Annotated in this window: 49 protein-coding genes (2 of these 49 cut by a window edge); 22 read left to right on the top strand and 27 right to left on the bottom strand. The window is 70.7% G+C overall.

The window, feature by feature from the left end; genetic code table 11:
• Window positions 1-207, bottom strand: partial view of a family 1 encapsulin nanocompartment shell protein gene (locus ACZ4VI_RS14500; protein WP_467999541.1) — the 5' end (the start) only. Its footprint begins 612 nt before the window's first position; the window shows 207 of its 819 coding nt (coding positions 1-207); its start codon is at window positions 205-207; its stop codon lies off the left edge, out of view.
• Window positions 208-212: 5 nt separating this feature from the next.
• The gene (locus tag ACZ4VI_RS14495) at window positions 213-1,196 is read right to left on the bottom strand and encodes a Dyp-type peroxidase (protein ID WP_467999540.1); all 984 of its coding nucleotides are present in this window, start codon (window positions 1,194-1,196) and stop codon (window positions 213-215) included.
• A gap of 245 nt (window positions 1,197-1,441) precedes the next feature.
• On the opposite strand from ACZ4VI_RS14495, the gene ACZ4VI_RS14490 reads away from it, so the two are divergent.
• Both ACZ4VI_RS14490 and ACZ4VI_RS14485 read left to right on the top strand, forming a co-directional pair.
• A complete protein-coding gene (locus ACZ4VI_RS14490; RefSeq protein ID WP_467999539.1) occupies window positions 1,442-2,536 on the top strand; it encodes a baeRF3 domain-containing protein in 1,095 nt (364 codons plus the stop codon).
• 65 nt (window positions 2,537-2,601) lie between these two features.
• Window positions 2,602-3,222, top strand: coding sequence for a GNAT family N-acetyltransferase (locus ACZ4VI_RS14485; protein ID WP_467999538.1), 621 nt, complete (start codon window positions 2,602-2,604; stop codon window positions 3,220-3,222).
• Window positions 3,223-3,873: 651 nt separating this feature from the next.
• Here the strand turns inward: ACZ4VI_RS14485 and ACZ4VI_RS14480 are convergent.
• The gene (locus ACZ4VI_RS14480; RefSeq protein WP_467999537.1) at window positions 3,874-4,473 is read right to left on the bottom strand and encodes an SMI1/KNR4 family protein; all 600 of its coding nucleotides are present in this window, start codon (window positions 4,471-4,473) and stop codon (window positions 3,874-3,876) included.
• A 139-nt stretch (window positions 4,474-4,612) separates the two neighbouring features.
• Here ACZ4VI_RS14480 and ACZ4VI_RS14475 point away from each other — a divergent pair, with 139 nt between their 5' ends.
• Together ACZ4VI_RS14475 and ACZ4VI_RS14470 are read left to right on the top strand one after the other, a co-directional pair.
• Entirely contained in the window at window positions 4,613-5,410 is a 798-nt protein-coding gene (locus tag ACZ4VI_RS14475; protein ID WP_467999536.1) for a VOC family protein, read from the top strand.
• Window positions 5,411-5,504: 94 nt separating this feature from the next.
• Window positions 5,505-6,323, top strand: a complete 819-nt coding sequence (locus ACZ4VI_RS14470) for an SDR family NAD(P)-dependent oxidoreductase (RefSeq protein WP_467999535.1) — start codon at window positions 5,505-5,507, stop codon at window positions 6,321-6,323.
• 101 nt (window positions 6,324-6,424) lie between these two features.
• Here ACZ4VI_RS14470 and ACZ4VI_RS14465 read toward each other — a convergent pair whose 3' ends face one another.
• Entirely contained in the window at window positions 6,425-7,903 is a 1,479-nt protein-coding gene (locus tag ACZ4VI_RS14465) for a glutamate-cysteine ligase family protein (RefSeq protein ID WP_467999534.1), read from the bottom strand.
• Between the two features lie 219 nt (window positions 7,904-8,122).
• Here ACZ4VI_RS14465 and katG point away from each other — a divergent pair, with 219 nt between their 5' ends.
• On the top strand, window positions 8,123-10,312 hold the full coding sequence (gene katG, locus ACZ4VI_RS14460; protein ID WP_467999533.1) for a catalase/peroxidase HPI: 2,190 nt from the start codon (window positions 8,123-8,125) through the stop codon (window positions 10,310-10,312).
• 63 nt (window positions 10,313-10,375) lie between these two features.
• Here katG and ACZ4VI_RS14455 read toward each other — a convergent pair whose 3' ends face one another.
• Window positions 10,376-11,380, bottom strand: coding sequence for a GlxA family transcriptional regulator (locus tag ACZ4VI_RS14455; protein ID WP_467999532.1), 1,005 nt, complete (start codon window positions 11,378-11,380; stop codon window positions 10,376-10,378).
• 102 nt (window positions 11,381-11,482) lie between these two features.
• On the opposite strand from ACZ4VI_RS14455, the gene ACZ4VI_RS14450 reads away from it, so the two are divergent.
• Window positions 11,483-12,307: a dienelactone hydrolase family protein gene (locus ACZ4VI_RS14450; protein WP_467999531.1), complete on the top strand. Its 825-nt coding sequence runs from the start codon at window positions 11,483-11,485 to the stop codon at window positions 12,305-12,307.
• Between the two features lie 6 nt (window positions 12,308-12,313).
• On the opposite strand, the gene ACZ4VI_RS14445 is transcribed toward ACZ4VI_RS14450, so the two are convergent.
• Window positions 12,314-12,931 (bottom strand): TOPRIM nucleotidyl transferase/hydrolase domain-containing protein, encoded by a 618-nt coding sequence (locus tag ACZ4VI_RS14445; protein WP_467999530.1) that lies wholly within the window; start codon window positions 12,929-12,931, stop codon window positions 12,314-12,316.
• 108 nt (window positions 12,932-13,039) lie between these two features.
• Between ACZ4VI_RS14445 and ACZ4VI_RS14440 the strand changes: the two genes are divergently transcribed.
• The 3 genes from ACZ4VI_RS14440 to ACZ4VI_RS14430 all read left to right on the top strand — a co-directional run bounded on the left by ACZ4VI_RS14440 (window position 13,040) and on the right by ACZ4VI_RS14430 (window position 14,915).
• Window positions 13,040-13,438 carry a hypothetical protein gene (locus ACZ4VI_RS14440; RefSeq protein ID WP_467999529.1) on the top strand — a complete coding sequence of 133 codons (399 nt, stop codon included), beginning with the start codon at window positions 13,040-13,042 and terminating at the stop codon, window positions 13,436-13,438.
• 134 nt (window positions 13,439-13,572) lie between these two features.
• Window positions 13,573-14,655: an urease accessory protein UreH domain-containing protein gene (locus ACZ4VI_RS14435; protein ID WP_467999528.1), complete on the top strand. Its 1,083-nt coding sequence runs from the start codon at window positions 13,573-13,575 to the stop codon at window positions 14,653-14,655.
• A complete protein-coding gene (locus ACZ4VI_RS14430; RefSeq protein WP_467999527.1) occupies window positions 14,655-14,915 on the top strand; it encodes a cation transporter in 261 nt (86 codons plus the stop codon). The genes ACZ4VI_RS14435 and ACZ4VI_RS14430 overlap by 1 nt, the downstream gene beginning before the upstream one ends.
• 145 nt (window positions 14,916-15,060) lie before the next feature.
• Here ACZ4VI_RS14430 and ACZ4VI_RS14425 read toward each other — a convergent pair whose 3' ends face one another.
• The 5 genes from ACZ4VI_RS14425 to ACZ4VI_RS14405 form a co-directional block, all read right to left on the bottom strand.
• Window positions 15,061-15,564: a hypothetical protein gene (locus ACZ4VI_RS14425; RefSeq protein ID WP_467999526.1), complete on the bottom strand. Its 504-nt coding sequence runs from the start codon at window positions 15,562-15,564 to the stop codon at window positions 15,061-15,063.
• Window positions 15,565-15,577: 13 nt separating this feature from the next.
• Window positions 15,578-16,369 (bottom strand): ArsR/SmtB family transcription factor, encoded by a 792-nt coding sequence (locus tag ACZ4VI_RS14420; protein WP_467999525.1) that lies wholly within the window; start codon window positions 16,367-16,369, stop codon window positions 15,578-15,580.
• A gap of 75 nt (window positions 16,370-16,444) precedes the next feature.
• Window positions 16,445-17,173 carry a cation efflux transmembrane domain-containing protein gene (locus tag ACZ4VI_RS14415; protein ID WP_467999524.1) on the bottom strand — a complete coding sequence of 243 codons (729 nt, stop codon included), beginning with the start codon at window positions 17,171-17,173 and terminating at the stop codon, window positions 16,445-16,447.
• Window positions 17,174-17,175: 2 nt separating this feature from the next.
• Complete coding sequence (locus ACZ4VI_RS14410) at window positions 17,176-17,511, bottom strand: ArsR/SmtB family transcription factor (protein ID WP_467999523.1); 336 nt, start codon at window positions 17,509-17,511, stop codon at window positions 17,176-17,178.
• Window positions 17,512-17,585: 74 nt separating this feature from the next.
• A complete protein-coding gene (locus ACZ4VI_RS14405) occupies window positions 17,586-18,005 on the bottom strand; it encodes a DoxX family protein (protein WP_467999522.1) in 420 nt (139 codons plus the stop codon).
• Between the two features lie 126 nt (window positions 18,006-18,131).
• Between ACZ4VI_RS14405 and ACZ4VI_RS14400 the strand changes: the two genes are divergently transcribed.
• A complete protein-coding gene (locus tag ACZ4VI_RS14400) occupies window positions 18,132-18,446 on the top strand; it encodes a DUF427 domain-containing protein (RefSeq protein ID WP_467999521.1) in 315 nt (104 codons plus the stop codon).
• Here ACZ4VI_RS14400 and ACZ4VI_RS14395 read toward each other — a convergent pair.
• Window positions 18,423-19,133, bottom strand: coding sequence for a CDP-alcohol phosphatidyltransferase family protein (locus ACZ4VI_RS14395; protein WP_467999520.1), 711 nt, complete (start codon window positions 19,131-19,133; stop codon window positions 18,423-18,425). The two genes, ACZ4VI_RS14400 and ACZ4VI_RS14395, sit on opposite strands and share 24 nt — an antisense overlap.
• A 101-nt stretch (window positions 19,134-19,234) precedes the next feature.
• Between ACZ4VI_RS14395 and ACZ4VI_RS14390 the strand changes: the two genes are divergently transcribed.
• The gene (locus ACZ4VI_RS14390; RefSeq protein ID WP_467999519.1) at window positions 19,235-19,807 is read left to right on the top strand and encodes an SRPBCC family protein; all 573 of its coding nucleotides are present in this window, start codon (window positions 19,235-19,237) and stop codon (window positions 19,805-19,807) included.
• Between the two features lie 37 nt (window positions 19,808-19,844).
• Here the strand turns inward: ACZ4VI_RS14390 and ACZ4VI_RS14385 are convergent, their stop codons facing one another.
• Both ACZ4VI_RS14385 and ACZ4VI_RS14380 read right to left on the bottom strand, forming a co-directional pair.
• A complete protein-coding gene (locus ACZ4VI_RS14385; RefSeq protein ID WP_467999518.1) occupies window positions 19,845-20,483 on the bottom strand; it encodes a hypothetical protein in 639 nt (212 codons plus the stop codon).
• Window positions 20,480-21,526 (bottom strand): DUF3179 domain-containing protein, encoded by a 1,047-nt coding sequence (locus tag ACZ4VI_RS14380; protein ID WP_467999517.1) that lies wholly within the window; start codon window positions 21,524-21,526, stop codon window positions 20,480-20,482. Before ACZ4VI_RS14380 ends, ACZ4VI_RS14385 begins: the two co-directional genes overlap by 4 nt.
• 267 nt (window positions 21,527-21,793) lie before the next feature.
• Here ACZ4VI_RS14380 and ACZ4VI_RS14375 point away from each other — a divergent pair, with 267 nt between their 5' ends.
• From ACZ4VI_RS14375 to ACZ4VI_RS14345, 7 genes are all read left to right on the top strand, one after another.
• On the top strand, window positions 21,794-23,356 hold the full coding sequence (locus ACZ4VI_RS14375; RefSeq protein ID WP_467999516.1) for a radical SAM protein: 1,563 nt from the start codon (window positions 21,794-21,796) through the stop codon (window positions 23,354-23,356).
• Window positions 23,346-24,146 (top strand): class I SAM-dependent methyltransferase, encoded by an 801-nt coding sequence (locus tag ACZ4VI_RS14370; RefSeq protein WP_467999515.1) that lies wholly within the window; start codon window positions 23,346-23,348, stop codon window positions 24,144-24,146. The genes ACZ4VI_RS14375 and ACZ4VI_RS14370 overlap by 11 nt, the downstream gene beginning before the upstream one ends.
• A gap of 97 nt (window positions 24,147-24,243) precedes the next feature.
• Window positions 24,244-24,732, top strand: coding sequence for a hypothetical protein (locus tag ACZ4VI_RS14365; protein ID WP_467999514.1), 489 nt, complete (start codon window positions 24,244-24,246; stop codon window positions 24,730-24,732).
• Window positions 24,733-24,908: 176 nt separating this feature from the next.
• Window positions 24,909-25,628, top strand: a complete 720-nt coding sequence (locus ACZ4VI_RS14360; protein WP_467999513.1) for a Crp/Fnr family transcriptional regulator — start codon at window positions 24,909-24,911, stop codon at window positions 25,626-25,628.
• Between the two features lie 146 nt (window positions 25,629-25,774).
• Window positions 25,775-26,482 (top strand): hypothetical protein, encoded by a 708-nt coding sequence (locus ACZ4VI_RS14355; protein WP_467999512.1) that lies wholly within the window; start codon window positions 25,775-25,777, stop codon window positions 26,480-26,482.
• Window positions 26,483-26,596: 114 nt separating this feature from the next.
• Window positions 26,597-27,109 (top strand): toxin-antitoxin system, toxin component, encoded by a 513-nt coding sequence (locus ACZ4VI_RS14350; protein WP_467999511.1) that lies wholly within the window; start codon window positions 26,597-26,599, stop codon window positions 27,107-27,109.
• A 13-nt stretch (window positions 27,110-27,122) separates the two neighbouring features.
• Complete coding sequence (locus ACZ4VI_RS14345; RefSeq protein WP_467999510.1) at window positions 27,123-28,325, top strand: MAB_1171c family putative transporter; 1,203 nt, start codon at window positions 27,123-27,125, stop codon at window positions 28,323-28,325.
• A 110-nt stretch (window positions 28,326-28,435) separates the two neighbouring features.
• On the opposite strand, the gene ACZ4VI_RS14340 is transcribed toward ACZ4VI_RS14345, so the two are convergent.
• On the bottom strand, window positions 28,436-32,575 hold the full coding sequence (locus tag ACZ4VI_RS14340) for a ricin-type beta-trefoil lectin domain protein (protein ID WP_467999509.1): 4,140 nt from the start codon (window positions 32,573-32,575) through the stop codon (window positions 28,436-28,438).
• A 566-nt stretch (window positions 32,576-33,141) separates the two neighbouring features.
• On the opposite strand from ACZ4VI_RS14340, the gene ACZ4VI_RS14335 reads away from it, so the two are divergent.
• Together ACZ4VI_RS14335 and ACZ4VI_RS14330 are read left to right on the top strand one after the other, a co-directional pair.
• Complete coding sequence (locus ACZ4VI_RS14335) at window positions 33,142-40,167, top strand: ricin-type beta-trefoil lectin domain protein (protein ID WP_467999508.1); 7,026 nt, start codon at window positions 33,142-33,144, stop codon at window positions 40,165-40,167.
• 515 nt (window positions 40,168-40,682) lie between these two features.
• Entirely contained in the window at window positions 40,683-41,849 is a 1,167-nt protein-coding gene (locus ACZ4VI_RS14330; RefSeq protein ID WP_467999507.1) for a globin domain-containing protein, read from the top strand.
• Here the strand turns inward: ACZ4VI_RS14330 and ACZ4VI_RS14325 are convergent.
• From ACZ4VI_RS14325 to ACZ4VI_RS14270, 12 genes are all read right to left on the bottom strand, one after another.
• The gene (locus tag ACZ4VI_RS14325) at window positions 41,810-42,745 is read right to left on the bottom strand and encodes an anchored repeat-type ABC transporter permease subunit (protein ID WP_467999506.1); all 936 of its coding nucleotides are present in this window, start codon (window positions 42,743-42,745) and stop codon (window positions 41,810-41,812) included. The two genes, ACZ4VI_RS14330 and ACZ4VI_RS14325, sit on opposite strands and share 40 nt — an antisense overlap.
• The gene (locus tag ACZ4VI_RS14320) at window positions 42,742-43,476 is read right to left on the bottom strand and encodes an anchored repeat-type ABC transporter ATP-binding subunit (RefSeq protein ID WP_467999505.1); all 735 of its coding nucleotides are present in this window, start codon (window positions 43,474-43,476) and stop codon (window positions 42,742-42,744) included. The genes ACZ4VI_RS14325 and ACZ4VI_RS14320 overlap by 4 nt, the downstream gene beginning before the upstream one ends.
• Window positions 43,473-45,047 (bottom strand): choice-of-anchor M domain-containing protein, encoded by a 1,575-nt coding sequence (locus tag ACZ4VI_RS14315; protein ID WP_467999504.1) that lies wholly within the window; start codon window positions 45,045-45,047, stop codon window positions 43,473-43,475. Before ACZ4VI_RS14315 ends, ACZ4VI_RS14320 begins: the two co-directional genes overlap by 4 nt.
• A 5-nt stretch (window positions 45,048-45,052) precedes the next feature.
• Entirely contained in the window at window positions 45,053-46,570 is a 1,518-nt protein-coding gene (locus ACZ4VI_RS14310) for an anchored repeat ABC transporter, substrate-binding protein (protein ID WP_467999503.1), read from the bottom strand.
• A complete protein-coding gene (locus ACZ4VI_RS14305; RefSeq protein ID WP_467999502.1) occupies window positions 46,567-47,679 on the bottom strand; it encodes a choice-of-anchor M domain-containing protein in 1,113 nt (370 codons plus the stop codon). The genes ACZ4VI_RS14310 and ACZ4VI_RS14305 overlap by 4 nt, the downstream gene beginning before the upstream one ends.
• A 110-nt stretch (window positions 47,680-47,789) precedes the next feature.
• Entirely contained in the window at window positions 47,790-48,440 is a 651-nt protein-coding gene (locus tag ACZ4VI_RS14300; protein ID WP_467999501.1) for a choice-of-anchor M domain-containing protein, read from the bottom strand.
• Window positions 48,441-48,572: 132 nt separating this feature from the next.
• Entirely contained in the window at window positions 48,573-50,759 is a 2,187-nt protein-coding gene (locus tag ACZ4VI_RS14295; protein WP_467999500.1) for a heavy metal translocating P-type ATPase, read from the bottom strand.
• 2 nt (window positions 50,760-50,761) lie between these two features.
• Window positions 50,762-51,058: a DUF1490 family protein gene (locus tag ACZ4VI_RS14290; RefSeq protein ID WP_467999499.1), complete on the bottom strand. Its 297-nt coding sequence runs from the start codon at window positions 51,056-51,058 to the stop codon at window positions 50,762-50,764.
• A gap of 98 nt (window positions 51,059-51,156) precedes the next feature.
• Window positions 51,157-52,071, bottom strand: coding sequence for a metal ABC transporter permease (locus ACZ4VI_RS14285; protein ID WP_467999498.1), 915 nt, complete (start codon window positions 52,069-52,071; stop codon window positions 51,157-51,159).
• Window positions 52,068-52,967, bottom strand: a complete 900-nt coding sequence (locus ACZ4VI_RS14280; RefSeq protein WP_467999497.1) for a metal ABC transporter ATP-binding protein — start codon at window positions 52,965-52,967, stop codon at window positions 52,068-52,070. Before ACZ4VI_RS14280 ends, ACZ4VI_RS14285 begins: the two co-directional genes overlap by 4 nt.
• Window positions 52,967-53,893: a metal ABC transporter solute-binding protein, Zn/Mn family gene (locus tag ACZ4VI_RS14275; protein WP_467999496.1), complete on the bottom strand. Its 927-nt coding sequence runs from the start codon at window positions 53,891-53,893 to the stop codon at window positions 52,967-52,969. Before ACZ4VI_RS14275 ends, ACZ4VI_RS14280 begins: the two co-directional genes overlap by 1 nt.
• A 267-nt stretch (window positions 53,894-54,160) precedes the next feature.
• Window positions 54,161-54,760 (bottom strand): TetR/AcrR family transcriptional regulator, encoded by a 600-nt coding sequence (locus ACZ4VI_RS14270; protein ID WP_467999495.1) that lies wholly within the window; start codon window positions 54,758-54,760, stop codon window positions 54,161-54,163.
• Window positions 54,761-54,824: 64 nt separating this feature from the next.
• Here ACZ4VI_RS14270 and ACZ4VI_RS14265 point away from each other — a divergent pair, with 64 nt between their 5' ends.
• Window positions 54,825-55,325 (top strand): SRPBCC family protein, encoded by a 501-nt coding sequence (locus ACZ4VI_RS14265; protein ID WP_467999494.1) that lies wholly within the window; start codon window positions 54,825-54,827, stop codon window positions 55,323-55,325.
• A 328-nt stretch (window positions 55,326-55,653) separates the two neighbouring features.
• Window positions 55,654-56,872 carry the 5' portion of a PucR family transcriptional regulator gene (locus tag ACZ4VI_RS14260; protein WP_467999493.1) on the top strand. The gene runs 35 nt beyond the window's last position, so the window shows 1,219 of its 1,254 coding nt (coding positions 1-1,219); it begins with the start codon at window positions 55,654-55,656; its stop codon lies off the right edge, out of view.

Here is a 56,872-nt window from a genome sequence, read left to right as displayed (position 1 = left end):
GGGGGCGGGCGGCTCGATCGCGGTGAGGTGTCCGGTACCGGCGGCGGCGAGCTCCGGGCCCGCCGGGTCGGGGACGTCGACGACTCGGCGACCGGCGACATGGCGCCGGAAGGTGCGACGGGCCTCCTCCTCGATCTCGGCCCAGGCGGCGGGGGTGATCGGGGCGAGTTCGCGGTGCAGGTTGCCGGTGACGGCGGGGTCGGTCATGACGCTCAGGCTCCTTTGAGGCTGCCGATGCGCAGGGAGTCGGTGCGGTGGGCGGCTCCGGCGGAAGGGGCGGGGAGGTCGTCGAGGAGGTCGGCGCTGGGGACGAAGAAGAGGCCGCCGGTCACGGCGGTGGAGAAGTCGAGGATGCGGTCGGTGACGCCGGGCGGGTCGCCGAGGAACATGTTGCGCAGCATGCGCTCGGTCACCGCGGGCGTCCGTGCGTAGCCGATGAAGTACGTGCCGAACTCGCCGCGGCCGATCCGGCCGAACGGCATGTTGTCGCGCACGATCTTCCGCTCGGTGCCGTCGTCGTCGACGATCGTGTTGAGCGCGACGTGCGAGTCGGCCGGCTGGACGCCGTCGGGCAGTTCGACGTTGGCCGACTTCGTGCGGCCGATGACGTGCTCCTGCTGCTCGACGGTGAGCGCCTGCCAGGCCGCCATATCGTGGACGTACTTCTGCACGACGACGTAACTGCCGCCGCGGAACGGCGGATCGTCGTCGGTCACGAAGACGGCGTCGTCCGCCGCGCCGCCCTCGGGGTTCTCGCTGCCATCGACGAAGCCGAGGAGGTCGCGCTCGTCGAAGTACCTGAAGCCGTGCACCTCGTCGACGACGGTGACGGCGGGTCCGAGGGCCTCGACGACGAGCCGGGCCAGTTCGAAACAGAGATCCATGCGGCGGGCGCGCAGATGGAACAGCAGATCGCCCGGCGTGGACGGCGCCCGGTGCCGGGGGCCGGACAGCGGTGGGAACGGGTGGAGTTCGCGGGGGCGCGGTCCGCCGACGAGACGGTCCCACGCGTCCGAGCCGATGCCCGCGACACAGGTGAGGGCATCGTCGGTCGCGCGGAAGGCCACGGAGCGCGTGAGCCCGGCGAGATCGGCCAGCGCGTCCCGTACGGCTGCCTCGCCGCCGGGGTTCAGCGTGGCCACGAGGAACACGGCGGCTCGCGACGGCGGTCCGACGACGTGCTGCGTGGTGACCATGCGACTCCCGGCAGGCAATAAGGCATGAACGATGACAAAAAGGACGCCGCCAGAGTATCCGGCCCGGAGCCAGGGCGCCCACCCCTACGGCGAACGGATGGGGAGCGGTCGTGTCGGGTCCTGTGCGTGCGTCACCCCGTCGTGAGGCACGACGCGCCGCCACGCGAATACGGGCATATCGTGCCTACTGATTGGCCGGCGACCCTACCCCCGCCCCCGCGTTCGCGCCCGAAAGGCCTCCTCCCATGCATCCTGCGCTCAGCACCGAACTGCTCGCGAAGCTGCGTCAGCCCCGGCCCTATCCGGCTGTCTCCCTGGTCATGCCGACGCACCGCCGAGAGCCCGACAACGCCCAGGATCCCGTCCGGCTTCGCAACCTGCTGGCCCGGGCGGGGGAGGCGATCGAGAACGACCCCGCGGTGACCCGCGAGCGGCGCGCGGACGTGATGAGCCAGTTGGAGCAAGCGGTCACGGAGGTCGATCTCGTCCATGCGGAGGACGGGCTCGTGATCTACGCGGCTCCCGGAGAGCACCACGTGTGGACCGTGGCCCGGACTGTTCCCGAGCGGGTCGTCGTCGCCGACACGTTCCTGACGCGCAATCTGGTCGCGGCCCAGGCCGCCGAGCAGCCGTTCTGGGCCCTGGCCGTCGCCGCCGACCGAGTGTCCCTCTGGAGCGGCGACTCCGAGCGCGTCCGCGAGACCGCCAGGGACGGCTTCCCGCTGACGCGGATCCAGGAGAACGTCGACGTCGAGCGCGAGGAGCGCATCGGCGACGTGCCGAGCACCTTCCAGGACGAGGCGACCCGCCAGTTCCTGCGCGAAGCGCACGAGGCGATGCGCGTCGTACTCGCCTCCTCCCCCCGGCCGCTGTACGTACTCGGTGAGGCCGCCGCACTGTCCCTGCTGGAAGACCAAGGGCCCCTGGGCAAGGACATGACGGCCGTCCAGATCGGCGGCCTGGCGGCGGGCCCGGCGGCGGCGGTGTGGCAGGCGCTCAAGCCGCTCCGTACGGCGAGGCAGGAATCGGAGACGGCCGCTGTCGTCTCCGAACTGGACGCCGCACAGGGACGGCGCGAGTTCGCCGGAGGCCTCGACGAGGTCTGGGCCTCGGCGAAGGAGGGCCGGATCCGGCTGCTGGCCGTGGAGGAGCACTACCAGACGGTCGTCCGCGCCTACGGCGACCACCTCGAACCCGCGGAGCCCACCGACATCGACTCGCGCGACGACATCGTGGACGAGATCGTCGAACAGGCCCTGGAAACGGGCGCGGCCGTGCGCTTCGTCCCCGACGACACGCTGACCGAGACGGGCCGGATCGCCGCGGTCCTGCGCTACTGAGCCCCGCTGAGGGACAACGGCCCCCGCCGCGTCGTTCAAGATCATCGGGGTGCAGAATGGCCCGTATGTCGATGACGAACACCCCGAAAACGGCAACGATCGACGACGCCGCGCTGATCGGCCGCACCTTCACCCGCGCCTTCGACGACGACCCGATGATGCGCTGGTTCTTCCCCGACGACACCTCGCGCGAGGCAGGGCTCGGCCGGTACTTCACCACGATCTTCACCCGCCAGTACGTCCACCACGCGGTGTGCGAGCGCACCGAGTCGGCCGCCGCGTTCTGGGTACCGCCGGAGGCGCAGGCCAAGGCCGTCCCCGACGCGGAGACGATCCAGGAGCTGACGAACATCCTCGGCGACCGGGCTCCCGTGTTCGGTGCCGCCGTCGAGGCCGCCGCCCAGCACACCCCCCAGGAGCCGCACTGGTACCTGGCGCTGATCGGCGCCGACCCGGCCGCCCAGGGCCAGGGCCACGGGGCCGCGCTGCTGCGCTCGGGGCTGGCCAAGGCCGACGCGGCGGGCATGCCCGCCTATCTGGAGTCCTCCAAGCCGGCCAACCTGCCCTTCTACGAGCACTTCGGCTTCACCGTGCGCGAGGAGCTTCAGCTGCCGGGGAACGGGCCGACGCTGTGGGCGATGTGGCGTGAGCCGCGCCGCCCGGCCGACGCCTGGCAACACCGTTGAGAAGCCCTCGCGTTGGCCGGTGTCGTCGAACATCGTGACGGCGCGGCCACGCCGTCCTCGCGCCACATCGCCAGCTCGAACGAGCCGCCCCTGTCCTTCGCGTCCTGGGCCACGGACAGGACGCGGGCCGGGACGCCGGTACCGCTGTGGGCGTCGTCATGGTGGGCTCGGAGTAGACGACCGCCGGGTGGCCCAGTACCTTCTGCGGCCGCGCACCGTCCCAGAGCAGCGCTGTGGCGGAACCGCCCACCGGAAGACGTCCTCCCCCGCGCCCAGCTTCACCGAACCACCGCCTCCGCTGGCGGACTTCCTGCAGTGATCCCCCTGTTACGTGCCGGGGCACAGTAGCCCGTGATCATCAGGCGGACAAGGCCGTCAGTGGAGGGGCGGCCAGGGGCCGGCGAGCAGCCGCTCGGCCTCCGCGACGATCGCCCGCTCCAACGGCCCCACCGCGAGCCGCCGTTCGTTGTACGCCTCGACCTTGTCGACGAACGGCTGGAGCGAGGAAGCGCCCCAGGGCGCCCCACCCCTCGTACGTGATCAGATCACCGCCGGCCCCCGGCTCCAGCGAACCGTTCACGATCAGCCGGAGCCACCACCGTACGAGTTCCCAGCGGGCCGCCTCCCAGGGGAGGGCCTTGAGGGCCTTGGTCAGGCTGGCGCGGTGACGTCGGTGCCCGGGCCGCCCTCGACGAAGTGCGACCAGAAGCCGACGGTCGCGTGCGCGTGGAGGCTGCTCGCCCGGCCGGTGAACTCGTGCTGGACGTAGTCGGCGAGGTCGTTCCCGTAGACGATGATGTCGGTCTGGTGGACGGACAGGACCGGGTGGCCCGACTCGCCTGCCGTGCCGGGCAGGTAGCGGTGGCCGTAGACGGGGACCAGCTGCGGCACTTCCGCCAGCTCGGAGCGTGCGACGCGCAGCGCGTCGGAGGTCTCTGCCGGCCGCGGGCTCCAGGCGGGATGCCAGAAACCGTTGCGCTCCACGTCGAAGAGCACGCCCTGCGCCGGTTGCGCGAGCCACTCGGCCAGCTCCGCGTCGTCGCCGTCCCGCCAGTCGGGCCACCTCCGCGAACCGAGCGGGAGCCCGGCGGCCAGGAAGACCCGGTGGTCCGCCGCGAACGTGAAGCCGAACCGGGCCTCGATCGCCTCGAGTTCCCGCTCGCTCAGGCCGGGTCCGATGTCGGCTCCGGTGAGGCTCTGGAGGGCCCTGGCGGCGTCGAGGGTCAGCGACGGAGGCGGAGCGGCAGTCATGCCGGAAGCGTAGTGACCACTACGGCGCCCGACGCGACAAGGGTCGTCGGTGCCGGCCCCGCCCGTTCGTCCGTCGTGCGCGAGCGACGGCCCGGTGCGAGGCTGACGTGACACGGACGACCTTCGAAAGGGAATGATCATGATCACCACCGACGCCGTCCCTGGCGCCCCTTGCTGGCTGGACCTCGGCGCGCCTGACGTACCGGCCGCGGCGGCGTTCTACGGCGCCGTGCTCGGCTGGGACTACCAGCCCATGGAGGGCGGTGAGGACATGGAAGGCGGGATGTTCCGCAAGGACGGCAAGATCGTCGCCGGGCTCGGCAAGCTCACGGAGAAGGGCGCGCGCTCGGCCTGGATGATCTACTACAACGTCAGCGACGCGGACGCCACCACCCGGGCGGTCGAGCAGGCGGGCGGCACTGTCCGGGTCCCTCCCATGGACCTCGACGAGTGGGGCCGGATGGCGCAGTACAGCGACCCCCTGGGCGGCCAGTTCGCGGTCTGGCAGCCCGGTACGAACAAGGGCGTGGAGCTGGTCGACGCCCCGGGCTCACTCTCCTGGACCGAGCTGTACACGTCTGACGCCGCGGGCGCGAAGCAGTTCTACGGCGATGTCTTCGGCTGGTGGTACAGCGACATGGAGCTGCCGGGCGGCGGTGGTACGTACTCCCTGATCACGCCCGCCGGGCTGCCCGAGGAGCGGATGCAGGGCGGCATCATGGCCTTGCCCAAGGAGCATCTCGCCCTGACGAACGGGAAGCCATACTGGCACCCGGTCTTCGACGTCGAGGACTGCGACGCCGCGGTCGCCAGGGTCACGGAGAACGGCGGAACCGTGCAGATGGGCCCTGACGACGCGGAAGGCGTCGGCCGGCTGGCGGTCTGCGTCGACCCGTCGAACGCGGACTTCGTCGTACTCACCCCGGTCAAGGCCTGAACAGGCGCCGCCGCCTCGCCCGCACCGGCCGCCGTCCCGTGCATATGATCATGACGACGGCGGACGGCAGTGCGCGGACGGAGGCTCGACGACCATGGCGGATCAGCGCGTGTACCTCGTGACCGGCGGCGGGACCGGGATCGGCGCCGCGACCGCGCGGCTGCTGCGCGAGGCGGGGCACCACGTGGTGGTCTCCGGACGCCGCCCCGAGCCGCTGCGGCTCGTCGCGGAGGAGACCGGAGCCCTCGCCGTCCCCTCCGACATCGGCGACCCCGACGCCGTGCGCGCACTCGTCGACACGGCCGTCACCGCGTACGGCCGCCTCGACGGGCTCGTCCTCAACGCCGGTATCGGACGCGGCGGCAGCGTGGGCGCGGTGACGCTCGAGGACTGGGACGCGGTCATGCGGACCAACCTCACGGGCCCGTTCCACCTCCTGCGCGCCGCGCTCCCCCATCTGCTCGACGCCCGGGGCGCCGTGGTCGCGGTCGCCTCGGTGTCCGCGTTGCGCAACGGCGTGGGCAATGCCGCCTACGCCACCTCCAAGGCGGCGCTGCTCCAGCTCTGCCGCTCCCTTGCGGTCGACTACGGGCCCGCGGGCCTGCGCGCCAACACCGTGTGCCCGAGCTGGGTGCGCACCGACATGGCGGACCGCCGGATGAGCCGGTTCGCCGACGAAGCGGGCCTGGGTGAGGGCGGTGTTGACGCGGCCTACGAGGAAGTGACCCGCGTCCTGCCCGCCCGGCGCCCCGGTGAGCCGCGCGAGGTCGCCGAGGCCGTCGCCTGGCTCCTCTCCCCCGCCGCCTCCTTCGTCAACGGAGCCGTACTGACCGTGGACGGCGGCGTGACCGCCCTCGACCCCGGCACGCTCGCCTTCGACTTCCGCATCGAACCACGGGCGCCTCACAGCTGATCATTCGCGTCGGCTGAGGATCGTGAGCGGATCACGACGGCGCTCGCCGGCCGGCGGACCGCGGTCCGACCGCCCCCTGACCAGCGACTCCGGGCACGGACTCAGTCGACCGGCCAGGTGTGCGCCGGCGCGTTCATATGCATGTACTCGATGTACTGCTGCGTCATCCGCCTCAGCGCCTGGTGCCGGTCCGCGTGGGCGATGTCGTGGATGTGGTGGAACGTCTCGGACTGCCACACCGCGCCGTTACGGCCGCTGACGCACCGCTGCTCGATGATCCCCAGAAGTGGCTCCCGCCGGGCCGCGTCCATGCCCAGCCGCTCCAGGCCGCGGTCCGCCAGCGTAAGGAGACGCCGCAGCACCAGCTCGGTCGCCGGGACCTCGCCCATCCCGGGCCAGTACAGCTGGGCGTCGATTCCGTGCCGGGCCGCGGTGTGCAGATTATGCTCCGCCGCCGAGAACGACATCCGTGACCACACGGGCCGGTCCTCGTCGACCAGGGCGCGGACAAGCCCGTAGTAGAACGCGCCGTTCGACAGTACGTCCGTCACCGTGGGCCCCGCGGGCAGCACCCGGTTCTCCACGCGCAGATGCGGTACGCCGTCGACGACGGCGTAGACGGGACGGTTCCAGCGGTAGACCGTCCCGTTGTGCAGGGTGAGCTCGGAGAGTCCGGGGATCTCTCCGCGGTCGAGCATCTCCTGCGGGTCCTCGTCGTCGCAGAGCGGCAGCAGCGCCGGGAAGTACCGGGCGTTCTCCTCGAAGAGGTCGAAGACGGAGGTGATCCACCGCTCGCCGAACCACACCCGGGGCCGTACTCCCTGCACCTTGATCTCGTCCGGACGGGTGTCGGTGGCCTGCTCGAAGAGCGGAATGCGCGTCTCGCTCCACAGCTCCTTGGCGAACAGGAACGGAGAGTTCGCCGCCAGGGCCACCTGGACGCCCGCCACGGCCTGCGCGGCGTTCCAGTAGTCGGCGAATTCGTCGGGCGAGACCTGAAGATGGAACTGGGTACTGGTACAGGCCGCCTCCGGCGTGATCGTGTCCGCGTAGGTCCGCAGCTTCTCCACGCCGTCCACCGAGATCAGCAGGTCCTCGCCTCGCGCGGCGAAGATCTGTTCGTTCAGCAGGTGATAGCGCGGGTTCTCGGACAGCGCGGCCCGGCCCGCGTCCTTGAGCTCCAGTGTCGGCAGGATCCCGATCATGACCAGATGGGCGCCGATCGCCGCGGCCTTCTCCTCCGCGTGGTTGAGCGCGCCGCGGATCTCCTGCTCCCAGGAGTCGGGACCACCCGCGGTGAGCAGGCGCGGCTCGACGTTGATCTCCAGGTTGAACCGGCCCAGCTCGGTCGACCAGGAGGGGTCCGCGATCGCCTCCAGGACGTCCGAGCTGCGCATGGCGGGCTCGGCGGAGGCGTCGACGAGGTTCAGTTCGATCTCCAGGCCGACCTGTGGCCGCTCGAAATCGAACCGCGCCTCGCGCAGCATCCGCGCGAACACGTCGAGGCACGTGTGCATCTTGTTCCGGAACCGGCGACGGTCGTCACGGGTGAACACCAGCGCCGGGACGTCACGTCCCATTCGGCCCTCCCGAGTCTGGTCGGCACGGCCCCTCACCCTTCAGCGTCCCACTCCGGAGGCGGCCCAACCACCGAAGCCGCCGTCGGAACGTTCGAGAACCTCACTCATATCGGGTTCACCTGTTCAGGCTCGGTGGGGTGACGGAAATTTGCCGGGACGGTGCGCGACCATACGGTCGCGCCACCCGTAGGAAACACCGAGACAGGAAGAAGGACGGACGTGTCCGGCAGCGAAAGCGAGAACCCGGCAATTTCCTCCCCCACCCCCACTCCGACCCAGCCCAGGACCAACCGCGACTGGTGGCCCAATCAGCTGGACCTTCAGGTTCTCCACCAGCACTCGCCCCAGGCCAATCCGATGAGCGAGGACTTCGATTACGCGGAGGAGTTCGCGACCCTCGACGTCGACGCGCTGAAGCGCGACCTCTTCGAGTTGATGACGACGTCGCAGGACTGGTGGCCGGCCGACTACGGCCATTACGGGCCGCTCTTCATCCGGATGAGCTGGCATGCGGCGGGGACGTACCGCATCGCCGACGGCCGGGGTGGTGGCGGTTCCGGCGCCCAGCGCTTCGCCCCCCTCAACAGCTGGCCCGACAACGCGAGCCTCGACAAGGCGCGCCGGCTGCTCTGGCCGGTCAAGAAGAAATACGGCCGGAAGATCTCATGGGCCGACCTTCTGGTGTTCGCCGGCAACTGCGCCATGGAATCCATGGGATTCAAGACATTCGGGTTCGGCTTCGGCCGGGAGGACATCTGGGAACCCGAGGAGATCTTCTGGGGGCCCGAGGACACCTGGCTCGGCGATGAGCGCTACACCGGCGACAGGGAACTCACCGGTCCTTTCGGTGCCGTTCAGATGGGACTCATCTACGTCAATCCGGAGGGCCCCAACGGCAATCCGGATCCGATCGCGGCCGCCCGGGACATTCGCGAGACGTTCGGGCGTATGGCGATGAACGACGAGGAGACGGTCGCGCTCATCGTCGGCGGCCACACGTTCGGCAAGTGCCATGGTGCGGTCGACCCCTCGTACATCGGTCCGGAGCCCGAGGCCTGCCCCATCGAGCAGCAGGGCATCGGCTGGAAGAACACGTACGGCAGCGGCAAGGGCGCCGACACGCTCACCAGTGGGCTGGAGGGCGCATGGACCTCCGAGCCCACGAGGTGGGACAACGGCTACCTGGACAACCTGTTCCGGTACGACTGGGAGCTGACGACGAGCCCGGCCGGTGCGCACCAGTGGACTCCGAAGGATCCGTCCGCGCAGGGCACGGTGCCCGATGCGCACGATCCGTCGAAGAGGCACGCTCCCATGATGCTGACGACGGACCTCTCGCTGAAGCTGGATCCCGTCTACGCGCCGATCGCGAAGCGCTTCCACGAGAACCCGGACGAACTCGCGCTCGCGTTCGCCAAGGCCTGGTACAAGCTGTTGCACCGCGACATGGGGCCCATCGCCCGCTACCTCGGCCCGTGGATTCCCGAGCCGCAGCTGTGGCAGGACCCCGTGCCCGAGGTCGATCACGAACTGGTCGGGGACGCGGACATCGCCGCCCTCAAGGAGAGGATCCTTGCCTCGGGTCTTTCCGTCCCCCAGTTGGTCACCACCGCCTGGGCGTCGGCGGCGAGCTTCCGCGGTACCGACAAGCGTGGTGGGGCCAACGGGGCACGGATCAGGCTCGCGCCGCAGAAGGACTGGGAGGTCAATGACCTGCCCGAGGTGGCCGAGGTCGTGGGGACCCTGGAGCAGATCCAGCGGGACTTCAACTCCTCGCAGGCCGGCGGGACGAAGGTCTCCCTCGCCGACCTGATCGTCCTGGGCGGGTGCGCGGCCGTCGAGCGGGCCGCGAAGGACGCCGGGCACCCCATCACGGTCCCGTTCGCACCGGGGCGTACGGACGCCTCGCAGGAGCAGACGGACGTGGCGTCGTTCGCCGTCCTCGAACCCAGGGCGGACGGGTTCCGCAACTACCTCCGGGCGGGAGAGAAGCTGTCGCCGGAGACCCTCCTCCTGGACCGCGCCAGCCTGCTGACCCTGACCGCTCCCGAGATGACGGTCCTCGTCGGCGGCATGCGGGCCCTGAACACCGGCTTCAGGCAGTCCCGGCACGGCCTCCTCACCGACCGGCCGGCGACGCTGACGAACGACTTCTTCGTCAACCTCCTCGACATGGACACGGAGTGGAAGGCGGCGGAGTCGGCCGACAACGTCTACGAGGGCCGGGACCGGACCACGGGCGAGGTCAGGTGGACCGCCACGGCCGTCGATCTCGTCTTCGGCTCGCACTCGCAGCTCCGAGCGCTCTCGGAGGTCTACGCGTCCGACGACGCGGGAGAGCAGTTCGTGCGTGATTTCGTGGCGGCGTGGGACAAGGTGATGAACCTCGACCGGTTCGACCTCGCCTGAGCGGCGGCCCGCTGTCCCGGTCGTCCTGGTCGGCCGCTCTCGCGCCGACCGGGACGACCGTGCTCAGCTGTGGTGGGTGGCGGTGCCGTCGGCGCCGCGATGGAACATCGCGCGGTACTCCCTCGGCCGCCGGCCCGTGTGTCGGGCGAAGATGCCGCTGAACGCCCCGGGATCGCGGTACCCGACCTCGGCGGCGATGCCGGCGACCGTCATGCCGGTCGTCTCCAGGAGGTGTCTGGCGCGACGTACGCGGACCTTCTGCAGGTACGCGAGCGGCGTCTCACCGGCTTCGTCGCGGAAGCGACGGAGCAGGGTCCTCGTGCTCACGTGGAACTCCTGGGCGAGGGCGGGCAGGTCGTAGCGCGCCCCGAGGTTCTGGTCGAGCCGGCGCTTGACGCCGAGCGAGAACTCCCTGCCCACGGTGGGGACGAGCCCCCAGTCGGCATATGGAGCCTGCGTGGAACGCGCGTCGTCGACCAGCGCGATGCGCGCGGTGCTACGAGCGACGCGGGGGCCGTCGTGCTCGCGGATGAACTGCAGCGCGAAGTCGTACATGGCGCTGAAGGCCGCGGTGGTCGTCACCCCCCGGTCGGTCACGACCAACTGCTCGGCGCGGAGTCGCACATCGGCGTACCGGCGGGCGAAGCGGTCCGCGAACAGCCAGGATGTCGTCGCTTCCCGCCCGCCGAGCAGCCCGGCTTCGGCGACCAGGAAGGCGCCCACGCAGATCGAGACGACGGCCGTCCCCGACGCCGCCTGCGAGCGGATCGACGCGACTTCAGGTCCCAGGTCCGCGAGTGTCGCGTCGAGGTCGAGCGTGGGCGACAGCTCGAAGCCCGGCACGATCAGGACGTCCACGGGGCGCACCGCCGAGACGTCGAGGACCGAGCCGCCGGACGCGACCACCCGCCGCCGGGGCGAGACGACCGACGTCTCGTAGGAAGGCTGGGCCGGCCCGTGCGCCGCCGCGGCGACGTGCGTCGCCATGGCGAGGAGGTCGGGGACTCCGTACACCTCCGACGCGAAGCACCCGGGGTAGGCCAGCACACCGACGCGCAGCGGACTCATACGGCCTCCCGTGACGCCTGTTGAACGGGTGGCGATATTAACGGGATACCTGGCGATGTCGCCGCTTCTCAGGTGGGACGGCCGCTCGTCATCATCTCGGTCATGACAATCAAGCGAGGTCGGAACGATCCCTTGGACGACTTCTCACGGCGGTCCGTCAGCGTCGACGGCGTCGACAAGACCGTGTACGTCGCGGGGTCGGGACCGGCGGTCGTACTCATGCCCGAGATGCCGGGTATCAGCCCCGACGTGGCGCGGTTCGCGCGGTGGGTGCGCGATGCCGGCTTCAGCGTGTACCTGCCCTCCCTCTTCGGCGTCGACGGCGCCTATCCGCTCGCCGAGGCACGCGAGACCGTCGTTCGACGCGCGTGCGTCAGCGCCGAGTTCCGGGCGTTCGCCGGTGGCGGCACCAGCCCCGTCGTCACCTGGCTGCGCGGCCTCGCCCGCCTGGCGCACGTCGAGCGCGGCGGGCCCGGCGTCGGCGCCGTCGGTCTCTGCTTCACCGGTAACTTCGCGTTGACGATGGCGCTCGAACCCGCCGTCATCGCGCCTGTGGTCAACCATCCGTCGCTTCCGCTGGACGACCCCGGCGGCCTGGAGATCAGCGACGAGGACGCCGCTGCCGTGGCCGAACGCGTGGCGCGAGACGGACTGAAGGTGCTCGCCTACCGCTTCGAGAACGACACGTGGTGCACCGGTCGGCGGTTCGCGGCGTACCGGGCGCTGCTCGGGGACGCGTTCGACGGCCGCGTGCTCAAGGCCGAGAGCGCGAACACGGATCCTCCGCCCTTCTTCCGCGACGTCGTCGGCTGCGCCCACAGCGTCGTCACGGCGCACCTCGTCGACCGGGAGGGTCACCCCACCGTGCAGGCCCGGGACGAGATCATCGCCTTCCTGACCGAGCGGCTCCGGACGCGGCCGGGATAGGCCCGTTCACAGGCTCGTGAGGAGGTCGTCGAGGGGAGCCGGTACCCGCTCGGGATCGAGGGCCTCGACGAGGAGGCGGCCGTAGCGGATCTTGCGGCCCTTCTTCGTGCCGAGGAAGCGGCGCAACTGCTGCTGCCGGGGGCGGCCGTTCTGGGCGGGCTGCTGCAGGAAGGTCTGCCACGCGCGGAGGTCGCCCTCGGTCCGGACGATCTCCTCGACCCGTGCCGTGCCCAGCGCACGGATGAGCTCCTCCTCCAGATCCGCCGCGCACACGAAGATGTCCTGGCGTGGCGCACGCGCCGCTTGCCAGCCGCGTTCGAAATAGCCCTGTTCGCGTACGTCGCACAGCCCGGCCAGGTGCAGACCGAGGCCGGGCGGCCCGAGCAGGCCGGCATAGCGGCCGACGTTCATCGCCCCGCCCATCGACACCACGCACACCCCTTCGGCGGCCAGGTCCCGGCCACGTCGTGCAGCCAGCGCCTCGACGGCCGCGAGGTCGCTCGGCCCTTCGAGGAGAACCGCCGTCCGTACGCCCAATCGCGCGGCCAGATCCTTCGCGGGCCCGCCGGGCCCGCCGCTCGCCCAGTCACCGACCGCATCCTGGAACGCCCCCATATCCGCCATGGAGCGAGTCTGCACCGCCACCGACGGCGCGGCACGGCATTTTTCGCCTCTGCGAGTGCCTGGGGCGCCGGCGGGGCTGCTGCCGGCCCATGGCCTAGCATGACGCTCATGCTGCGACGCCTGCCCCTGTCGCTCCGGACGTGGTCCGGGGCGGTGTTGGTGTGCGCGCTGTTCGCGTGTCTGACGGGGCTGGCGCGCCCAGCCATGGCGATGCCGGGGCCGATGGACATGGCTCCGCGGGACGTCGTCGGCATGCATGTCGGCCATACCGCCGCTCCGGCGGCCGTGGCCGAATCGCCGGGCCACGGTCCGGGCTGCCCCCTGGTCGAGGAGCAGTGTGCGGCGCCGAAGGGGGTCCTGGCTCAGGACGGCCCGTCGGTGCCCGTGCTCTCGGCCACGCCGCGTGTGATGGCCTGCTCGCCGGTGCTCCCGTCGGCGCAGCCGAATGCCCCGCCGCCGCTGGCGGCACCTCCTGATCTGCATCGGTTGTGCGTGTCTCGGACGTGACGGCCGGCCCCTCGTGAGGCTGATGGGCCTCACGGGACGCCGTGTTCCTCATGTCCTCTTCGGCGCGCCCGGATTCTGTGTCCCTGTGTGCGTGCCGTCGTCGCAGAACAGTCGCAGAACAGGAGTAACGACGCATGCCGTCGTCCGTCGCTTTGCTGATCACCGGTGCGAGCACCGGTCTGCTCGCCGGTGGTGCCTCGTGCGCCGCCGTTCAGGGGGGTCTGCTGGCCGGGGCCGTCACCCGCCGCCGTACCTCCGCCCCCGCGCCCGGGGCCGGCAGGGCGCTCGCTCCGGCCGGGGCGTTCCTGGCGGGGAAGCTCGTCTCCCATACCCTGCTCGGCGCCCTGCTGGGCGTCTTCGGTGACGCCCTGCAGCCCAGCCCTCGTAAGCAGGCGGTGCTGTTGCTGGCCGCCGGGGCGTTCATGGTGCTGTTCGCACTGGATCTGTTCGGTGTGAGGTGGGTGGGCCGGCTGCTGCCACGGCCGCCCGCGTCGTTCGGCCGACTGATGCGGCGCAGCGCGAGGACCGACTCGGTGGCCACTCCGGCCCTGATCGGCTTCGCCACCGTCCTGGTGCCCTGTGGGGTGACCCTGTCGATGGAACTGCTCGCCGTCACCTCCGGATCGCCGGTGGCGGGGGCCGCGGTGATGGCCGGGTTCGTGCTCGGTACGGCGCCGCTGTTCGCCGTGCTCGGCTACGTCTTCCGCCGTACCAGCCAGGCACTCGCGGGTCGGCTGGCCGTACTCACCGGTGTGGTGGTGCTGGCCGTCGCCGCCTGGACGATGGGTTCCGCGCTGCAGGCGGGCGGCTGGGTCTCGTTCGGCACTCCCGACAAGCAGGCGGTGCCGACCGGGCCGTTCATCGTCGAGGGCGGTGACGGAAGTGGTGACGGCAACGGCGGGACAGTGACCGCGGAGGCTGCCCCGGTACGGATCGACGCCTCCGGACAGCAGATCGTCACCCTGACGGTCACGGACTTCTACCTCCCCACGCAGTTCACCGCGAAGGCCGGCGTACCCACCACGCTGGTGCTGCGCGGCAAGGACTCGGGCGGCTGCGCCCGCGCGTTCACGATCCCCGAGCTCGGCGTCCAGGAGATCGTCAAGCGCGACGGCGACACCGAGATCGACCTGGGCACGCGCGATCCCGGCACGCTCCGCTTCTCCTGCGCCATGGGCATGCAGACCGGCGCCATCGACTTCGAGGAGGATCTGTGATGAAGCTGTTCGGCCGTAAGAAACAGTCCGCCGCGACCGGCGAGCAGGTGGTGCTTCTCATCGAGGGCATGCACTGCGGCAGCTGCGGGCTGCTCATCGACGACGAACTCGAAGAACTTCCCGGAGTCCGCTCGGCCGCCACCGACGTACGCTCCGGGCGCAGTGTCGTACGCCTGGAGGAGGGCACCGAGGTCGACACCGCGGCGCTCGTGGCCGCCGTGGAAGCGGCCGGCGACTACACGGCACGCGTCGCCGGCTGACACGTACCCGAGGACGCCCGTCGAGTGAGCTCTTTCCGGCCGTGAAAGCCGAAGAGGTTTCCACCGGCGGATAATCCTCTACACTTCCAGGCATACCGCCCTGGTGGACTCCCCCGTGCCACCAGGGCGGTTCTGCATCCGCGCCCTACAGCCCGGCGGCCTCCGGCAGGAGGGCCAGCAGTTGTCGCGTATGGCCAGGCAGCTCCACGTCCGCGAGGCCCGTGACGAGGTCCCTCAGCGGCATGAGCTGATCGACCAGGACGGTGCCGTTCGAGAGCAGCAGCGTGGGTACGAGTGTGTCGAGTTCGGCCTCGCTCAGCAGCGGTCCGGCCAGTGCGCACAGGGCATCCCCCTGGACACGGACACGGTTCCGCAGCCCGGCGTCGCCGCCCGCGAGGGCGATGACGCGCTCGATGGTCCAGATGTCGAGCGCCATGCGGTTGTCGTAGGTCGTGTTCGCGCCAGAAGAGACGGCCGAGACGGCCGTGATGGTGGCGGCGGTGACGAGGGAGACGTGGGCCAGGATCTGATCGGCGTTCCACTCGCCGTCGGGCGGGACCGGGCTCGCACCCTGCGAGTCGGCGTCGGCCACGGTCGCGGCGGCGTCCACGAGGACGCGATAGGCATCCCGAAGTGAGGTGGTGTCCATCGTCGCGTCCTCCCTAGCTGCCGTGCGCGGGGGCCATTTCCCAGGGCGCCTGGGGGAGGACCTCACCGGTTTCGAGCAGCGACTTGAGGTTCGCCAGCACCGCCGGCCATCCGCGCGAGATCCCGTTGAGCATCTCCGTGTCGGGGAGATTCTCGTGGCTCACCGTGAGCCGGACGATGTCCTCGTGCGGTTCGACGAGGAAGGTGACGACCGACGGCTCTCGTGGCGTTTCGGCATCGGGGGTGTCCTCGAAGGTGACGACCAGGCGGGTCGGGGGCTCGGCCTCGATCACTCGCCCGACGACGTCGACGACGCCCGATCCGTCGACGCGCCGGTGCTCCCACGCCGAGCCCGGCTTCCAGTCCGAGACGTTGGCGTGTCCCCAGTAGCGCGCCGTCAGATCGGCGTCCGTCAACGCCCGCCACACCTGCTCCGCGCTCGCGCGGATGTAGGTGACGTAGACATAGCTCGGTAGGGAGGAAGGTGTGTCGGTCATGGCGTACTCCTCTGCCTGGTTCCGGATGGCACTGATCGCGCGCAGGCGGGGCCTGTCGAACACGGAGATCCACCGCTCCTCGATCTCGTGGATCGGCACCGGGTTGAGGTAGTGCAGCCGCTCCCGTCCACGGCGCACGACGGTCACCAGATCGGCCCGCACGAGGACATCGAGGTGCTGTGTCGCCGACTGGCGCGCCATGCCCAGGCGCGCGCACAGCTCACCCAGTGTCTGGCCGTCCTGCTCGCGCAGACGGTCGAGCAGGAGTCGCCGGGTGGGATCGGCCAGTGCTTTGAAGACTGCGTCCATTGCTCTCGCCTGAAGGCTCACGGACTTATTATGCAGGCAATCACCTGCATAATGTCAACGGCCCGGCGACGGACCTCAGTTGCAGCAGTCGCAGCCGGGGCGGCAGCCGCACGCGTCCGCCTCGACACCGGCGGCCGGGGCCGGGACGGCGACAGAGGCGGTGGGGGCGCAGCAGCCCTTCCCCTGCCAGGCGTCGCGGCCCTCCTTGACGGCGATGGCGGCGATGACGAGGGCCGCGAGGGGGTCGGCCCAGGACCAGCCGAGGGTGGCGTTGAGGACGAGGCCGACGAGGAGGACGGCGGAGAGGTAGGTGCACAGCAGGGTCTGCTTGGAGTCCGCGACAGCGCTGGCGGAGCCGAGTTCGCGGCCGGCCCTGCGCTGGGCGGCGGACAGGAACGGCATGATCGCGAGGGAGAGGGCGGCGATGACGATGCCGGGGATGGAGCGTTCGGCCTCGCCGGTGCCGGTCAGGGCGCGGACGGCGTCGAAGGTGACGTAGGCGGCGAGGGCGAAGAAGGAGACGGCGATGATGCGCAGGGTGGCCTTCTCGCGGGCCTCGCGTACGGCGTGTTCACGGGCGGAGAACTGCCAGGCGACGGCGGCCGCGGAGGAGACCTCGATGACCGAGTCGAGACCGAAGCCGATCAGGGCCGTGGAGGAGGCGATCGTTCCCGCGGTGATCGCGACGATCGCCTCGATCACGTTGTAGGTGATGGTGGCGGCGACCAGCAGGCGTATGCGCCTGGCGAGCGCGTCGCGGCGGGTCGGCGACGGGCCGAGGGGCAGGGATATCTCCGCGGTCACGATCAGCAGCACCCCTCGTCGGCGGAATCCGGACAGGTACGGTCCGTCTCGACTGCCACGACGGCGGTGCGCAGGTCGTCGAGGGCGTGGCCGAGGCGGGGGTCGGCGAGTTCGTAGCGGGTGCGCCGGCCTTCGGGGACGGCGACGACGAGGCCGCAGTCGCGCAGGCAGGCCAGCTGGTTGGACAGCCGGGTGCGGGAGATCCCGAGACTGTCGGCGAGGTCGGAGGGGTAGGCGGGGGCCTCGCGCAGCGCGAGCAGGATGCGGCAGCGAATCGGATCGGCCAGCGCCCGCCCGAATCGGGTGAGGGCGTCGAGGTCGGTGGCGAGGGTCAGCATGGCGCGATAGTACACGGATTTCTGAATTCACAGAACCCTGAACTGTTCCTGACGCCCAGCGCGGGTTCGCGCGCTCAGTCGATGTCGAAGAGCGGGCCGGTGATCGTCAGGCCGAGGTCGTCGCCGGCGTACGAGAAGAACGCGAGGAGCATGAGGGCGGCGCCGCCCAAGGCGGTGTCCTTCAGGAAGTGGGTCTGCTCCCCCTGCCGCGCCTGCGGTTCTTCGTCCCGCCAGAACCCGTGCATCAGGACGGCGCTGGTAAAGACGAAGACGGCGATGAGCAGCGCGCCCAGGTCCGCCCAGATGCCGAGGGCGATACTCACCCCTCCGGCCAGGATCAGCACGCCGCTTGCGATCGTTGCCGGGACAGGGAACGGTACGCCTCGGGACCCGGCGTACGCGCCCATGGCCTTGGTCTTGGTGAGGTGCGCAGTGGACGAGGCGAGGAAGAGCAGTGCGAAGAGCAGGCGTCCGATCAGCACGAGCACGTCCATGGTGACCTCCTGGAGACACCGTCGGCCGCTTCCTCTCCATGGTCCCACCGGGAAGTGTGAGCGCGGACACCAAGCCCCACCCGCGAGGCGCGTAGCGTCGAGAGCAGAGCAGGAAGGAGGCCGGCCATGATGCGCGCGGTGTGGAACGGCGCGGTGATCGCGGAGGCGCCGCACACGGTCGTCGTCGAGGGCAACCACTACTTCCCGCCCGAGTCGCTGCGCCGCGAGTACCTGGTGGAGAGCCGGGCGAGGTCCCTCTGCTTCTGGAAGGGGATCGCCCGTTACTACAGCCTCGAAGTGGGTGGGCGGACCAATCCGAACGCCGCCTGGTACTACCCCAAGCCCAGCCCCTTCGCTCGGAGGATCAAGAACCATGTCGCCTTCTGGCACGGCGTGGTGGTGGAGGGCACGCCGGAGTCAGCGCCGGAGGAGGTGGCGTAGCGCGACGAGGCACTGCATGGCCGCGGCCGGTCGCAGCAGCGCGGGGCGCGGCCGCTCCGGCATGCTGCCGCGGCGGAAGGCGATCGCTGTGACCGTGACGACCGGCGCGGCCCAGGCTGCGATCGCGGCCGCCCGCACCGTACGGCTCGGTTCGTGCCGCAGCACGAGCCAGGTCCAGAACGCGGCGTCGGCGAAGGAGTCGGCGTAGTCACCGAACGGGGAGACGGTGGACCGACGGCGGGCCAGCCGGCCGTCGGCCAGGTCGGATACGAGCGCGAGCACGCCCGAGGCGCGGCTGGATCCGACGGCCGTGGCGGGGAGGTTGCCGCGGATGAGGGTGAGGACATCAGCAGTGGAGAGCCGGTCACGGTCCTCCAGAAGTCCCAGGTGAAGCGAGCACAGCAGCCAGCTGGCCGTCACCCATCCTCGGTCCCTCCGGGTCCGGGCCTGGAGCAGCAGAAGGCCGTGCAGGGCGGTGAGCTGGGCGACCGCCGGTCGGCGGCGGGCCGCCTGTCGCGCCGACCGGTCCGCGGCCTGCCCCAGGAAACGGGCGACGGCGCGCGGTCTCCAGTGGTCCTCTCTCGCCGCCGCCAGCAGGGCGTTCGTCGCCGCGCGGCTGTCGGTGAGGTCGGATACGCGGAGGTCGGATACGGGGAGATCGGATACGCGGGGATCGGGTACGCGCACGACGTCACCGTAGGCCAAGGACGCGACACCGGAACGTGAGCACGCTCACCGATACCGGGGCGTGTCGGCCGTAGCGTTCCTTCCGTCGAAGGGAGCGGGAGATGGCCTGGTTCGGGCGACTGGCGGTCGTGGCGGGGGTGGGCGGAAGCGCGGTGGCGGCCGGGTATCTGGGGCTGGTGACGGGTGCGATGCCGCTGGATGTCGGGGTGGGGCGCCGGACCCGGCCCCTCGGGCCGCAGACCGTCGACATCGCGGCACCCCGCGAGACGGTCTTCGACGTGATCGCCCAGCCGTATCTCGGGCAGCCCACCCGGGCGATGCGGGAGAAGGTCCATGTTCTGGAGCGGGGCGGCGACATGGTGCTCGCCGCGCACGCCACCCCGGTCGCGGGCGGGCGGCTGACGGCGAAGACGACGGAGACCGTAAGGTTCACCCGTCCCAGCCGGGTCGACTTCCGCCTCGTTCGCGGACCGGTGCCCGGCGTGGTCGAGTCGTTCGTCCTGGATGACCATGCGGGACGGACGCGTCTGGTGTACGAGGGCCGGCTCTCCACCGACCTGTGGCGAGCCGGCCAGTGGTGGGGCGACCTGGTCGCCCCACGCTGGGAGGCGACCGTGGCCGCGTCCCTGGCGGCAGTACGGGAGGAAGCCGAGCGCCGCTCCGCGCTGCGGTGAGCCGCCGTCAGCACGACCATGTTCGTTCCGATCTCGTTCAGATCTGAACACGCGGCCGGACGCTCCGCGACGCACCCCACACCAGCGTGCCGGTCAGCATCAGCAGCGTGAGCGGATAGAACAGCGGGCGCAGAGGGGTCAGAACCGGCAGGAGCGCCGCTGCCGTGCCGGTGCCCAGCACGAGCAGGAACGTCGGTGCGCAGCAGGCGAATCCGAGCAGGAAAGCGGGCAGGGCCGCGAGCAGCCGTGCGTATCCGGTCCGCCGGCAGGCCCGCCGCCGGGCCACGTCCCCGGCCACCGCGACGTTGCACCCGACCAGGACGGCGACGACCGCGCCCAGCAGAAGGTTGACCGGGCTGAGGAACACCGCCACGTGCTCCGTCGGGTGCCACGCGAGGACGGGTTCGAACAGGTACGGCGCTCGGACGTGGAACAGCCGGTCCCAGGCCGTCCGGAACACGGGCGCCCCGGTGAAGCGGCCGGTGGCCGACACCGCGAGATCGCCGATGGAGAAGAGGTACGCCGTCAGCACCACGACGGCGGCGATCAGTCCGGCCCGGCGGTGGCGCCGTACGGCGAGCGCGGCGCGCACGCGTCGAGGCGTGGCCAGGGTGGCGGTGAGCGTGGCGTCCCAGGCGTCTCCCGTCCTCGCCAAGGAGGCGACGAGCCGGTTCACCGCCGCACCTGCGTGTTCGGGTAGAAGGCGTGCCAGGCGAACCACATCGAGTCCAGATGGTCCGCCGGCTCCCACCGGTCGCCCACGCGCTGCACGACCCGGGCGGTGCCGAGTTCGTCGTCCCATCGGGCTTCGATCTGGGTGCCCGCCAGCTCCGCGCGCACGGTCCCGGCCCTGCGGACGAGGTCCTTGTGGATGGCGAGCCGCTCGTCGCCGACGCGTACGCCCATGACGACGTCCTTGTCGGGGAAGCGGTCGCTGGTGGCCAGTACGGGGAAGAGGGTGCCCTCGTCCGCGTAGTAGCCGCCGCGGTCCGGGTACGCGTCGTAGGAGCCGTACGGGTCGCTGCCGTAGCTGCGCAGGGCGCCGGTGTCGGTGGACAGCACCTGGGTGTCGGGGTGGGCGGCGCGCCACTGCTTCCACGTCGTCCACACCAGCGGGACGGTGTCGAGCCGGGTGCCCTTGAGCGGGCCGCTGATCGCGGTGCCGAGCAGCTGGGGCCACTTGGAGCCGGTCTGCCGGTCGTACATCAGCAGGTTGGAGTTGACCAGCCGGCCGGTGGTGCCGAACGTCAGCTCCTGCGTGCCGGCCGGCGCGGAGAACCCGATGACGGTGCCCGTCAGCGGGCAGTAGGTGACGGCGAGCGGCCGCCCGCCCGCCGTGTCGTTGACGATCTCGTGCCACACCAGCACGAGCTGCGGGTACGCCCGGACCTCGCCGCGGTGCTCAAGTCCGAACACCGGGTCGTCGTCGGCGAGGAACGACGCCTCGCCCGCCGGCACGTACCTGGGCCGGTCGATGGAGGGGATCCCGTCCTTGCCCGGGCCGCCGGAGACGGCCGCGGCGGCCAGCGCCTCCAGCGAGGGGTCCTGCCCGGGCTGCACGGCGGTCACCGAGGTGGCCGGACGGTCCGGACCCGAGGTGGCCTGCCAGCCGATGACGCCGCCGCCCACGAGCAGGACGACGACTCCCCCGATGACGCCGGCGCCCTTGGCGACCTGCCGCCGTTCCGGCCCGGTGCGACGACGCTGCTGGGCGTTCACGTGACACCTCCCGGCAGGAGTCCGCTCTCCTTAATGCTCGCGCGGAGAGGGTGTCGTTTCGGTGAGCGCGCTTACAGTTCTCGCGCCGTTTCCGGGCCTAGCGTTCAGACCATGGTGCCGCGGATCCCACAGGTGACCTAGGAGACAGCGTGACCGGGGGGACAGAGTGACCGAGGGGGACAGGGTGACCGGGGGGCCGGCCGCTGATGTCGCATGTCCAGGCCGGGGCGCGAGCCTCGGCCACCCCTGCGGGTGAAGGAGCCCAGGATGACCCAAGCCCCCGCGCCGCGGCGCAAGGTGGACCGCGACGAGGTGTTCGTCGAGTTCACCAAGTCGATCTGCCCCTTGTGCAAGACGCCCGTCGACGCGCAGGTCAACATCCGCGACAACAAGGTCTACCTGCGTAAACGCTGCCGCGATCACGGCGAGTTCGAGGCGCTGGTCTACGGGGACGCCGAGGAGTACGTCTCCTCGGCCCGGTTCAACAAACCCGGTACGATCCCGCTCACCTTCCAGACCGAGGTGAAGGACGGATGCCCGTCCGACTGCGGGCTGTGCCCCGAGCACAAGCAGCACGCCTGCCTCGGCATCGTCGAGGTCAACACCGGCTGCAACCTCGACTGCCCCATCTGCTTCGCCGACTCCGGCCACCAGCCGGACGGCTACTCCATCACCCACGAGCAGTGCGCGCACATGCTCGACACCTTCGTCGCCTCGGAGGGGGAGGCGGAGGTCGTGATGTTCTCCGGCGGAGAGCCGACGATCCACAAGCACATCCTGGACTTCATCGACCTCGCCCAGGCGCGCCCCATCCGCAACGTCACGGTCAACACCAACGGCATCCGCCTCGCCACCGACAGGACCTTCGTCGCCGAGCTCGGCAAGCGGAACCAGGTGCCGGGCAGGTCGGTGAGCGTCTACCTCCAGTTCGACGGCTTCGACGCACGCACCCATCTCGAGATCCGGGGCCGCGACCTGCGTACGTTCAAACAGCGGGCGCTCGACAACTGCGCCGACGCCGGCCTGACCGTCACGCTCGTCGCCGCCGTCGAGCGCGGCCTGAACGAACACGAACTCGGCGCGATCATCGAGTACGGCATCGACCACCCGGCCGTCCGCTCGGTGGCCTTCCAGCCGGTCACCCACTCCGGCCGGCACGTGGCCTTCGACCCCCTGGACCGGCTCACCAACCCCGACGTCATCCGGCTGATCAACGAGCAGCGGCCGGGCTGGTTCCAGAAGGGCGACTTCTTCCCCGTCCCCTGCTGCTTCCCCACCTGCCGGTCCGTCACCTACCTACTGGTGGACGGCGAACCGGGAGACCGCACCGTCGTCCCCATCCCCCGGCTGCTGAACGTGGAGGACCACCTCGACTACGTCACCAACCGGGTCCTGCCCGACGCCGGCATCCGCGAGGCCCTGGAGAAGCTGTGGTCCGCGTCCGCGTTCATGGGGACGGAGACGACCGAGGAGAAGCTGCGGGCCGCCGCCGAGGCACTCGACTGCGCGGACAGCTGCGGGATCGACCTCCCGCAGGCCGTGAAGAACCTCAGCGACAAGACCTTCATGATCGTCGTGCAGGACTTCCAGGACCCGTACACCCTCAACGTCAAGCAGCTGATGAAGTGCTGCGTCGAGGAGATCACCCCCGACGGGCGGCTCATCCCCTTCTGCGCGTACAACTCCGTCGGCTATCGCGAACAGGTCCGGGCGGCGATGTCCGGCGTGCCCGTCGCCGACGTCGTACCCAACGCGCTGCCGCTCGCCGACCGCCTCGCTCCGACACCGTACGGCTCCCGGACGGCCAAGGGAGGCCGCGATGGACAGTGACCGGGTGAAGTCCTGCTGCGCCGACGCGTACTCCTCCGATGTCGTGGCCCTGCTGCTCGGCGACTCCTACCACCCCGGTGGCACCACCCTCACGCGCCGCCTCGCCGACGCCCTCGCCCTGAGCGACGACGCGCGGGCCCTGGACGTCGCCTCCGGGCGCGGCACCACCGCGCTCCTGCTCGCCGGCCTCTACGGCGTACGGGTCGACGGCGTCGACTACGCGCCCGCCAACACCGCCCTCGCCCAAGGCGCCGCCCAGGCCGCGGGCCTCGCCGACCGAGCGTGGTTCACCACGGGGGACGCGGAACGGCTGCCGTACTCCGACGGGGGCTTCGACGCCGTGGTCTGCGAGTGCGCCCTGTGTACGTTCCCCGACAAGGCGCGTGCCGCCGCCGAGTTCGCCCGCGTCCTGAGGCCCGGCGGCCGGGTCGGCATCACCGACGTCACCGTCACGCCCGACCGCCTGCCGCCCGAGCTGACCACGCTCGGCGCGCGCGTCGCCTGCGTCGCCGATGCCCGCCCTCTGGCCGAGTACGCGGAGATCCTGGCGGCCGCCGGGCTGCGCACCGTACACACCGAACAGCACGACCGGGCCGTGCTTCGCATGGTCGACCAGATCGAGGCGCGGCTGAGCCTGCTGCGCATCACCGCGCCCGACAAGCTCGCCGCGGGCGGAGTGGACCTCGACGCCGCCCCGGCCGTGTTCGCCGCGGCCCGCACGGCCATCGCCGAGGGCGCTCTCGGGTACGCCCTGCTCGTGGCGGAGAAGCCGCTACCCCCTGGTACGTAAGCGTCCTCACATACGTGTGCGCGCCAGGAGTCATAGCGTCGAAGCGCAAGCAGGAACCAGGAGCCTTCGGCCCTTCGGCCAGGAAGGGGTTTCGGCCATGACAACCGCCGTGCACGTACCGCCCAGAATCGCCGTCATCCCGCTGCACGCCGTATGGGGCGCCGCGGCCGGTCTGGTCGGCGGGGTCGGCATGGGCATCTGGATGTCGGTGTCCGAACCGATGCCGGACACCGCGATGATCACGATGGTCGCCGGTCTCCTCGGCTCGACCAACGCCTTCGTCGGCTGGCTCATCCACCTGTCCATCGCCCTCTTCGCCGGCACCGTCTTCGGCGTCCTGCTGGGCCAGTTCGCCCGGAATTTCGCGCCCGCCGTCGTCCTCGGCCTGGCGTACGGCGCCGTGTGGTGGACCGTCGGCGCCCTGTGGATCATGCCCGCGAACATGGGCATGCCGGTCTTCGAATGGAACGACGTCACGAGCTCCAGCCTCGGCGCCCACCTCGTCTTCGGGCTCCTCGCCGGACTGACGTTCGCGGCGATCGCCCAGGCGACGGGCAGGCAGCGGACGGGCGAGGCCAGCGGATGACAGCGATTCCGCCGGCTTCACCACTCGGTCCCGCCACACCGCCCCGGGGTACGGAACCGCGCGGCGCCACCCGGGACGGTTACTGTCTGGCAAACAGCGCCGGAGCGCTGGGAAGCCCGGCGTGGGGCGCCGCGCCCCCGCCGTGGGCACCGGGACGACGCGAGGAGACACGCCTCATGACCCACGCCGGAGAGGGCTCCGAGGAGTCCGACCGGACCTGGTGCATCGCCGAGGTCGACATCTTCCGCGACCTCAGCGAGCGGGAGATGGAGGCCATCGCCGCGGCGGCTCCGATGAAGTCCTACAGCGCGGGCGAGATCCTCTACTCCCCGGCCCAGCCCTCCGAGGTGCTCTTCATCCTCAAGAAGGGCCGCATCCGCATCTTCCGCGTCTCCGCCGACGGCCGCGCCCTGACCACCGCGATCATCACGCCGGGCACGATCTTCGGCGAGATGGTCCTCCTCGGCCAGCGAATGTACGACAACTACGCCGAGGCCCTGGACGACACCGTCGTGTGCGTCATGAGCCGCGCCGACGTCCACCGCTTCCTGCTGGCCGACACCCGTATCTCGGCGCGCATCACCGCGATCCTCGGTCACCGCATCGCCGACCTCGAACAGCGCCTGTCCGACAGTGTGTTCAAGACCGTCGCCCAGCGCGTGGCCACCACCCTGATCACCCTCACGGCTGCCCAGCCCCCGTCCACACCGCTACGGCCCGGGGGCAGACACCCGCAGATCGCCCTCACCCACGAACAGCTCGCCGCCCTCGCCGGTACCTCCCGCGAAACCTGCACCAAGGTCCTGCGGGACTACGCCGACCACGGCCTGATCCGACTCGCGCGAGGCCGGATCACCGTCCTCGACACCGACCGCCTCCGCGACGAGGCCGGCTAGGGCCGGGCACGATGGCACCCCCACTACCGGCCAGGGCGTCGTCGGGGGATCTCGGTCATCACGCATCAACGGTGGTTGCTAGCCTTGCTGGGCCTCGTCCGATGACCGCGGGAGTTCTTGTGAGTGATGGGCCTGCTCAGGACCTGATGGGCACGGTGCGTCGGATCGACTCGCTGTTGGACCGCATGGGACTGAACCGCGACGACGTGCTGCGGGTGGAGGGCGAGGGCGGGCTCTCGTACGCCTCCGGGGTGGCCGTGGAGGAGGTGCGGGAACTGCTGCGCGGTGAGCGGTCCGCCGAGGGGCGGGAGGTGGACGTGGTCGAGGCGCGCCACCGGCGCGTGGTCGAGCGGATCCTGTTCCTGCGCGCGACGCGACTGCGTGCGGCCGCGGACGGCAGCAGGCGGGCCCACTCCCTGGCGGAGATAGCGGCCGGCGCGGGAACGAGTGCGCAGTGGCTCGACAAGATGATCAAGACGGGCCGTGCTCCGAACCTCGACCACGCCGCCGGGATCGCGGGTTTCTTCGGAGAGAAGATCGAGTTCCTGGTCGCCGAGCCGGCGGAGTCGCTGGACCGCGTCCTCCAGCAGATCCACAAGGACCTGCTGGAGCGGACCGTGGAGCGCCAGGACCAGGACCTGCGGCGCCTGCGAACCGCAGGACCCGCGAGCGAGGTGGACCCCTCGCTCGGCGTCGTCGCGTACGCCGCCCGGGCCTTGGCCGACGTGCCGGAGGACACCGCTCAGCCCTTGATCGCCTTGATCGAATCCGTCGCGCGGCGCTCCCGGGAGGAGCGCGCCAGGGAGGCCCGCGCCGCCCTCGGGACAGCGTTGGTGCACAATGACGTCGATTGATCGCGGCCGCGTGGACACCACGGCTCACCAGCGGTAACGCACAAGGAACGATGCACGGGGGGCTGTGCATCCGGGACGAGGGACGGGTGGCACGGGGTGGGGGTCTCCCGCGAGATGAAGCGGTATCGCGACGCGCTGTTCACGGGGCTGTCGCAGCCGGTTCCCGAGCAGCCGGTGGAGCTGCTGAAGGCGATCTGCGCGTGTGCCGCACGGAGCAGCGGGCGCGAAGTGCGCTTGATGCTGGAGGAGTTCCCGCCGGGCTCGGTGACAGGCCTGTGGCTGGACATGGGCGACTACGACCTGATCGTCCTCGAGGCGAACACCTCTCCCCTGCACCAGGTCGTGATCCTCGGGCACGAGCTGTGGCACCTCAAGGAGGGGCACTGCGGTCATGGCAGTGCGGCCGGTGCGATGGCCGCGGCCCGCATGCTTGGGGACCGCTGGAGCCTTGAAGACGCGGTCTCCTACGTCGCCGCCCGTACGGAGCCGGACCTCGAAGAGGAGCGGCGTGCGGAGAAGTTCGGCCGGATGCTGGCCGACCGAGTCAGGCCCTGCCTGGAGCGCAGGCGTGGCACGACGCCCTTCGGCGGAGTGACCGGCCGCATCTGGGCGTCGTTCAGAGGATGACGGGCGAGAAGGCGTGAATCTCTACATCCCGGCCGCCGCGCTCGGCATCGTGCTGATAGTCAAACTTCCCTCGCTGGTGAGGCGTTGGTCCAGTCCCGTGGTCCGCAGCGTCAACGCCGTGATCTTCCTGCAGGCCGCGGCGTTCTTCTTCTCGGCGCCCCCGACAATCCGGGTCGTCAACGAGATGACCGGCGTCAGCAACTTCTCGGCGGTGCTGGTCTACTGCATCCTCTCCGCCTACGCGTGTGCCTGCAGGGTCCTCATGGAGAACTGGCGCGAGGACGTGGAGGTCCTCCCCCACACCCGCCGGCGGGTCAGGCGTTGGATCGGAGGCCATGGCGTCGTGACCATCCTGCTCATCGCCTGTTTCGTACGGGGCGAAGCGCCGGTCGAACGGCAGCATGACTTCGAGACGTACTACGCCAGCACTCCTTTCATACGCGAGATGGTGCTGCTCTGCCTGTTCGCCGTCAGCGCCGCTGCCGCCTCTGCGGCCGCCGCGTGCTGGAAATGGGCGCGCGACATCCGCGGGGTGTACCCCGAGCGGAGGACACCGGCCGGAGGCTTGCTGCGCATCGGACTCACCGTCCTGGCCATCGGTTTCCTGACCAATGTCACTTACGGTACGGGCAAGCTGGCCGCGGTCGTGGCCGCCTGGAGCGGCCGGGACTGGGAACCGCTCAACCGGGCGGCCATGTCCTTCGCCTGCCTCGGCACCCTCCTGGTCGCCGCCGGCTTCCTCATCCCCATCGTCGGCCCCTGGCTCGCCGCACAGGTCTTCGGGCCGCTGCGGACTCTGCGCGCCCTGGGCCCCCTGCGACGGACCCTGTGTCGCGTCGGCGGTCCCCGTGACCGGATGCGGCTCCCCACTCCCTGGAGCGCGGGCCCGGGCCGGCGCCTGACGGACCGGATGACTGACATCCACGACCGGATGCTGGAACTCGGGGCGTACTGCTCGGACGACGTGCGAGCGCACGCCTACACCGAGGCCCTCCGGGGCGGCGGGACGAAGGCCGAAAGCGTCGCCATCGGGCTGGCCGCAATGTTCACGGCCGCGGCCGGCGCCCGTGCCCGCGGCATGCCGGCGGACAAGGACCAAGGCGTGATGGCGGTTCGGGCGCTGCGTGCGGCCGAGGCCGAGTACCAGGACCTCCTGGTCGGCATCTCCCGGGCCCTCGGCTCGGTCACAGCCACGTCGCCTTCGACCACGGAGTGACAGCGCGGCCTGCCGGCCAGACGTGGTTCGGCGGCACCACCGCGTCGGTGGTGCCGCCGTGTTCCGCCGGACGGGTTACGTCCGTTGCGTCGGTGTCTGCCGGTCAGGTGTTACGGAGCGACCGGCAGGTCCGGGGTCAGGAGCGTCGGGATGCTCCAGCGCTGGGCCGGAGTACCGTTGCAGCCCCAGATCATGAACTTCGTACCCCAGTCCCGCTTCGCCTGCGGCAGGTCGAAGCAGTTGTCCGACTGCGGGTTGTAGATGCTGCCGTCGGCGCGGGGCAGCCACTGCTGGCCGCCCTCGCCCAGGCACTGCCAGAAGATCAGGTCGGTGCCCTGCGCGGTCTGGTTGCCCCGGACTGCGACGCATTGACCCTTCTGGGTCAGGGTGCCGTTGGCGTTGACGCTGAACTTCTGAGGGTCGGAGCCGTTGCAGTCCCACAGCTGCGGCTGGTTGCCGTTGCCGTTGGCGCCCTGCGGCGTGTCCACACAGAAGTCGGGCGACGCCGCGTACCGGATCGGCAGATCCGTGGTCGTGGCCGGCGGCACGTGGTTCTGGAAGACGGACAGGCCGGCGATGGCACCGCTGAGATAGTTGCTGGGCTTGCTGATGTACTTGTACCGGCCCAGGACCAGGGAGCCGCTGGGTGCGGGGCTGGTGCCGGCCTTGTGGTAGCCGCTGGAGGCCAGCGTGCCGTTCACGTACAGGCTCATGGCGCCCGTGGTGGCGTTGTAGGTGGCCGTCAGCTGGGTCCAGACGCCCGGCTTGAAGGTGTTGGCCGGGGTGACGGTCGAGTTGTAGTCGTACGGCCAGCCGTCGTCGTCACCGCGCGCGATGGCGAAGCGCCAGTGGCCGGAGTCGGCCCACAGCATGAACGCGCTGGCATGCGTGGTGTCCTGACTGACGATCACACCGTCGGCCGCGTTCATCTTCGCCCAGGTGGAGACGGTGAAGGACTGCCGGGTGTCGACGGGCTTGGCGGGGCCGGTGATGACCGACTTCGCCACGTCGTCGAAGACAGCGACCTTGCGGGAGCGGCCGTCGACGGTCTCGGTGGCGTAGGTGACGGCGGTGGCGATGGCGTCGTTGGAGATGCCGCTGCCGTTCTTGGCCGGGACGGCCTTGGTGTCACCCTCCAGGCGCCACTGCACCGTCGGGGCCTGCGCGTCGCCACGGACGTGGTAGCCGCCGTAGCCGCTGACCGCACCGGACGTGTTGGTGCCTGCCCAGGCATGCAGGGTGCCATCCGTGCCCACGGCCCAGAAGTCCGGGACGTCATCGCCGGTCACGTCACCGTCGGAACCCACTCGCGGGTAGTCCGCGCCCTTGATCCCGTACCCGATACGGGTGGCCGGCTGCGCCGCCAGACCCGTGACGACGATGTGGCCGTCGACGGCGCGAGTGGTGGTGGTCAGCCTGTACTGGAAGATGTCGCCGTTGGTGCGGTTGCGCACCCACAGCGCCGGGGCGGTGTCGGTGGTGGCACCGATGTTGAGGGCATTGCCGGGGACCATCAGGTCCTTGTCGTCCCAGGTGCCGCTCGCGTCGACGAGGGTGGGCGCGGCGAGGGTCTGGTTGGTCTTGACCGGGTAGAACCACAGGTTGCCGGACTCCACGGCCAGCAGGCCGGTGGCGTCGGTGACCTGACGGCTGGGCGTGCGGGTGGTGCGGGCCGGGCCTGTCGGGGTGATCTGGCTGGAGTACTGCCAGGTCGTCACGTTGTGGTAGCCGGTGCAGGCTGTGGTGTGCGTGGTCGAGCACTCCGGCTTTTCGAGCGTGGTCTTCGTGCCGAGCGTGAAGCGGCCCGGGTCGGAGAGGGTGTTGTCGTAGACGAAGAGCTGCGATCCGCCCAGCGCGCCGGGGCTGGCCGGCTCCTGGTGAACGAACAGGTCGTCCACGTTACGGCCCGGGTCGAGCGAGCCGCGGTGGACCGTGCGGTACTCCTTCCAGGTCCGGCCAGAGGGGACCTCGGGGGCCTGGAGCGCGGTCGCGGCGGTCCCGCTGGGGATCATGCTGCGGCTGGTGCCGTCCGTGGCCCGGCCGTGCGTGACCAGATTGCCCGCCGCGTCGGGGACCAGGATGTCCGAGCGCGCGTCACCGGTGGTGTCACCGAAGGCGACCGCACCGTCCTTCCACGGCACGTAGAACGCGTACGACTGGGTTTGCGAGGAGTTACCGGCCTCGTCCAGGACCCTCGCGTAAACGATGTTGGTGCCCCAGTGCAGGGGCTTGACACTGATGGCGCTCACGCTGAGGGGGCTGCCGGCCGGCGCGCACTGCTGCTGGGCGCCGGTGAGCTGCGGGTCGAAGCCCCACTGGACACAGGCCAGTCCGGAGCTGCGCAGGCCGGCGCCCGGGCTCGGGTCGGACGCGACGATGGGCAGGGAGCCCGTGTCACCGAGGCGCAGGTCGGTGATCTGGCCGTTGCCGGCCGGCGGGAACTGGGTGGCCGGATCGGTGAACTGGCCGAACTCCAGGATCGGCGGCGTCAGGTCGACCGCGAAGTGGCAGGAGGAGGTGGCGGGGCCGCGCAGCAGGCCGTCGTCGCCCTGGACCGCCCAGCCGTAGTTGTGACCGTCCTTGATGGCGTCGAGCGGGGTGGTGTACGTGGCGTCGGTGCCGGTGCCGACGAAGCCGGACCAGCCCGTGTTCACGGTCGCGCCCGTGTTGTGTTCCCACATGTTCACGTACTGGGTGAGCTGGCCCTGGTTGGGGCTGCTGACCTTCGAGGCGATCGTGACGGTGGGGGTGGTGATCCAGCCGAACTGATCGCCGGGGATGTCTCCGCAGGCCTGGGTGTCGCCCGCGACCACGCGGCGCGGAGCGGGAACGGTGCGCTGGTTCTCCGGGACGCGCGGCGGGAAGTCGTACTCGGCGCTGAGCACCGCGGTGTACGCGAACCGCTTGAAGGCGATCTTGTCGCCAGTGCCCTCCTGGCCGGTCAGGGCGAAGGCGAGCGGGGTGCCGGTGTCGCGGATGCCGTCACGCATGGCGTTGGTGACGTTGAAGTCCACGGGGATGTTGGCGTAGCAGTCACCGCTGTTGCCGTTGCCGCCGACGGACTGGTTCTGGATCCACTCGCGAATCTGGTGGTTGCTCCACTTGACCGAGGAGCCGAACGCGCCGGCCCGGTACAGGTGCACCGGGTACGTGTTCGTGCACGACCAGTCCGCCGAAATGTACTGCTCCAGACGGAGGTTGGCGTAGTTGATGGTGGCGCCCGCGTAGCCGTTCAGGTCGAACTCGTACAGCGCGCGCTCAATGCCCTTGCTGGTCTCCCAGCCCTGGTAGCCCACGCCCGGACGGTCCCGGTCTGCGGAACCGGTGCGGTCGTAGTTGCCCGCGTCGTACGCCTGCTGGACCCACGCGTGGTGCTGCTTGCCCCGGCTGTCCACGGACCACGAGGGGTCGACGTAGATGGGGTACTTGGTGCCGGCACCGTCGAGCAGCTCGGCGCTGGGCGCCAGGGCGATCTCGCCCGTGGCCCGCTTCGCCGCGCCGGTCACCTTCGCGCGGGTGACCGGGATCCGGGCCACGGAAGCATCGGCTCCGGGTCCGTCGGCGCTGCTGAGGCCGGTTGCGGCCTCGAAGTCGGCGTAACGGGAACCGCGACGCGCACCGGACTTGCGTGCCTCGCCGGCCGACCACATCAGCGGAGCCGGGGCGCGGAAGACCGTGTCCTTGCCCGCGGCCGCGGTGAGGCTGCCGTCCTTGCCCTGGGCCAGCGTCAGACCGCTGGTCTCGGTGGGGAACACCAGGTCGCGCACGGCCGGGTTGGCCGCCGCCGTGGGCGTGCGCAGCACGACCACAGTGGTGTAGCCGCCGTACTTGGTGGCGCTCACCTGAAGGTCGGTGTCGGGGGCCACGCCTTCGAACAGGGCGTCGTTGCCCCGCAGTACGGGCTTGGGCAGCGCGCCCGGGAACGGCGAGGACACCGACAGCTTCTTGCCGTCCTCGGTCGTCATCGTCGCCAGCGGACCCGTGCCGCCGCCGGAGATGACCAGGCCCGAACTCGACGCCTTCGGCGCCACGGTGCCGTCCGCTCGGACGGCCAGCGTGTCATCCAGCGTCAGCCAGCGGCCCTTGGCGCCCTTGGTGCGCTGCGGCAGCACGTGGCTCTCGGAGCGCAGCTTCCCCTTCGGAGTGGCGACCGTGGTCGCGTACTCCGTCGTCAGCTCCGGGACCGGCACATCCTTGCCGGTCTTCGCCGCCAGCTCCCATGCCCGCTCGACCCCCGTGCGTGCGGACATTTCTGACGGTGCGGTGGGCCTGGTCGCGGTGCCGGCTGCTGCGGGCGCCACCGACGCTCCCGGCTTGGCCGGAGCGTCAGGCAGAGGCAACGGCGCGGCCTCCGCGACATACGGCGTCGCCAGCAGCAGGACCGTCGAGGCCCCCACCGCCAGACCGGCGGAAACCGGCTTCCGCCAGCCGGCTCTTCGTGCATTGGACATGCGAGTGCCCACTCCCCTAGACGAGTTGAGTCCCTGATCAGACAGGCAAGGACCGGGGCACTGTGGCAGGCGACGACACAGACGATCAACAGGCGGACGGATCGATTCCGCCCCTCTCGCGCGGAGTCATGACCATTTGGGCCCCAGGGTGACCTTTCCCACCCGTCCATAAACTGTTGTTGATAGTGACTCAACGATCGTTCACTGCTAACTTCCCCCGTTTAGACCGGCAGTTAAATGGAACTGGGGCTTCCATTACCTCGTTCCGGCCCCTGCAATCCCCCTCTTCACACCCATTTGTCGCAAGGTCCGGCCCTCATGGCCGGGACCTTGTCTCTCTGCTGTCCACAGACGGAGGAACCCTCATGTCAGTCATTGGCGTGCGCCGAAGAACGCGCACGTTCCGCTCACGGGTGGCCGGTCCGGTCATCCTGGCGCTCGCCGCCTCGCTGCTCGGCGCACCGGCGGTGCAGGCGGCGCAGGCCGGGACCGAGGCCGCCGAGGCGGACTTCTCGAAGATCTGGAAGCCCCCGCACCGGCCGCTGCCCGGCACCAAGCCGGTCAAGGCCGCCGATGTCCGCAGGGCCCATGCGGTCAAGCCCCGTTACCCGGTGCCCGCGCGCTCCACGGCGCAGCCCAGGACGCCGTTCCCCGCTCCGGCTGCCGGCAGCGCCGACCTGACGGGCGCCCCCGGCACGGCTCCGGTCCAGGCCGGCCGCCTGCCGGTGTGGGTGTCCCCGAAGGGCATCACCGCCAAGGCGGGCACGGCCTCGCGGGGCTTGGGCGGCAAGGTCACGGTGGTCCGCGCCGACGACCGTTCCGCGCGTGACGTCGGGGTCAACGGCGCCCTGTTCAGCCTCGCCGCCCAGTCGTCCGGTACCTCCCGGACGGCTTCCCGTGTCCAGGTCGGCCTGGACCTCGCCGGCCTGCAGGCCGCGACCGGGGGCGAGTTCGCCTCCCGCGGCCGCCTGGTGACGTTGCCCGCCTGCGCGCTGACGACACCGAAGGTGCCGTCCTGCCAGGTGCGTACACCGCTGACCACGCGCTACGACAAGGCGACCAAGCGGCTGATCGCCGACGTGGCACTGCCGACGGCCGCGGTCCCCGCCCCCTCCCTCGTAGCGGGCGCGGCGAAGGCCAACAGCCTCCTGCTCGCCTCCCCCGCCGCCCCGATGCTGCTGGCCGCCGAGACCGACTCCTCGGGCCCTGGCGGCACGTACGAGGCCACCGCGCTCGACTCCTCGCAGGCCTGGGCCTCGGGCGGCAGCTCCGGCGCGCTGACCTACGACCACCCCATCCAGCTTCCGCAGGCCCTGGGCGGCAGTGCCCCAGAGGTCGCGCTGAGCTACAACTCCTCCTCGGTGGACGGGAAGACCTCCGTCACGAACGCGCAGGCCTCCTGGATCGGTGACGGCTGGGACTTCAACCCCGGTTACATCGAGCGCGTCTACAAGCCCTGCGACAAGGCGGGCATTCCCGACTCGGGCGACGCCTGCTGGGCGGGGTTCAACGCCTCCCTGTCGCTGGGCTCGCACTCGGGCGCCCTGGTACGTGACGACAAGGCGGGCTCGGCGACGGCCACCACCGACGCCGCTACCGGCGTGTGGCGCCTGAAGAACGACGACGGCACGAAGATCGAGTTCGGCTCCGGAGCCTCCAACGGCGTCCGGGACGGCGCGTACGCGAAGGTCACCGACTCCACGGGCACCACGTACTACTTCGGCGTCAACCACCTGCCCGGCGGTGACAAGACCGACCCGGCCACCAACTCCGTGTCCTCCGTGCCGGTGTACTCGCCCAAGAGCGGCCAGCCGTGTCACGACGCCGCCAAGGGCACCGGCTCCTGGTGTCAGATGTGGCAGCGCCTCTCGCTCGACCAGGTCGTCGACGCGCACGGAAACCTCACCACGTACACGTGGGCTCCGGAGACCAACTGGTACAAGCGCGGCGCGGGCCAGAACAACGGCACCGGCACGATGACCCAGTACACCCGGGCCACCACCCTCGCGAGCATCGGCTACGGGCAGAAGCTCTCCGACCAGATCGCGGCCAAGGGCGCGCTCCAGCCCGCCGCCAAGGTCGACTTCACCGTCTCCGAGCGCTGCGTCGCGGCCGGCACGGCCTGCGACCCCGTCAACCGGACTGTCGCCAACAAGGCCAACTGGCCCGACGTACCGGTGGACAACGAGTGCAAGAGCACCGGCACCTGCGTCTACTACAGCGCCACGTACTTCACCACCAAGCGCCTGACGCAGATCACCACCCAGGCCCGCGTCGGCAACGCCTGGCAGGACGTGGACTCCTACAAGCTGGTCCACTCCTTCCCCGACCCGAAGGACGCGGGCAGCCAGCGTGCCCTGTGGCTGGACTCCGTCCAGCACACCGGCAAGACCGCCACGCCGAACGTCGACCTTCCGGCCGTGTCGTTCACACCCGTCATGCTCCCCAACCGGGTGGACGGGACAAACCTGGTACCGGCCCCGCCGATCATGAACCGTGCGCGCATCCAGCAGATCCGCAACGAGACCGGCGGCGTCCTGAACGTCGACTACAACCTCCCGGACTGCTCGCGCATCAGCAACGTGATGCCGGCGGCCGAGGACAACAACACCCGGGCCTGCTACCCGGTGCGCTGGTCCCCGCCCGGTTCGGTGGCCGACTCCGATCCGGTACTGGACTGGTTCCACCACTACACGGTCAAGTCGCTCACCGAGAACGACATCGCCACCGACTCCCCGCAGAAGATCACCTCCTACGCGTACGACTCTGCCGCCTGGCACCGTGACGACAGCGAGCTGACCGAGACCAACGCCCGTACCTGGGGTGACTTCCGCGGTTTCGCCAAGGTGACCACCACCATCGGTTCGGGCACCGACGGCCCCAAGTCACAGACCATCACCACCTATCGCCAGGGAATGGACGGTGACATCCGCAAGGACGGCACCGCCCGCTCCGCGCACCTGACGGACGCGCTGGGCCGGGACGTCACCGACGTGGACTGGCTCAGCGGCCAGGTCCTGCAGACCGAGGCTTTCGACCAGGCGGGCGGCACCGCCGCCACCCAGACCGTGAACGCTGCCGACGACCCGGTCACCACCGCCACCCACGCCCGCACCGGCCTGCCCGCCCTCGTCGCCCGCTACGCGGGAACCAGGCTCACCACCACGACCCGGGTGAAGCTGGCGGACGGCAGCTGGCGGACGAGCAGCAGCAGCCAGGTCACCGACCCCGCCCAGAACAACCGGACGGTGACCTCGCTGGAGCAGGCCGACGGTGTCCCGGACGAGTGCACCCGTACCAGCTACGCGAGCGGGCCGGACGCCCAGCGCACCGGTCTGGTCTCCGAGGTCCTCAAGGTCTCGGGCGCTGACGCCTGCACCGCGGACCCCATCGCCGCGAACACGGTCTCCCGGGCCCGTACCTTCTACGACGGCCTCGGCTACGGCCAGGCGGGCGCCGCGGGCGCCGCGACCAAGAGCGAGATCCTGGACCGGTACGCCGCTGACGGCACCCCGGTCTTCGTCACGGCGGCCACCACCACGTACGACGTTTACGGCCGCGTCACCTCGACGACCGACCCGAACAGCAAGGACGCACAGCACCCGAACGGCACCACCACCAGCACGGTCTACACCCCGACCGCCGCCGGCGAGCTACCCGGCACGGTGACGGTCTCCGCGCCCGTCCCTGGCCAGGCCACAGGCACCTGGGACACCGTCACCACCTATGACGCCCGCCGGTCGCTGCCCCTGAAGGTGACCGACCCGAACCAGAAGACGACGACCAACGCCTACGACGCGCTGGGCCGCATGACCGCGGTGTGGACGCCGGGACGCACCCCGGAGGCCAACCCCAACGCAGACGTGGTGTTCGGCTACCGCGTCTCCAACCAGGCGGGCGTCCCCTCCACGATCACGACCGGCAAGCTGACCGTGGACGGCACCACCCCGGTGCGGACCACGTCGATCCAGCTGATGGACGGCTTCGCCCACACCCGCCAGACGCAGTCCACCCCGGCGAATCCGGCCTACACCGGCCGCCTGGTGACGGACAGCCGGTTCGATTCGCACGGCCGGGAGAAGTCGGCCAACGCGGCCTGGTACAACGACGCTTCGGCACCGAAGGACATCCTGGTCGCCGCCGCGGACAGCACCATCCCCTCGCAGACGCGGACCAGCTACGACGGCCTCGACCGGGTGACCGTCGTCTCGACGTGGTCGCTGGGCACGGAGCAGCACCGTACGACGACCAGCTATCCGGGCGCGGACCGCACCGATGTCCTGCCGCCGAAGGGCAGCGCACCGACGTCGGTGTTCACGAACGCCCTGGGCCACACCACCGAGCTGTGGCAGTACTCCACTCCCACGCCCACCGGTCTGGCCTCGGACGCGGCCGTCACCCGCTACACCTCGACTTTGGACGGCCAGCCCCTGACCCGCAAGGACGCCGTGGGCAACGTCTGGTCGTACACCTACGACCAGCGGGGCCGCCAGGTCAGCGCGAGCGACCCGGACACGGGTACGACCACCCAGACGTACGACGAGGCCTCCCGTCTGTCGACCATCACCAACGCCAAGAACCAGACGCTCGTCTACACCTACGATCTGCTCGGCCGGAAGACAGGCCTGTACGACGGCAGCGTGAGCGCCGCCAAGCAGCTGGCCAGGTGGACCTTCGACACGGCGACCAACGGCAAGGGCATGCCCGCCACGTCCACCCGCTTCGTGGGCGGTTCCGACGGCAAGGCGTACACCAGCGCCGTGACCGGCTACGACGACGGCGCCCGGGTCACGGGCACGACGATCACCATGCCCGGCACGGACGCGGGGCTCGCTTCCGGCACCTTCACGTACAGCGTCAGCAGCACGCACGACCGGCTCACCGGCAACCCGAAGAGCACGGTCCTGCCGGCGCTCGGCGGGCTGCCGCTGGACGACATCGCGTACTCGTACAACGACTACGGCCAGCTGTACAAGTACGCCGGTGCCACCACGTACGACACGCAGACCGAGTACGACGCCTTCGGGCGCGTGATCCGGTCCACCGTCAACCCGTGGGCCTCCCAGGTCGTGTCCACCACGGTCTACGACCAGGCCACCGGGCGGATCCGCGACCAGTTCACCGACAAGCAGACCTCGACCACCGGCGCGGTGCAGCAGACCGGCTACACATACGACCAGGCCGGCCGGATCACCTCGCTCACCAGCATCGCGGACAACACCCCCGCGCAGACCGACCGTCAGTGCTTCGCGTACGACCACCTGGGCCGGCTGACGACGGCGTGGACGGACACCGGCGGCATCAGCCGGCCCGACCCGCTCACGCACCAGACGGCCGACCAGGGCGCGTGCGCGAACACCACCCCGACCAGCGGTGCCGTCGCCCCGGCGCTGACCACCGTCGGCGGACCGGCCCCCTACTGGCAGGAGTACGCGTACGACCTGACGGGCAACCGCACCAAGCTGGTCCGTCACGACCCGGCGGGTGACACCACCAAGGACGCCATCACCACCCAGACGTTCGGTACTCCGGGGCAGCAGAACGCCCCGACGTCCGCGCCCGCCACGGGCGGCGGCACGGGCGGTCCGCACGGGCTGCTGCTCTCCACGACGAAGACCGGGACGAGCACCAACAACGACAAGTTCCAGTACGACGAGACCGGCGCCACCACCTCCTACCGGGCCGGCAAGGCCGGCACGAGCAGCCTGACGTGGAACAGCGAGGGCAAGCTCGCCTCGCTGACCATGGCCGCCCAGATCAAGGGCATCGGCGGCAAGTGCCTGGACGCGGCGGGCGGTTCGACCGCGGTCGGCAGCCCGCTGCAGATCTACACGTGCAACACGGGCGCGGGGCAGAAGTACTCCACCGCGAACAGCACGCTGTCCAGCGGCAACCGGTGTGTCCAGGCCATGGGCACAACGGCCGGATCGCTGATCACCTTCCAGGACTGTGACGGCGGCGCCGACCAGACCTGGACCCCGCGCGCCGACAGCACGCTGTACAACCCCGCTTCCGGCCGCTGCCTCGCGGTGCCGGGCGACGTCAGCACCGACAGCACGGACCTCGTGCTGGGCGACTGCGGCACCACCGTGCCCGCCGGGCAGAAGTGGACCATTCCGAACACCACCACGACGTACCTGTACGACGCGGACGGCAACCTGCTGATCCGCCGCAACCCCACGACGGCCACGCTCACCCTCGGTAATGACGAGCTGACGGTGAACACGGCCACCCAGGCCCGCACCGGCATCCGCTACTACCCCATCCCCGGCGGCATGACCATCGTGCGCACCGGGGCGGGCACCGCCGCCGGGGCGTTCGTCGCCCAGATCGCCGACCACCACGGCACGAACAACCTCAGCATCGACCTGTCGACGCTGGCGGCCACCCGCAGCCGTACCGACGCCTTCGGCAACCTCCGGGGCACCCAGCCCCCGGGCTGGTCCGGCAACAAGGGGTTCGTCGGCGGCCAGGAGGACGACACCACCGGGCTCACCAGCCTCGGCGTCCGCCTGTACCAGCCGACGACGGGCCGCTTCATCAGCCCCGACCCGCTGCTGTCACCGACGGACCCGCAGCAGTGGAACGGCTACGCCTACGCGAACAACGACCCGGTCGACAACACCGACCCGGACGGCCGCATGTGCCTGCACGGCGCGCCGGGCGGCGGGGCCGACGGGATCTGCGCCGGCGTCGAGGGAGACACCGACGGAGTGGTCGGCGACTACTCCGACAACTGCGCCAACGACTCCTGCCGCGCGGCCTCGGACGCGATGGCGGACCAGGCGCGGAAGAAGGGTAAGTACAACAAGACGCCGGACGGCAAATGGCGGCGAGGGTACAACACCACGCCGCTCGACAACTACAAGTACTCCTACAAGTACTCCTACAGGCACTACCTGGGCCCGGTATCGGAGACCGGCTCGCCCGAACATGTGATGTCGGTCTTCCAGAAGAACCCGCTAAAGGTCTTCCCTTTCCCGATCACCGGCTGCACCGAGTTCTCCGAGGGGGCCGAGTGCACCCTGCACCCCGACGGATCCAACGTGCACCCGACCTGGATCGGAATCCCAGGCGACGTGCGAGTGTCGGTCGCGGCGACCAGTTTCACCTTCGAGGTGGTGAGCGAGGGGTACTTCGACGACCGCGGTTCGACCATCACCTTCAGCGTCGAGCAGAAGGGTGAGGACGTCTACCTCCGCCAGGACGCTATGACTACCGGCTCCAAGTTCCTCCCGACCATGGCCGTCTTCGCCGGCTTCGCGGAGAGCGAGTGGAAGAAGCAGGCCGCAACCCTTGCCATGCTGGTCAAGCCGTGCAAGGTGGGCGAGAGTCGGCTTCCCCCTGACCCGTGGAAGCAGATCGTGGACAACAGGAGGGCCAAGTGGTGACACACGGCTCCGCTGTCTCCTGACCGGACCGACGGAAGCCCCCGGCCGCACCCCGCGGCCGGGGGCTTCCTCCTGTCCGGCCGGTGACCTGCCGGTGCTTCGGCCCGCCAACCGGCGTTCGCTCGCCGCCGGGCGGAGGGACAGCCGCCACCTGCCTGCCTTCGCCCTCGCGGGCAGCACCACGGCATCCACTCATGTGGGACCGGACGGGTCGACCGTCTCATGCATCCCTTGGCTACTTCTGAGTCACCTCTGTGATCGGGTAGCGTCCGCAGCTGCCCGATCCGCTTCGAAGCTCCTGCTCCGTTTTGAGGACCCATGCCTGCCAGTGATGTCCCCGCCTTCGGTGCCCCACGAGGGCGCCGCTCCGCCAGCGCGGCCACCTTGCGGTCCGCCCGGGTCCGGCCGTCCCGGATACCGGGTGGCGGAGCTCTGGTCCCTTGAGATTCCGGATCAGACGCCCAGTCAGTACGCCCGAGGCCCCGGACCCGAACGATCCGGCACCCGCCCCGGGCGTGTACACCGCCGAGCCGGAGGTCGCCGAGGCGCCTTTGTCGGCCCACGAGATAGAGCTCATTCGCGCCTCCGTCTCGGTGGTCGAGCCACTCGCCGCAGACATGACGGTCTACTTCTACGCGATCCTCTTCGCCCGCCATCCCGAGGTGCGGCCGATGTTCCCGCCGGGGATGGACGCCCAGCGCGGCCGCCTGCTGCGCGCGCTGCTGCGCATCGTCGACCTGGTCGACGATCCGGAGAACCTGGTCCGCTTCTGCGGACACCTCGGGCGTGACCACCGTAAATTCGGCGCACTCCGGGCGCACTTCCCCGCCGTGGGTGAATGCCTCCTCGCCTCGCTCGCCCGCTACGCCGGTCCCGCCTGGACCCAGGACATCGCCGCCGCGTGGACCAAGGCATACGGAGCGGTCGCCGACGTCATGATCAGCGCCGCCGAGCAGGACGCGACGGCACGGCCCGCCGTCTGGTCCGCCACGGTCGTGGACCTCGTCCCCTGCGGGCCCGGCATCGCCGCGGTCACCCTGCATCCCCACATGCCCTACGAGCATGCCGCCGGTCAGTACGTCAGTATCGAGACCCCCTGGCATCCCAAGCAGTGGCGCTACTACTCCCCCGCCAACGCGCCCCGCGAGGACGGCACCCTCACCTTCCACGTACGGGCCGTGCCCGGTGGCGCGGTCAGCAATGCGCTGGTGCACCGGGCCGCGGTGGGCGACGTGGTCCACCTGGGCGCGCCGATGGGCGACATGGTGCTGGACGCCGCCGTCCACAGCGACCTGCTCTGCGTGGCGGGCGGCACCGGCCTCGCCCCCATCCGCGCGCTCATCGAGGAGGTGGCCCGGCGCGGCGGCCGGCACCAGGTGAACCTCTTCCTCGGCGCCCGCACCGGTGCCGAGCTGTACGGGGTGGACGACATGCTGCGCATGTCACAACGGCATCACTGGCTGACGGTCAGGGGGGCGGTCTCGGACGAGTACATCCCCGGGATCCGGGGGTCCCTGCCGGAGGTCCTGGCCGAGTACGGACCGTGGTACCAGCACGACGTCTTCCTCAGCGGTCCCGCCCCGATGGTCACGTCGGCCAGGGAGACCCTCACGCTCGGCGGCACGCCTCCGGACCGCATCCATTACGACCCGTTCGACACCCCGGTCCTGGGCACCCCCTGAGCCACCGCCGGTCCATCACGGAGAACCCCATCCACTTCGGTGACCTTGCCCCTCGTACGGAGCTTCGTCACCAGCCCGTGACGGGGCGCGAGGAGCCAGACGACGGCGAACAGGGCCGTCAGGACGACCACCACCGAGCCGCCCGCCGCCAGGTCGTACGCGTAACTCACGTACAGTCCGGCGAGGCTGCCGGCGCACCCGAAGAGGGACGCCAGCGCTGTCATCGCCCACAGCCGTTCCGTCAGCAGCCGCGCCGTGGCGGCCGGGGTGATCAGGAGGGCGAGGACGAGGACGTTGCCGACGGCCTCCAGGGACATCACGATGGTCGCCGTCACGACGACGTACAGCGTGAGGTCCAGAGGGAGCACGGGCAGTCCGGCCGCGCGGGCGGTCTCGCGGTCGAGGCTGACGGCCACGAGTTCCTTGCGCAGGGCCAGGACGACCGCGACGAGGACGGCGCCCATCACCGCCACCCGCCAGATGTCCGCCGCGTCGACGGCGAGGACCTGTCCGAAGAGGAAGGACGACAGGTCCGTCGTCCAGCTGTCCCGGGTCGAGACGAGCACGATGCCGAGGCCGAACGCGAAGGCGAAGAAGACGCCGATGACGGTGTCCTCCTTGAGCCGCCGGTTCTGGGAGACGAAGGCGATGAGCACCGCCGTCGTGATGCCCGCCGCCGCGCCGCCGACGAGCAGGTTGCCCTCGAACGCGTAGGCGAGGGCCACGCCCGGGAAGGCGGAGTGGGCCACGGCGTCGCCGATGAAGGCCATCCCGCGCAGGACGACGTACACCCCGACGACTCCGCAGACCAGGCCGACGATCGCGGCGACGGTGAACGCGCGCCGCATGAACGGCAGCGTCCACGGGTCCGTGAAGAAGGCCAGCAGATCGGTCATGCCGCCGCCTCCTGGGCGCTCGTGGCGGCGACGGCGCGGTCGAGTCCGAAGGCCCGCAGCATCTGCTCCGCGTCCGAGAGCAGTTCGGGTCCGCCCTCGGCGACGACCGTACGGTTGAGCAGGACCACCCGCGTACAGGTGCGGGCGGCGGCCGCCAGATCGTGTGTGGTCATCAGCAGTCCTCTGCCCTCCGCCGCGAGACGGCCGAAGAGCCCGTTCAGGAGATCCTGGGTCGGGACGTCGACGCCGGTGAACGGTTCGTCCAGGAGCAGCAGTCGGGGTTCGGCGGCGAGCGCTCGCGCCACCAGGACGCGCTGGCGCTGGCCGCCGGACAGTTCGCCGATCGGCCGGCGCCGCAGGTCGGTGAGCCCGGTCAGCTCCAGAGCCGCGTCGGCGGCGGCCCGGTCGTGCGCCCGGGGCCGCCGGAGCCAGCCGATCGTGCGGGTACGTCCGCTCAGCACCGCCCCGGCCACGTCTACGGGGAAGTCCCAGGCGAACTCGTGGCGTTGGGGCACGTAGCCGATCGGTCCGTGTGCCTCGACGCTGCCGGACGAGGTCGCCGCGAGCCCGAGGACGGCTCGCAGGAGAGTGGTCTTGCCGGCGCCGTTCGGGCCGAGGAGGCCGACCAGCTCGCCGCCGGAGACGGTCAGCGACGCGTCCCGTACCGCGGTACGGCCGCCCAGGACGACGGAGACCGCGTCGACGCCGAGCAGCTGTTCCGGGGCGCTCACGAGGCGCGCCTGCGGGTGAGAAGGACGGCGCCCGCGCCGGCCGCGGCGAGTGCGGCGGCCGTACCGGCCAGCAGCAACGTGCCCTCCGAGCCGGTCTTGGCCATCGTGCCGCCGGTGGAGGATCCGGAGCCACCCGTCGTACCGCCTGTGGTTCCGCCTGTCGCCGACCCACCGCCTGTGGCGCCTCCGGTCGCACCCCCGGTCGAACCGCCGGTGGAGCCATCCGTGGACCCGCCTGTCGATCCTCCGGTGGATCCGCCCACCGGCACCTGGTTCGGATCACCCGCGCCCACGCTGAAGGCGAGCGTCTCCGTGTCGGTCGACCGCGTCCCGTCGGCGAGGGTGGCGGACATCGTGAAGGTCAGCCGGTACACACCCTCCTTTCCGAAGGCCCAGCCGCCGTGCGCGTGGGTGTTCTGCGGTACGCCGAACGCGTCCGGCACTCCGTCACCGCTGTTGAAGCGGACCGTCGCGCCCGACAGACCGTCGTAGTTGTACAGCGCGAAGTTCCCCGGGCCTTCGGCCTTCGCCAGCCCGAACTCGACCTCGCCCTTCGTCGCACCCGCCGCCATGTTGTCGGTGGACCAGCCGGGCCACAGCAGCCCCGGCTGCTGCACCTGGTCGAGGAGCCAGATCGGGTCGCCCGCCTTCCCGAGGAAGGCGAAGTCCTTGTTCGCCGGGATGGTCTTCTTCGCCTCCGGCTTGACCTGCAGGACCACGGACGACGGCTCGCGCCACACGGTCTTCCCCGGGACCGTGCCGTCCTTGACGTGGATCTGCAGCTTGCCGCCGACGACACGGGCGGCGATGTCGATGTGGCCCTGGTCGAGAACCTTCCGCGCGGTCTCCACCGGCTCCTCGGCGCGGGCCGCGCGACCGACGGCCGGGGCCGCGGCCATGTCCGCATCCCACCGCGCCGGAGGCACGCCGACCGGCGCCGTGGACTCGGGGGTCGGCACCGGACCGGGGGTGGGAGGTGCCGGGGAGGTGAGCGCCGCGTCTCCGACGCGCGCGGTGTACCGCGTCTCCGTCAGCCGCGGTTCTCCGTCCACCTCGGTCTCCGCCGTGAAGGTGAGCGTGAACGTGCCGGGGGTGTCGAACGCCCAGCGGGTCTCCCCGCGCGCACCGGAAGGCAGGTCGTAGCCGTCCGGCAGGCCGTCGGAGCTGTCGAACCGTACGACGGACTCCTGCCCCGCGGCGGCATCGGCATCGACGCCGGCCGGTTCGTACACCGTCAGCGCACCCGGTCCGTCGAGCCCGGTCAGGGACCAGCGCACGGAACCCGCCAGCTCCGTCGGCACGCCGGTGGTGTCCCAGAGGGGGGAGAACTCCCACACGTCCATGCCGCCGGGGCCGATCGCCCGGTGGGTGTCGTCGATGTCGATGACACCGCCCGTCCCGAGGCTCAGGGCTCCGTCGGTCCAGGTCACCGGTGCCACTACCGGGGCTACGACCGGTGCCGTCGGCCCCGGCGTCGCCTGGTCCGTGGGCGGGACGGTCATGGCCGTGCCGCCGAGGGCGAGTGCGCCCGCCGCGGCGAGGGCGACCCTGTTGTTGCGTACGAGCCTCATCGGGCTCAACTCCCCTCCTGGCCCAGGCAACGGGCCAGTTCGTTCGCGTTGTGGCGCATCATCGAGACGTAGTCGTGGATCGTGTCGTCGAAGGAGTCGCCGTAGATGGTGCAGATGCCGACGCCCTCGTCCTCGGCGACGCGGCGCAGGACGTCGGCGCGCGCGGCGAGGTTCGGTTCGAGGAAGACCGCGGGGACCTTCTTCTCCCGGATCGTGGCGCGGAGTTTCGCGATCTCCGCGGCGCTCGGTTCGCGGCTCGGGACGGGGACGACGAAGCCCGCCACCTCCATGCCGTAGGCGTGGGCCAGATAGCCGAAGGCGTCGTGCGTGGTGATGAGCTTGCGGTTCTGTGCCGGGATGCCGGCGAGCTTCCCGGCCACCTCGTCGTCCAGCGCGGCCAGTTGCTTCAGATAGCGCGCGGCGTTGCGCTCGTAGTCGGGCTTCCCCTGGGGGTCGGCCTTGATCAGCTCGGCCTCGATCCGGCGTACGTACGCCTCGGCGTTGGCGACGTCCTCCCAGGCGTGCGGGTCCATCTCGCCGTGGACGTGCTTGCCGATGACGGCCTGGGGCAGCACCCATATGCCCGCGCCCGGACGACCGAGGAAGCCGTACGCCTCTTCCTTGGGCACGGTCTCCTTCGCCCGGTCCGGCACGGACAGCACGACCGAGTCGGTCGCGTGGTAGGTGCGTCGCCCGGTCGTGGGATCGTCGGAGCGGACCTGGACGGACCGGGTCTGCGCGTTGAGCGCCACGTCCGCGTGGCCGCCGTCGAGGACGGTCTTCCCCGCCGGCGCAGAGGCACCGCCTACGACGAACGTGACGACCCCGCTGCCGACGGGCGCGGTCTTCCCGTCGAGGGTCTCGGTGCGTCCCTCGACGGTGAGCCGGTACGTACCCGGCTTGCTGAAGGCCCAGTTGACGTGGGTGTGCGCCTCTGGTGGAAGGGCGAAGGAGTCCTTCGCGTCGAATCCGTCGGTGGAGTCGATGTAGCTCTGCGGGGTGCCGAGGGTGTCTGTCAGATAGACATGGAGATCGCCCGGCCCTTCCAACTTCGTCGCGGTCGTGCGGACTTGGGATCCGTCTCCCGCGACCTCGCCCTCGACGGCCCAGCCCAGCCACAGCACGTTGAGGCCCAGGTCCTCCTTGAGCTTGATGACCGAGCCGCCGTACTGCTCCAGTTTCTCGCTGATCGGCACCTTCGGGGTGCCCTTGGGCGCGTTGGTGTGGATCATCTTCATGATCCCGGGCTCTTCGAGCAGCAGCCCGTTGCTGAAGACGAGATCGGACTTCGCGATCCTGGCGGCGTCGCCGGGGCTCGGCTCGTACGAGTGGGGGTCACCGTGGTGCGGTACGACGGAGGTCACGTCGACCCGGTCGCCGCCCACGTTGCGCACGAGGTCGGCGATGATCGCGGTGGTCGTGGAGACGGTCAGCTCGGCGTCCTTGGAGGACCCGCCGGCGCCTGCTCCGCATCCGGAGGCGAGGAGAACGGTCGCGAGGGCTGCGGCACGGACGCGGCTCATCGGACGGCACGCTTCCGGCGGACGAGTACGAGGGCGGTGACGCCCGCCGCGAGGGCGGTGGCCGCCAGGCCGGCCGGCAGCGCGACGCCGGCACCCGTCGACGCCAGACGGCCGCCGCCCGTGGGCGCGGTGGTCGTGCCGCTGTCGCCCGAGGGGAACGTGGCGGAGGTGGTGCCGGTCGTGGTCACCGACGGGCTCCCCGTGGGGCTCGGCGGTCCGGTCGGCGAGGCGGACGGGCTGCCGGTCGTGGTCGGCGTGGGCGTGGGCGTGACCGAGGGAGACGCCGTGGGAGGCGTGGTGGGGGTCGGAGTCGGCGTAGGAGTCGGGGTGGGCGTCGGAGTCGGGGTCTGAGGAGGCTGCGGGACTGTGCCGTCGCCCGGTACGACCGTCGACGGGTCCACGTCGTCGCCCACGACCACGGCCAGCGTCTCCCGGTCGGAGACCTTCGCGCCCGAGGGGAGGGTGGCCGTCATCTCCATCGTGATCCGGTAGACACCCTCGGCGTTGAAGATCCACAACGGGTGCGCATGGGTGAACGCGGGCAGGTCCACCGTGCCCGGAGCGGCCTTCGCACCGTCCACGGTGACCCCGATGCGCACGCCCAGGTCGGGGTCGTCCTCCCACTGGCCGAGCACGAACCGCCCCGGCCCTTCGATCTTCGGGAAGGTGACCTTCACCCCGCCCCGCACATCCGCCGGCAGGATCTCCATAGTGTTCCAGCCGGGCCAGAGCAGCCCTTCCTTCACCTCGAAGTCCTTGTCCACCCAGAGACTGCTGCCCGGCTCGCCGAACCCCTCGAACTGCGGGACCTCCTCGCGCGGTGGGATCACGATCTCGTGGCGCGGGTCGAAGTGCAGCAGGACGTCGGAGGGTTCACGGAAGACGGTGGTACCGGGGACGGTGCCGTCCTTGATACGGAACTCCAGCTGCCCGTTCCTCAGCCGGGCCGCCAGGTCGAGATGGCCGCCGTTCAGGACGGTCCGCTCTCCGGCGGGTGCCTCCCGCGGCGGCGTATCGGCCGCCTGAGCGAGCGGGGCGGCGGCGAGCAGCGACAGGGCGACCGCGAGAGTCGCGGCTCGTACGGAACGTGGTGCGATGGGGGCCCGCATGACGGGGCGCCTCCTTCAGGCGGGGGAACGAGGGACCACGGCCGCGCCGGGGGCGGTTCGAACGGCGGGCACGGCCCGCCCCCGGCGCGGGGCTTGTGACGCGGGTCGGGTCAGCCGACCTGGAAGGTGTACGTGGCGGAGGTCGGGCCGACCGGCGTGCCGTTGGTCAGCGTGCCGCTGACCTGGAAGGTGGCGGTGTACGAACCGGCCTTGGTGAAGACCCAGTTGGCGTGGTCGTGCTCGGCGGCGGCGACGTCCTTGGTGTTGGTGAGCGTGGCGTCACCGCTGTCGTAGTAGCGGTTGCTCTTCGGGCAGAGGCCGTTCTTGTAGACGGTGAGCTTGCCCGGGCCGCTCACTGAGGTGAGCTTGACCTGCACCTTGTCGTTCTGGAAGACGCCGGGGGCGATGTGCTCGCCGGAGATGCCCGGCCACAGCAGGTTGGTGTTCTCGACCTGCGGCAGGCGGTACACGGTGGTGCCGGCCGTGCCGAGGTGGGTGTAGCAGGTGCCGGTCGGCACGGTGTACGCGGACGCCGGGAGCGCCTGGAGGACGACATCGGCGGGGGCGTACTCGACGTCCGGGGTCACCGACTCGTCGTGGACGTGCAGTTCGAGGGCGCCGGCGGCGTACTCGACGTCGAGGACGTCGACGTGTCCCTTGGACAGAGTGGTCCCGGCGGCGTGAGCGGTGGTCATTCCGCCGACCGCGATGGCTGCGGCGACGGAACCGGCGACGGTGAGAGTGCGCGTGAAGGCACGCAAGAAAAGCCCCCCTTGGGCAGTGGTTGAGTGTGCACGAACTAGCAATACGATAATCGTTTTCAATAACCCCGCGCAAGTGACTCAAGGAGGCCGGCGGGCCCGGAGGGAGGTCGGCGGGCGCGCCCTGCCGTGTCAGCGCACCCGGTGGTCTTCCAGAGGGGCCGCCCTCAGCAGTTCGTCGCCCACGCGCGGCAGGTGCGGTGTGTGGTTGACCAGGCGGGCGGAGTTGCCGACGACGGCGATGCTGCTCGTGTTGTGCAGGAGGGCGGCGAGGACCGGGTTCATGGATCCGCCGGCTCCGGCGATCAGGCCGAGCAGGTTGACGCCGATCGCGAGCCCGTAGTTCTGCCGTACGACACGCAGCGTGTGCCGGCTGAGTTCGACGACGGCTGCGACCTGGCGGAGGTCGTTGCCGGCGAGCGCGATGTCGGCGGTTTCCAGGGCCACATGCGAGGAGTGTTCGCCCATGCTGATGCCGACGTCGGCGAGGGCCAGGGCCGGAGCGTCGTTGGTGCCGTCGCCGACCATGGCGACCGTGTGGCCCTCGGCCTGGAGGTCGCGGATCAGCTGGAGCTTGGCCTCCGGCAGGGCGTGCGCGTGCACTTCGGTGATGCCGAGTGTGTCGGCGACGACCTGGGCGGTCTCGGGTGCGTCGCCGGTGAGCAGGATTAGCCGGGAGACCCCGAGGTCGCCCAGCTGCTGGATGACGGTCTCCGCGCCGGCCCGTACGGCGTCCGAGACTCCGAGCATGCCGATGAGGTCCTCGTCGTGGGCGAGGCAGATGACCGTCTCGCCGCCGCCGCGCAGCCGTTCGGTCCAGCCACGTGCCTCGTCGGTCAGGTCGACTCCGTGCTGGCGGAGCAGGGCGGGGCTGCCGACCAGCAGGCGGGTGCCGTCCAGTTCGGCGCGCATACCCATACCGAGGAGAACCTCGCACGCCTGGTGGATGGGGATGTGCAGGTGCTGTTCTTCGGTGCGGGCGACGATGGCCTGGGCGAGGGGATGACGGGCGTGCAGTTCGCCGGAGGCAGCGAGGCTGAGCACCTCGTCGGCGGTGACGTTCTCGCTGAGGGTGACGACGCTGGTCACGAGGGGGCGACCGAAGGTGAGAGTGCCTGTCTTGTCGAAGACCACGGCGGTGACCCGGCCGATGCCTTCGAGGTGGGTGCCGCCCTTGATGAGGGTGCCGCGGCGGGCACCGTTGCCGATGGCGGCACTGATGGCGGTCGGGGTGGCCAGGCCCGCCGCGCAGGGGCAGGCGATCAGCAGCATGGTCATGGCGCGACGTGGGTCGCGGGTGACCACATAGGTCAGGGCGGCCAGGGCGAAGGAGACGGGGACGAAGCGCTGGGTGAAGCGGGCTGCCACGGTCTGGATCGGAGCCCGGTCCGCCTGCGCCTCCTCGACCCGGCTGATGATCCGGCCCACCGTGGTGTCCCGGCCGACGGAGTCCGCCCGCACGGTGAGCGAGCCGGAGGTGACGATCGTGCCGGCGTAGACGTGGGAGCCGTCGCGGGCGTAGACGGGCAGGGCCTCACCGGTGACCGCGGCCTGATCGACGAGGGCCTCGCCGAAGAGCACATGTCCGTCGACCGGGATGCGGTGGTGTTCGTACACGGCGACGACGTCGCCGGGCTCCACGGTCTCCAGTTCGACCTCCACCTCGACGCCTTCGCGCACGAGCCAGACGCGCTCGTCACCGATGGTGAGCAGCTCCTCGATGGCGCGGCGGGTACGGCGCAGGGTGAGGGTCTGGAGGAACTCGCCGATGTTCAGGAGCCACAGGACCGTCAGGGCGACCACGTTCTCGCGGAGCACGAGCGAGATGACCGTCGCTGCCGTGACCAGGGTGTCCGTGCCCGGACTGCTGCGGCCGCGCAGCGTCCGCAGGGCACCACGGAAGAACGGCAGACCGGTGAATACCGTCACCGCGCCGAGAAGTCCTGAGGAGCCCAGGGTGATCCTTGGCCTGCCCAGCAGGCGTCTCAGGGCCACGAGGGCCAGCACGGCACCGCCGACCACGAGCCGGGCCACCTCTCCGGTGGAGGTGTCGGGCAGGGACCGGGAGGGCTTGGCCACGACCACGGCGGCGGGTGGCGCCTCTTCGAGGGCATCGACGAGCTGTTCGACGTTCAACTGGTCCGGCTCCACCCAGATCACGACACTGCCCGTACGCGGGAAGATCCTCAGCGCTCGGAAACCACTGATCCCGGTCAGGCGGTCGTCGACCAGGCCCGCGCAGCCGGGCCGCGCTTTCAGCCAGGGAACGGTCAGCCGGGCCCGCCCCGCGGCCACGGAGCGGACGAGCACGCTCGACATGATCAGTGCTCGTGTCCGTGATCGTGGTTCACGTCGACCGCAGAGGGCGGCGGTACCTCCTCGCCGAGCGAGGTACGGGCCTCCGCGAGGATGTCACCGGCCTTCAGCCGGGCCTCCTCTGTGGCCGAGGTCAGCCAGCGGCTCGCGACGATGCCGCCGGCGATCCCGCCCACGATCGCCCTGCGTGCGGCGGGCTTCGCCGCGGGAAGACCCTTGATGATCAGGCCGCCCACCAGGCCGGACACCGCGTAGTGAGTCAGCTTGCCGGCAGCCGCGCCGGCGATGGCGAGGGGATGCATGAACAGCTCCTTCCGTCTGCGCCAGGGCGGCGCGACGGTCCTCCCCTCCAGTCTGACCCCGGGAGGTCGACGGGGTCGAGCCGGGCTGCCGAGCCCGCTCACACGCGGGTGGCCTGCCGGTCGGGGAGCGCGACCCGCGCCGCTCTCGCGGTGCGCCAGGAGCCGGCCAGCCGGCAGCCGAGGTAGATCAGGAACGAGAGGGTGGTGACGTATGGGCTGATCGGGACGGAGCTGCCGAGCGCGAGCAGAATCCCGCCCTCCATCGCGACCAACGCGAACGCGATGCTGGCCAGCGGGAGCAGGACGGGCGACGCAGTGATCCGTGCCGCGGCCGCCGCCGGTGTGACCAGGAGTGAGAGGACGAGGAGCGCACCGACGATCTGGACGCAGAGTGCGACGGCGAGGCCGAGGGTCAGCATGAAAGCCAGGGACAGGCCCCGCACAGGAATCCCGCGCGCCTCGGCGACCTCCGGATCGGCGCTGGCGAAGGTCAGCGGCTTCCAGACGACCGCCAGCGCCAGCAGCACCACCGCGGACGTTCCGACGAGCCACCCCATCTGCGGCGTGTCGACAGCGACGATCTGACCGGTCAGGATGCCGAACTTGTTCGCCGCCCGTCCCTGGTAGAGGGACAGGAAGAGGACACCGAGGCCGAGCCCGAACGGCATGATCACCCCGATGATCGAGTTGCGGTCGCGGGCACGGACGCCGAGGAGACCGATCGCTCCGGCGGCCAGCAGGGAGCCGACGATCGAGCCGGCCACGACGTTCAGCCCGAGGAGCAGGGCGCCCGCCGCGCCGGCGAAGGACAGTTCACTGATGCCGTGTACGGCGAAGGGCAGATCACGCATGATCACGAAGACCCCGACCAGGCCCCCGACCAGGCCGAGCAGCGCGCCGGCGAGGAGGGAGTTCTGCACCAGGCCGAGCAGTTCGCCGTAGTTCTCGAAGTTGAATATCTGGCGCCACAGACCGGTGTCGTCCGCCTCCGCGACGACCACCCGACCGGTCATGACAGCCCGCCCCCGTTCGCCTCCTCCGCGCCCGCGCGGCCGGCGTGGTTGTGGACCGTGCCGGCATCGGGCGCCCCCACGACGACGATCCGGCCCCCCACGCGCAGGACGTCGACCCGTGTCCCGTACAACTGGGACAGCGCGGTCGAGGTCATCACCTCGTCCGGAGTGCCGATCCGGAACCCGCCCCCGGCCAGGTACAGGACGCGGTCCACCAGGCCCAGGACAGGATTGATCTCGTGGGTGACGAACACGACCGCGGTGCCGGCGGAGCGCCTGCGCTCATCGACCAGGGCGGTCACGACGCGCTGATGGTGCGGATCGAGCGAGAGCAACGGTTCGTCGCAGAGCAGCACGCGCGGCTCCGTGGCGAGCGCCTGGGCGATACGTACACGCTGCTGCTCGCCTCCCGACAGCCTGCCGACGGCCACGTTCGCGTACGGCGTGGCACCGACCGCCGCGAGCAGCTCGTCGACGCGGTGCCGGACGGACCGGGCACCGAACGGCGGCCCCCAGCGACGCCCGTCGAACCCCAGCCGGACCAGGTCACGGGCGCGCAGCATGGTGTGTGCGGGAAGCGGCTTGTGCTGGGGCACGTACCCGATGTGCCGGCCGCCCAGCCGTGCCGGGCCGCCCACGATCTCCACCTCGCCCGCGGTGAGCTGCTGGAGACCGAGCAGAATCCGCAGGAGGCTGGTCTTGCCCGACCCGTTGGGGCCGAGAACCGCGAGGAACTCTCCTGGTCGCACCTCCAGGTCCATGTCCCGCCACAACACGCGGTCGCCGTACGCGAGGGCAGCTCCCCGCAGGCTGACAGCAGGGCGACTCGCACCGTCCTCCGTTCGCGCGGAGGGATCGACACGGGAGCGGGGCGCGAACGCCTCGGTGCGGTCCATCACCTGTCCAATGCGCCTTGCAGTGCCTCGATGTTGTCGGTCATCCAGCTGACGTAGGTCTCGCCCCGGGGCAGGGTCTCGGTGACGGGAACCACCGGGACACCGGCCGTCTCGGCGGCCGTCCGTACGCGCTCGGTCTGCGGGCTCTCGGTCTGCTCGTTGTACACCAGCGCCTCGACCTGGCCGCCGTCGAACAGCGCAAGCGTGTCCTGGAGCGCCCTGGGCGATACGTCGTCGCCCTCTTCCACGGCCTCGCTGAAGTCCGGCGGGGTCCGGTTGATCAGTCCGCTCGCCTGGACGAGATACATCGGTACGGGTTCGGTGACGGCGACCGCGCTCCCCGCGTGAGTCGCCTTGATCGCGGCGGCCTCGGCTTCGAGCGCTGTGAGCTCCTCCTTGAACGCGGACGCGTTCTGTTGGAAGGCGTCACCCTCGTCGGGGGCCGCAGAGGCCAGTGCGGCGGCGATCCGGTCGGCGAGCTTCCCCACGGTCGGGAAGTCGTACCAGACGTGTTCGTTGAACTCGCCACCATCCTTGGGGGCCTTGCCCGAGATCTGCACGGCGTCGACGACCTCGGCCGATGAATTGTCCGCAGCGCGCAACATCCGGCCGATGAATTCGTCGTAGCCCCCACCGTTGCGGATGACGACGTCCGCCTTCGAAAGGGCCAGCTGGTTCTGCGTGTTCGCCTCGTAGGAGTGCGGATCCTGCGCCGGGTCCTCGATGATCGACACGACGTCGACCCGATCGCCACCGATCCGCTCGGCGACGTCGCCGTACACGTTGGTGGAGGCGACGACTCGCACCGTCGTCTCCACGGCCGGTTCCGGGGCCGCACGCGTCGCCTCCGCACAGCCGACGATCAGGACGACGGCGAAGGCGCAGGCCATGGCCGGCACGGCGCGGCGAGCTGAGGACTTCCGCATGTGCCCGTCCTCCCTGCCGATTCGTATCGACCAGGGGCGAAACAGAAACGGTTATCACCATTATCGGCGCCACCCGGTCCGGGCTCCACCCGGAACGGGCACGCCGCCCCCTGTTCGCGTGGTTCGCGCGTGGCAGGATGATCAACTCAGCCGGGAACAGCTGCTGTTCAAGGCGACAGAACCTAGCTGCAACGCACGGCGCCGGCGCCCACATCGTCGGCGAGCTCCAGATCGCCCAGGAGCTCCGCCGAGGCCGGAGCTTCCCCGCTATGACGAACCTTCGCCGGCGGCCCCCAGGAGCGCGGCGGCGCACCTCTCGGCGAGGTCCTCGGCGTACGGCGGCAGGCTGTCGCCGGCGCGCAGGTGCCGGCGGACGATGGACAGGGGCAGTTCGACCACCGCCAGGGTGACGCGCTCCTGGTCCTCGGGCCCGGTCGCGCCGAGGGTCACCGCGAGGTCGGCGAGAGAGTCGAAGACGCGACGGTTGCCCTCATCGGCGCGATCTCTGTGCTCCTGGGACCAGTCGGCGCGGCCGAACTCCGCGGCGCCGTAGAGGAGGAGCGAGGCCTCTTCCGGGTGCGTGCGGCTCCACGAGATGACATGCCGGGCGGCCGCGCGGGCCGCCCGGCGGGGGTCGGTGTCGCTGTGGAGCGCGTCGAAGTAGCCCTGCTGGAACCGTTCGACGGTGCGCAGCCACACCTCGGCGAGCAGCGCCGAACGCCCGGGGAAGCGGTGGTACATGGAGCCGCTGGGGGCGCCGATCGTCTGGGCTACGGCGGACATGGTCACGGCCCCCGGCCCGCCGGCGCCCAGCCGGACGGCGGCGTCGAGGATCTGATCGGTGTCGAAGCGGGGTGGTCTCGCCATGAATCAGAGAGTACCCTCCACATCATTAGAGACATCTCTCTAATAACCGTTGAGGGGAGGACGCATGGGCGTCTACAACGTGCACGAACGTCTGCTGGCGGCGAAGGGGACCGAGGTCGGTGCGCTCATCGACAGCCTGTCCGCCGGGACTGCGGACCGACTCTGGCCGGGCGAGGCATGGCCCCCGGTGACGTTCGACCGCGGGCTGACGGTGGGCTCGGGCGGCGGCCACGGCCCGGTCCGCTACACGGTCACGGCGTACGTGCCCGGCACGTGGGTCCGCTTCACCTTCACCGCACCGCGCGGATTCCACGGCTTCCACGAATTCGCCGTACTGCCGGTCGACGAGGACCACACCGTCCTACGACACACCCTCGCGATGCGCACCCGGGGCCTCGCACGCGTGACCTGGCCGCTTGCGTACCGGCGACTCCACGACGCCCTGCTGGAGGACAGCCTGGACCGCGCGGAGCTCGACTGCACGGGCACCCTCACGCGCCGGGCCCGCTGGACTCCGTACGTCCGCTTCCTCCGCGCCCTGATCCGCCTCGTCGACCGCCGCTAGGGCGCATGCCCTGATGCGCCTCTCGGGCAGGGCGGTCGCCAAATGATGTGCGCATGCCTCCGCGGGTCTCAGCCCGGCGACCCGCAGCTCGCGCTCCTCGATTCGCCCGGCTCTGCCTCGCCGCCCTACGAAACATCACGATCCGGCTGAGACCCCACCGCTCCCTGACCGACCGCTTAGCATGATGCTCGCCGGAAGGACGCTGCCGGCATTCCGCCTACGTCGACCGGCCCGGTGAAGGACTCCCCGAGCTCCGCGCAGCTCACGTCGGCACCTTGCGTCGGTACTTCGCGTGGTGCTCTCGCACCCCCGTCCACCAGGAGCGCCCATGCACCGTAGTTCCGCCCCCGGCAGCGCCATGGACCCGTCCTCCGTCGAGCTCTTCGACCGCGCATGCCGGCGGCTTCTCGGGTACGGCACGGTCTTCACGGACGCCGTCCTGGAGACGATCCGCGCCGAGGTGCCGTACTACGCCGACCCGGTGCTCGCACCGCCCGACGTGCGCGAGACCGTGGGAACCGGCATCCGTCACGGGTTGGAGACCGGGGTGGATCCGAGCAGGATCGTGGACGTCGAGCGGTTCACCAGAGAGCTGGGCATGCGGCGCGCGGAACAGGGCCGCCCCCTCGACGAAGTCCTGCACGCCTTCCGTGTCGCCGGATCCGAGGTCTGGAGCGGGATGATCGGCGTGGTGGAGCGGGAGGGCCTGGGCGACATGAGCCGGCTGGTACACGTCGCCGAGCTGGTGTGGAAGAGCAACGACCGCGACGCCGTCCTGGTCGCCGACGCCTACCGGCAGGTCATCGAGGGGGTGGCCGGCCGGCACGCCGAACGCGTCCGTCTGATCCTCGCCGCACTGCTGGAGACGCGTCACGAACCCGAGTTCACCCGGAACGCGGCCGACATCCTCGATCTGCCGCTCGGCGGCCGGTACGCGGTGGCGGTCGCGGCGGCGACACCGCCGTACGCGCGCGTGCCCGGAACCGCTCCGGAGCTGAGGGGCATACGCGTCCTGCGGCATGCCTGGGGTCAACGGGCCGTGTTCGTCGCCCACTTGGGCGACCGCCCGCTGGAGGCGTTCGCCTCCGGCCTCGTCGCCGGCCCGGGGCTCCGCATCGGGATCAGCTTGGTGGTCCCCGGCCTGGAGAGTCTGGCCCGCGCGCGCGACATGGCCGGACTCGCTCTTCGCACCTGCCGGGGCGACGGGGATGTCGCCCGGCTCGACTCCCGCCTGCCCGACGGACTCCTGGTCTCGCGGCCCGACCTGTCCAACGAACTCGTCCGCCAGGTGCTGCGGCCCCTGTACGCCCTGGAACCCGCCGACCGCGACCTGCTCTTCGACACCATCGGCGTCTGGATCGAAAGCGGTGGCTCCACCGTCCAGGCGGCTCGGCACATGTTCTGCCATCGCAATACCGTGCTGAACCGCCTGCGCCGTGTCGAACAGATCACGGGCCTCGCCCTGTCCAGCCCCCGCGACCTGGTGCAACTCACCCTCGCGCTCGACGCCCACCGCCTGCTGGGACCGGCCGCGGCAGCGGACCCCG

Source organism: Streptomyces sp. NPDC029169 (genome assembly GCF_055563935.1).
Note: the sequence above shows the minus strand (reverse complement) of the source record. Positions and strands in the feature narration are given on the sequence as shown.

Bases quoted from the DNA above. Each gene is read 5' to 3' on its own strand.
- ACZ4VI_RS14495 (WP_467999540.1), bottom strand. From the start codon at position 1,196: ATGGTCACCACGCAGCACGTCGTCGGACCGCCGTCGCGAGCCGCCGTG.
- ACZ4VI_RS14490 (WP_467999539.1), top strand. From the start codon at position 1,442: ATGCATCCTGCGCTCAGCACCGAACTGCTCGCGAAGCTGCGTCAGCCC.
- ACZ4VI_RS14485 (WP_467999538.1), top strand. From the start codon at position 2,602: ATGTCGATGACGAACACCCCGAAAACGGCAACGATCGACGACGCCGCG.
- ACZ4VI_RS14480 (WP_467999537.1), bottom strand. From the start codon at position 4,473: ATGACTGCCGCTCCGCCTCCGTCGCTGACCCTCGACGCCGCCAGGGCC.
- ACZ4VI_RS14475 (WP_467999536.1), top strand. From the start codon at position 4,613: ATGATCACCACCGACGCCGTCCCTGGCGCCCCTTGCTGGCTGGACCTC.
- ACZ4VI_RS14470 (WP_467999535.1), top strand. From the start codon at position 5,505: ATGGCGGATCAGCGCGTGTACCTCGTGACCGGCGGCGGGACCGGGATC.
- ACZ4VI_RS14465 (WP_467999534.1), bottom strand. From the start codon at position 7,903: ATGGGACGTGACGTCCCGGCGCTGGTGTTCACCCGTGACGACCGTCGC.
- ACZ4VI_RS14455 (WP_467999532.1), bottom strand. From the start codon at position 11,380: ATGAGTCCGCTGCGCGTCGGTGTGCTGGCCTACCCCGGGTGCTTCGCG.
- ACZ4VI_RS14450 (WP_467999531.1), top strand. From the start codon at position 11,483: ATGACAATCAAGCGAGGTCGGAACGATCCCTTGGACGACTTCTCACGG.
- ACZ4VI_RS14445 (WP_467999530.1), bottom strand. From the start codon at position 12,931: ATGGCGGATATGGGGGCGTTCCAGGATGCGGTCGGTGACTGGGCGAGC.
- ACZ4VI_RS14440 (WP_467999529.1), top strand. From the start codon at position 13,040: ATGCTGCGACGCCTGCCCCTGTCGCTCCGGACGTGGTCCGGGGCGGTG.
- ACZ4VI_RS14435 (WP_467999528.1), top strand. From the start codon at position 13,573: ATGCCGTCGTCCGTCGCTTTGCTGATCACCGGTGCGAGCACCGGTCTG.
- ACZ4VI_RS14430 (WP_467999527.1), top strand. From the start codon at position 14,655: ATGAAGCTGTTCGGCCGTAAGAAACAGTCCGCCGCGACCGGCGAGCAG.
- ACZ4VI_RS14425 (WP_467999526.1), bottom strand. From the start codon at position 15,564: ATGGACACCACCTCACTTCGGGATGCCTATCGCGTCCTCGTGGACGCC.
- ACZ4VI_RS14420 (WP_467999525.1), bottom strand. From the start codon at position 16,369: ATGGACGCAGTCTTCAAAGCACTGGCCGATCCCACCCGGCGACTCCTG.
- ACZ4VI_RS14410 (WP_467999523.1), bottom strand. From the start codon at position 17,511: ATGCTGACCCTCGCCACCGACCTCGACGCCCTCACCCGATTCGGGCGG.
- ACZ4VI_RS14405 (WP_467999522.1), bottom strand. From the start codon at position 18,005: ATGGACGTGCTCGTGCTGATCGGACGCCTGCTCTTCGCACTGCTCTTC.
- ACZ4VI_RS14400 (WP_467999521.1), top strand. From the start codon at position 18,132: ATGATGCGCGCGGTGTGGAACGGCGCGGTGATCGCGGAGGCGCCGCAC.
- ACZ4VI_RS14390 (WP_467999519.1), top strand. From the start codon at position 19,235: ATGGCCTGGTTCGGGCGACTGGCGGTCGTGGCGGGGGTGGGCGGAAGC.
- ACZ4VI_RS14375 (WP_467999516.1), top strand. From the start codon at position 21,794: ATGACCCAAGCCCCCGCGCCGCGGCGCAAGGTGGACCGCGACGAGGTG.
- ACZ4VI_RS14370 (WP_467999515.1), top strand. From the start codon at position 23,346: ATGGACAGTGACCGGGTGAAGTCCTGCTGCGCCGACGCGTACTCCTCC.
- ACZ4VI_RS14365 (WP_467999514.1), top strand. From the start codon at position 24,244: ATGACAACCGCCGTGCACGTACCGCCCAGAATCGCCGTCATCCCGCTG.
- ACZ4VI_RS14360 (WP_467999513.1), top strand. From the start codon at position 24,909: ATGACCCACGCCGGAGAGGGCTCCGAGGAGTCCGACCGGACCTGGTGC.
- ACZ4VI_RS14355 (WP_467999512.1), top strand. From the start codon at position 25,775: ATGGGCACGGTGCGTCGGATCGACTCGCTGTTGGACCGCATGGGACTG.
- ACZ4VI_RS14350 (WP_467999511.1), top strand. From the start codon at position 26,597: ATGAAGCGGTATCGCGACGCGCTGTTCACGGGGCTGTCGCAGCCGGTT.
- ACZ4VI_RS14340 (WP_467999509.1), bottom strand. From the start codon at position 32,575: ATGTCCGCACGCACGGGGGTCGAGCGGGCATGGGAGCTGGCGGCGAAG.
- ACZ4VI_RS14335 (WP_467999508.1), top strand. From the start codon at position 33,142: ATGTCAGTCATTGGCGTGCGCCGAAGAACGCGCACGTTCCGCTCACGG.
- ACZ4VI_RS14325 (WP_467999506.1), bottom strand. From the start codon at position 42,745: ATGACCGATCTGCTGGCCTTCTTCACGGACCCGTGGACGCTGCCGTTC.
- ACZ4VI_RS14315 (WP_467999504.1), bottom strand. From the start codon at position 45,047: ATGAGGCTCGTACGCAACAACAGGGTCGCCCTCGCCGCGGCGGGCGCA.
- ACZ4VI_RS14310 (WP_467999503.1), bottom strand. From the start codon at position 46,570: ATGAGCCGCGTCCGTGCCGCAGCCCTCGCGACCGTTCTCCTCGCCTCC.
- ACZ4VI_RS14305 (WP_467999502.1), bottom strand. From the start codon at position 47,679: ATGCGGGCCCCCATCGCACCACGTTCCGTACGAGCCGCGACTCTCGCG.
- ACZ4VI_RS14295 (WP_467999500.1), bottom strand. From the start codon at position 50,759: ATGTCGAGCGTGCTCGTCCGCTCCGTGGCCGCGGGGCGGGCCCGGCTG.
- ACZ4VI_RS14290 (WP_467999499.1), bottom strand. From the start codon at position 51,058: ATGCATCCCCTCGCCATCGCCGGCGCGGCTGCCGGCAAGCTGACTCAC.
- ACZ4VI_RS14285 (WP_467999498.1), bottom strand. From the start codon at position 52,071: ATGACCGGTCGGGTGGTCGTCGCGGAGGCGGACGACACCGGTCTGTGG.
- ACZ4VI_RS14280 (WP_467999497.1), bottom strand. From the start codon at position 52,967: ATGGACCGCACCGAGGCGTTCGCGCCCCGCTCCCGTGTCGATCCCTCC.
- ACZ4VI_RS14275 (WP_467999496.1), bottom strand. From the start codon at position 53,893: ATGCGGAAGTCCTCAGCTCGCCGCGCCGTGCCGGCCATGGCCTGCGCC.
- ACZ4VI_RS14270 (WP_467999495.1), bottom strand. From the start codon at position 54,760: ATGGCGAGACCACCCCGCTTCGACACCGATCAGATCCTCGACGCCGCC.
- ACZ4VI_RS14265 (WP_467999494.1), top strand. From the start codon at position 54,825: ATGGGCGTCTACAACGTGCACGAACGTCTGCTGGCGGCGAAGGGGACC.